Consider the following 57,671-nt stretch of genomic DNA (forward strand, 5'->3'; position numbering starts at 1 on the left):
AGTTTTGAGTGTAAAACTCAAAGAAGGTGTCGTATTGATAGCATAGAGGACACACCTGTTCCCATTCCGAACACAGAAGTTAAGCTCTATCACGCCGAAAGTAGTTGCCGGATCGCTGGCTGCGAGGATAGGAAGATGCGGTGCCATACATAGGGAGTACTCTGAGAGGAGTACTTTTGAAGGTAAGAAAGTAACAAAAGCAGAGAGAACGGAAGAATCGGGAGAGGTGTCCGAGTCAGGCCGAAGGAGCATGGTTGGAAACCATGTAAGCAAGGAATTGCTTCAAGGGTTCGAATCCCTTTCTCTCCATAGGGACGCTTAGCTCAGCTGGGAGAGCACCTGCCTTACAAGCAGGGGGTCACAGGTTCGATCCCTGTAGCGTCCATTGGCGAAAGTCAAGACCGGCACGTCGGGATAAAGCGCTGCCGACTTAGCTCAGTTGGTAGAGCACCGCTCTTGTAAAGCGGGGGTCGAAGGTTCGAGTCCTTTAGTCGGCATGATTCTGCGGAAGTAGTTCAGTGGTAGAACATCACCTTGCCATGGTGGGGGTCGCGGGTTCGAATCCCGTCTTCCGCTTGTATGCCGGCGTGGCGGAATAGGCAGACGCACAGGACTTAAAATCCTGCGATAGAGATATCGTACCGGTTCGATCCCGGTCGCCGGCATATATGCACCTATAGCGCAATTGGATAGAGCGTCTGACTACGAATCAGGAGGTTGCAGGTTCGACTCCTGCTAGGTGCATAGAGGTTGAAGGAATTCAAACTCTTTTTTTAAGTCAAAGGGCAGAGGCTCTGAAAGCACGTATCGGGACGTAGCTCAGCTTGGTAGAGCACCTGGTTTGGGACCAGGGGGTCGCAGGTTCGAATCCTGTCGTCCCGATTGGCAGAGCAGTTTGCCAAAGACGATCGCGGTGTAGCTCAGCTGGCTAGAGCGTCCGGTTCATACCCGGGAGGTCGAGGGTTCGATCCCCCCTGCCGCGATAGGCTCACTAAAGGACCTTTAGCTCAGTTGGTTAGAGCAGACGGCTCATAACCGTCCGGTCGTTGGTTCGAGTCCAACAAGGTCCATGCACGGTAGAGCTGTGTGAGACAGATGATGGAGAATTACCCAAGTCTGGCTGAAGGGAACGGTCTTGAAAACCGTCAGGTCGAGAAATCGGCGCGTGGGTTCGAATCCCACATTCTCCTTAGGTAAGTCTCAAGCAGAGAGTTACCGGAAATAATATAATCGCGGGATGGAGCAGTCTGGTAGCTCGTCGGGCCCATAACCCGAAGGTCGTAGGTTCAAATCCTGCTCCCGCAATTGGTCGCATGGTCTAGCTGGTTAGGACGCCTGCCTGTCACGCAGGAGATCGCGGGTTCGAGCCCCGCTGTGACCGTAGTATGAAAGTACTAAGATGGCGCTGTAGCTCAGTTGGTAGAGCATACGATTGAAGCTCGTAGTGTCGGCGGTTCGATTCCGTCCAGCGCCATAGGTACAGAGATGTATCGAAGCGGTAGTCTGCGAATGTAGTTCAATGGTAGAATTCCAGCCTTCCAAGCTGGCTATGCGGGTTCGATTCCCGTCATTCGCTTTTTTATATGCAGCGGGTGGTCATGGTCGCGCGGTATAAAAGAAAGGGGCCTGTAGCTCAGTTGGTTAGAGCACTGTGTTGATAACGCAGGGGTCACAGGTTCGAGTCCTGTCAGGCCCATGAATTAAGAAGCGAAGTCCTTGGGGCATCGCTTTTTTTGTGTGGGTTTCACGCCCGCTCTTTTTTAGCCTTACTTTCATATTAATTATGCAAAGCTTGCGTTTTAAGTTATATTTAGATACAATAAACTTATTGACTTACCATAAGTAGAATATTTGAGAAAATTGTTGGTTGATGTGAAACAATAGTTCGAAACTCCAGTAAGCCGCACGTTAGTGGGTAATGCCACTCGGTTATCACCGTTATCAGATTAAGAGTGTTATGTTGATACTTGACATAAAAGCTGGGTGGTACCACGGAAGCACGATTTCGTCCCTTGTCCTTTTTGGATGGGATAGAATCGTGCTTTTACTTTACAAATGATTAATTGAAAGGGAAAGATATGTTAGATATAAAATATTTACGTAAAAATACGGATGAAGCTATGAGGCGCTTACAAGACCGTGGTGTAGCACCTGAAAAGTTAACAGAGTTACTCACCTTGGATGAAGCACGTCGAGATACAATTCGAACTGTTGAAAGTTTGAAGGCGGATCGTAACGTTGCTTCAGATAAGATTGCGTATGCTAAACGTAATAAAGAAGATGCTAGTGAAGCCATTGCAGCTATGCAAATGGTCAGCTCGAAAATTAAATTATTGGATAGCAAGCAAGTTGAACTAGATGAACAGGTACAAGATTTGGCAGCGCACTTACCTAATTTAGCAGCATCAGAGGTACCAGTGGGCCCAGATGAGTCAGCTAACATTGAGCAACGTGTATGGGAACCGGCAGAATATAAAAATAGACCACATGCTTTAGTAGAAAGTCCTAAATGGTTGAAGGCACATTTTGATATTGGAGAAGCTTTAGGAATATTGGATTTCGAAAGAGGGGCCAAGGTTTCTGGTGCGCGATTTTTATACTATGTTGGAGATGGTGCGCGTTTAGAACGTGCAGTATATAATTTTATGTTAGATCAACATCATCAAGAAGGTTATACAGAAATGATTACACCGATTGTGGTGAATGATTCTGCTATGTTTGGTACAGGGCAATACCCTAAGTTCCAAGATGATGCATACCGTGTAGAGGGGTTAGAACAAACTTATATTCCAACAGCAGAAGTGCCTTTAACAAATTATTACGCTGGTGAAACATTACCTGGGCAAGATTTACCAATTAAGTTTACAGCATTGTCGCCTTCTTTTCGTAAGGAAGCAGGATCAGCGGGTAAAGATACACGAGGATTAATTCGGTTGCATCAATTTAACAAGGTGGAGATGGTCAAATTTACAAAACCTGAGCAGTCATATGATGAATTAGAAAAAATGACTGATAATGCCGAAAATATTTTGCGTCAATTAGGGTTACCTTACCACGTTATCATGTTGTCAACAGGAGATATGGGATTTTCAGCAGCTAAAACATATGATGTAGAAGTTTGGATGCCACAACAAAATACGTATCGCGAAATTTCATCGGTCTCAAATACTGAAGATTTTCAAGCACGACGTATGCATATTACTTTCCGAGATGATAGTGGCAAATTACAATTGGTTCATACATTGAATGGATCTGGCCTAGCTGTTGGGCGTACAGTTGCAGCCATTTTAGAAAATTATCAAAATGAAGATGGTACAGTGACCATTCCAGAAGTACTGCGTCCTTATCTAGGTGGACAAGAAAAGTTAATAGCAACATCACATCATTAATAGTAAAGACCTGTATTTATCAGGTTTTTTTGTTATAATTGAAAGTAGACTATTGTGCGCGATAACACACAAATTCATATTTCAGAGGAGAAGCACACAATAAATTAATCTTGTGTGTTAAAAACAATGGCAAATCCAATACGTAAATTAGTTGATAATTCAAAAAAGCAACTAAAAAAATTAAATCATATTGCTGAGCAAGTAGAAAGCTATGCCGATCAAATGTCTGCAATGTCTGATGAAGCTTTGCAAGCAAAAACACCACAGTTTAAGCAAATTATTGCTGATGCATTAGCAGATGTTAAAGATAAAGACAAACAGAACAAAATATTAGCGAAGACTTTAGATGACATTTTACCTGAGGCTTTTGCTGTGGCACGTGAAGGTGCGAAAAGAGTCCTTGGATTATATCCTTTCCATGTACAAATTATGGGATCAGCAGCGTTACATGATGGTAACTTAGCTGAAATGCGTACAGGAGAGGGAAAAACATTAACGGCTACTATGACAGTTTATCTTAACGCGCTGTCAGGTCGCGGTGTGCATGTTGTCACGGTTAATGATTATTTATCATCTCGTGATGCTGAGCAGATGGGGCAATTATATCATTGGCTTGGATTGTCAGTTGGAGTCAATGTAGGTGACGCACCTGCAGAAGAAAAACGTGCGGCTTATGATGCCGACATTACGTATTCGACTAATTTTAATATTGGTTTTGATTACTTGCGTGATAATATGGTTCGTCGAGCAGATGAACGCGTGATGCAGCGTGGTTTGAACTTTGCCTTAATTGATGAAGCAGATTCTATTTTAATTGATACTGCCCGTACACCATTGATTATTTCTGGACCTGGGTCAGGGGTATCACAACTTTATGGACGTGCTGATCGTTTTGTCAAAACGTTACAGTTTGATGAAGATTACAAAATTGATGAAGAAGCTAAAACAACAATGCTAACAAATGAAGGCATTCATAAAGGTGAAATTTTCTTTAATTTAGATAATTTATATGATGCCGGCGATACAGCTTTAACACATCACATTGATCAAGCCTTACGTGCGAACTTTAACTATATTAACGATAAAGATTATGTTGTTCAAAATGGGGAAGTTAAGTTAATTGATCAAGCCACAGGTCGTATTTCCGAAGGAACACGTCTATCAGATGGACTACATCAAGCAATTGAAGCCAAAGAAAATGTTGAGATTCAAGAAGAAAACAAATCGATGGCGCAAATTACATATCAAAACTTATTCCGTATGTATAAAAAGCTCTCCGGTATGACTGGTACTGCTAAAACAGAGGAAGAAGAATTACGCGAAATTTATAATATGGAGGTTGTTACGATTCCGACCAACCGACCAATTAAACGTGTTGATTATGCTGATTTGTTATATCCATCTGTCCGTGCAAAATATAATGCCGTTGTTAATTTAATACAGGAGTTGCATGCCAATGGTCAACCAATTTTAATTGGTACTGGGTCAGTAGAGTCTTCTGAATTGCTATCAAAGATTTTAATGGCACAAAATGTTCCTCATAATGTTTTAAATGCTAAAAATAACGCAAAAGAAGCAGAAATCATTGCAAATGCAGGGCAACGTGGTGCAGTTACTGTAGCAACAAATATGGCGGGACGCGGAACCGATATTAAGCTTGGGCCAGGTGTCGCTGATTTAGGTGGCTTGGCTGTTATTGCAACTGAGCGTCACGAGTCACGACGAATAGATAACCAATTACGTGGTCGTGCAGGCCGTCAAGGTGATGCGGGCTTTTCTCAGTTCTTTTTGTCACTTGAAGACGATTTGATGATCCGTTTTGGTGCAGATCGTATTCGTGCTGTCTGGGAACGAATGAATCTTGATGAAGAAGAGACTGTTATCAAAAATCGTATGATTACACGCTCAGTAGAATCTGCTCAGAAGCGTGTTGAAGGTAATAACTATGACACACGTAAAAACGTTTTACAATATGATGATGTTGTTCGTGAACAGCGTGAATTGATTTATCATCAGCGTGATGTTGTCATTGATGAGTCAAAGTCTTTAGAGTGGGTTTTGATGCCGATGGTGGAAAGAACGATTAACCGCGTGGTAGATGCGCAAACAATCAGCAAAAAGTCCTCAGGTTGGCATCTTGAACAAGTGATTACTTTTGCCAATAACGCTTTGGTCCATGAAGGAGATATCACGGCTTCACAATTACAAGAGTTATCACGTGATCAAATTAAATCAAAGCTGTTTGACCTTGCTAAAATAAACTATAAAGCTAAAAAAGGGCAATTATATGATCCTGAACAAATGCTTGAATTTGAAAAAGTTGTGATTTTACGTGCAGTAGATCAACACTGGACAGACCATATCGATTCATTGGATCGCTTGCGTCAAGGTGTTGGATTACGTGGTTATGGGCAATTGAATCCACTCATAGAATATCAAAATGAAGCATTTGAAAACTTTAATAAGATGATTGTTGATGTCGAATACGATGCAACACGTACGTTTATGAAAGCTGAAATTCGTCAGAATTTAAAAGCGTAGATAAATGGTATTGACTACTGGTCATCTTTGTATTTGCAAAGTGGTGAGTAATTGATGACCTAAATCTATCTAATAATCGTTTTTATTTTGAAGGGATACAGTAATAATGGAAATTATCGATGCTAAGCATGCTTTAGCGGAAATTAAAGAAAATATCACGCGCTTTCGTAGCACGCTAGATTTAGAAGCCTTAACGGAAGAGATTGCTGATTTTGAAAATCGAATGACTGAACCTGGCTTTTGGGATGATAATGTCAAGGCACAGAAAGTAATTGAAGAAAATAATGTATTAAAAAATAGACGTGATTCGTTTTTAAATTTAACGAATCAAGCTGAAGAGATTGATGTTTTAATTGAAATGCTTTCTGAAGATCCTGATGATGTTGAAATGCTGGCAGAATTAGAAGAAAATGTTGCTAAGATTCAAAAAGATGTTGAAGCCTACAATTTAGAGCAACTTTTAACTGAGCCATATGATGCTAATAATGCTATTTTAGAGGTACATCCTGGCTCCGGTGGCACAGAGTCAACGGACTGGGGTGCCAATTTGTACCGTATGTACACACGGTGGGCACAACAGCATGGCTTTCAAGTGGATGTCTTGGACTACCATGCTGGCGATGAAGCTGGCATTGATAGTGCAACAATTAAAATTACAGGTCACAATGCATTTGGCTTTTTACGGAGTGAAAAAGGTGTGCATCGATTTGTTCGTATTTCACCATTCGATTCAGCTGGACGCCGCCATACGAGTTTTGTGAGTGTGGATGTCATGCCAGAGTTAGATGATACGATTGAAGTCGAGGTGCGGGATGATGATATTAAAATGGATGTTTTCCGCTCCGGTGGTGCTGGTGGACAAAACGTCAATAAAGTATCAACAGGGGTACGATTAACTCATGAACCCACAGGTATTGTGGTGTCATCAACCGTGGAAAGAACACAGTATGGTAACCGCGACTATGCGATGCGCTTGTTGAAGGGAAAATTGTATCAACTGGAACTTGAAAAGCAAGAGGCAGAACGTGCGGCATTGACAGGTGAAAAATTGGAGAATGGCTGGGGTTCGCAGATTAGGTCGTATGTTTTGCATCCTTATCAGATGGTCAAAGATCATCGTACTAACTATGAAACTAACCAACCACAACAAGTATTAGATGGTGATTTAGATCCATTTATTAATGCGTACTTGCAGTGGCAACTAAGCCTTAAAAACCCTAATTAAAAAAGTAAAGGTCGAAACAACTGTTTCGGCTTTTTGAATTAGCAAACAAATCAGTTTCTAATGTAGATGTAATGCGTTATAATATAAGTCAACATTAGACATTAACTGCGTAAAACACGGAGGGCAAAATATGGATACCAATTATACACCTAGTGCACAAAATGTCTTAGTTTTGGCACAAGAACAAGCAAAATATTTCAAACATCAAGCGGTTGGGACAGAGCATTTGTTACTTGCATTAGCGATTGAAAAAGAGGGAATTGCTAGTAAGATACTGGGTCAATTCAACGTTACAGATGATGACATTCGTGAAGAAATTGAACATTTCACAGGATATGGTATGACAACGCGCTATGACAAAAATAGTTACTTGCCTTACTCACCCAAAGCAGCAGACATTCTACGTCAATCTAATGATGAATCACGTGCGCTTGCGCAACCTAAAATTGGAACAGAGCATATGTTGTTGGCCTTATTACAAGATGAAAGTATTTTATCATCACGTATTTTGTTGGCATTAGATGCAAATTTGCAAGAAATGCGTCGTGCTATCTTGCGTAAACTTGGCGTGACTGATGTTCGTAAGCAGATGAAACAACGCGATAAACAACAAGCTCAGGGCACACCAACCTTGGATGGTTTGGCACGTGATTTGACGCAACTTGCCAAAGACGACAAGATGGATCCAATTATAGGACGTTCTAAAGAAGTTCGCCGTGTGGTACAAATTTTATCTCGCCGAACTAAAAATAATCCTGTCTTGATCGGCGAACCAGGCGTTGGAAAGACAGCCATTGCTGAGGGATTAGCACAACGTATTGTTAAAGACGAAGTGCCTGAAACATTAAAAAACAAAAGATTAATGGCTCTAGATATGGGTTCGCTTGTAGCCGGAACAAAGTATCGTGGTGAATTTGAAGATCGATTAAAAAAAGTAATTGAAGAAATTTACAATGATGGGAACGTTATTCTATTTATCGATGAATTGCATACATTAATTGGTGCAGGCGGTGCAGAGGGAGCAATTGATGCATCAAATATTTTGAAACCAGCTTTAGCTCGTGGTGAATTACAAACATTAGGAGCGACAACGTTTGATGAATATCAAAAATACGTGGAAGCAGATGCTGCGTTGGAACGTCGCTTTGCTCCGGTAACTGTTAATGAGCCATCTCAAGAGGATGCTGTTGCCATTTTAACAGGTATTCGACCAAAATTTGAAGCACACCATCAGGTTCAAATTGATGATGACGCTGTGAACGCTGCTGTTAAACTATCATCACGTTATATCACGGATCGATTTTTACCGGATAAGGCAATTGATTTAATGGATGAAGCAGGTGCCAAGGTTCGCATTGATGCGGTGGACAAATTAACACCATTGAGTAAGAATCAACGTCGATTAGCTGAGGTGATTGATGCGAAAGATGTTGCTATCACAGCTTTGAACTTTGAAGCAGCTGCTGAGTTGCGAAAAGAAGAAATGAAGTTAAGAACCAAGGTCAATAAATTGACTGCTAAAGCCGCTCAGGCACAAGAAAATCAGCGACCACAGTATGATTTACATGTGACATCAGAAGATATTGCTGAGGTGATATCACAGCAAACAGGGGTACCATTGACCCAGCTTGAAAAGAATGAACAGCAAAGACTTGTCAACTTAGAGTCGTTATTAGGCAAGCGGGTTATTGGACAAAAACCGGCAATCTCAGCAGTAGCAAGGGCTATTCGACGTGCACGTTCTGGTCTGAAGGATCCGAGTCGACCAATTGGCGCCTTTATGTTTTTGGGCCCTACCGGTGTCGGAAAAACAGAGCTAGCCAAAGCATTAGCGGAAGCAATGTTTGGTAGTGAAGATCATATGATTCGAATTGATATGTCAGAGTATCAGGAGAGGTGGTCATCATCACGCTTAGTTGGGTCAGCACCAGGATATGTTGGGTATGATGAAGGCGGGCAGCTAACTGAACAAGTTAGAAATCATCCGTATTCGGTTATTTTATTAGATGAAGCAGAAAAAGCACATCAAGATATATTTAACTTGATGCTACAAGTCTTTGATGATGGCTTTCTGACAGATTCTAAGGGTCGTAAAATTGATTTTCGAAATACGATTATCATTATGACATCTAATCTAGGAGCAACAAGACTGCGTGATGAAAAATCAATGGGATTTGGTGCTATTGACCTTAAAAATAATAATGAAGCAGTTGCCGAAAAAATTCGTGAAACATTAAAAGATACCTTTCGACCAGAATTCATTAATCGTTTAGATGAGACTGTTGTTTTTGATGCTTTGACTAAAGAAGAGTTGCACCAAATTGTCAAGCTAATGAGTCGCTCCGTCTTGCAACGTGTTGCGGAGCAAGGTATTTCTGTCAAAATCACACCAGCTGCAATCGATGTTGTTGCTAGTGCTGGGTTTGATCCTGAATATGGTGCACGTCCAATACGACGAGCATTGCAGACTAAGGTCGAAGATGCATTGAGTGAGGCACTACTTAGTGGACAAATTACTACAGAAAGCGCGGTTACAATCGGTGCTAAGAATGGCGAGATTAAGATTAATATCAAACCAATAAAAAAAGAGCCCACTAAAGCATAAAAACGCTCATAAATGACTGATTATGAGCGTTTTTTCAATTAAAGTCACAACAAGCCATCCAATGTAAAGAAATGGTACAAAGGGTAGTTGCTTGACCTGTCTAATTTTAAGACGGACAAGTGCGAGTGTAGAAGCGATGAGTAACGATAGTGCAAATGACTGTGTCGTAGAAATTAAAGTTAGTACCAGCAAAACAGGGATATCTCCTTTCCCCATAGCCTGTCGGTAGTGTACCAGTAATATACTGATTGTGATTACTAAACAAGTTAGTAGCAGTTTGGGTTCTCCCCAATTTTGGATAAACAAATATAGAATCCAAGGCATTAATATATCTGAATGAATGCGTTCATTATGCCAATCTTCAAGTGCTAGAAAAAATAGCAGATAAGCAGTAATCCAAGTGGTCGTATCTGAAAATAACAAGCTACCAATGAGTGCACCTAAAAATTCAAAAATGGCATAGTGTACACCGAATTTTTTTTGACAATAACGACAATGACCACGAGTTAATATTGTAGAAAACACAGGTATTAAGTCATACCACTTTAAGTTATGGCCACAATGCCAACAAAATGAACGTTTGATAAGGACATTAACGCCATGATTGATACGATCTGCCAAACACATGATACTTGAGACTAAAGTCGCGTTTAAAATTAAAATAAGTAAATTTTCCATAAAGTATCATACGGCTAATGTAAATAAAACTCAAAAAATATAATGTAGCCTATGCTATTGACATTAGAGCTCAATCTGTTATTATATTGAACGTGCTTTTAAGTAATCTGTTCTGTGATAACATCACAACGTGCTGAACGGCGCTGCAAAGGCAATTGTCAGCAGATTTCATGTGAGCATTTTTGTTTAATAACAACAATGATACACCTGGAACTGTGTAGAATAATAAAAATTTTAAGGAGAGCGTAGAATGCCTACAATTAACCAATTAGTTCGTAAGCCTCGTAAGTCACAAGTGACTAAGTCAAAGTCACCTGCGTTGAACTTCGGCTATAACTCAATGAAGAAGAAAGCAACAAATAATGTTGCACCACAAAAGCGTGGGGTTGCTACACGTGTCGGAACAATGACACCAAAAAAGCCTAACTCAGCTTTACGTAAGTACGCTCGTGTGCGTCTTTCAAACTTGTATGAAGTGACTGCTTATATTCCAGGTATTGGACATAATTTGCAAGAACACTCAGTTGTTTTGATTCGCGGTGGCCGTGTTAAGGATTTGCCTGGTGTACGTTACCACGTTATCCGTGGTGCATTGGATACTGCTGGTGTTGATGGTCGTATGACATCACGTTCAAAGTATGGCACAAAGGCGCCAAAAAAGTAAGAAGGAGACTGACTAATGCCACGTAAAGGTTATACTAAGCGTCAGGAAGTTTTGCCTGACCCAATTTACAATTCAAAGCTCGTTTCACGTTTGATCAACAAGTTGATGCTTGATGGAAAGCGCGGAACTGCTTCAACAATCTTGTATGATGCTTTTGATCATATCAAGGAAGCTACTGGTAATGAACCCTTGGAAGTTTTTGAACAAGCCATGGAAAATATCATGCCTGTATTAGAAGTTAAAGCTCGCCGTGTTGGTGGCTCTAACTATCAAGTGCCAATCGAAGTGCGTCCTGACCGTCGCACAACATTGGGACTACGTTGGTTGGTAAACTATTCACGTTTGCGTAACGAACACACAATGGACGAGCGTTTGGCAAAAGAAATTATGGATGCAGCTAACGATACAGGTGCATCTGTAAAGAAGCGCGAAGATACGCACAAGATGGCTGAAGCCAACCGTGCATTCGCTCACTATCGTTGGTAAAACCTACGGTGCAATTGGTATTGTACCGATTGTGATATACGTTAAGTAGTGTTGCTTAGAATATTTTAGTTATTCACAAGTTGCAATAGTAGCGTACAATGACAGTAGACGATAAATACTGCCAGTGTTTATCGTCAAAAAGCGAACACAATTCTGTGTCGCTTTTTGTTGCATACAGAACAAAAACCAGGAGATAACTCACAATGGCAAAACGTGAATACCCACTAGAACGTACACGTAACATTGGTATTATGGCCCACATTGATGCGGGTAAGACAACAACTACGGAACGTATCTTGTACTACACAGGTAAAATTCACAAAATTGGTGAAACACATGATGGTGCTTCACAAATGGATTTCATGGAACAAGAAAAGGAACGTGGAATCACGATTCAATCAGCTGCTACAACGGCTGTTTGGCATGGTTTCTTTGACCAATTCGAAAAGACACCTTACCGTGTTAACATCATTGACACACCAGGTCACGTGGACTTCACAATTGAAGTTGAACGTGCACTACGTGTTTTGGATGGTGCCGTAGCGGTTTTGGATGGTGCTGCCGGTGTTGAACCACAGACAGAAACTGTTTGGCGTCAAGCAACAACATATGACGTACCACGTATTGTATTCGTCAATAAGATGGATAAAATGGGTGCTGATTTCCAAATGTCAGTGGATTCAATTCACGAACGTTTGCAAGTCAATGCGGAAGCTATTCAATGGCCAATTGGCGCTGAAGATGACTTTGAAGCGGTTATTGATTTAATCACTCAAGAAGCTTATTACCCAGTGGATGATTTGGGCGAAAAGTGGGAACCACGCGATATTCCAGCAGAATTGAAAGATTTGGCAGAAGAAAAGCGTAATACTTTAATTGAAGCGGTTGCTGATGTCGATGATGACTTGATGGAAAAGTATCTTGAAGGCGAAGATATTTCAATTGAGGAATTAAAGGCTGCCATTCGTCGTGCTACTTTGGCATTGCAATTCTATCCAGTACTTGCTGGTTCAGCCTATAAAGATAAGGGTGTTCAAATGATGTTGGATGCCGTTGTTGACTACTTGCCAGGACCTTTAGATGTTAAGCCATATATTGCTAATGATCCGAAAACTGGTGAAGAAGTAGACTTGATTGCCGATGATAACAAGTCATTTGCTGCCTTGGCATTCAAAATTATGACAGATCCATTCGTTGGTCGTTTGACATTTATGCGTGTGTATACTGGTACTTTGAAGTCAGGATCATATGTACAAAATACATCTTCAGATACACGTGAACGTGTTGGTCGTTTGTTACAAATGCATGCCACATCACGTACTGAAATCGAAGAAGTATTCTCAGGCGATATTGCCGCAGCTATTGGTTTGAAGAATACGACTACGGGTGATTCATTGACTTCTGTTGATAATCAATTGGTTCTTGAATCAATGGAGTTCCCAGAACCAGTTATTGAATTAGCTATTGAGCCTAAAACAAAAGCTGACCAAGACAAATTGTCTAATGCTATCCAAAAGTTAGCTGAAGAAGATCCATCATTCCGTGCGACAACAAACCCTGAAACAGGTGACACTCTTATCGCTGGTATGGGTGAGTTGCAGTTGGATATCATGGTTGATCGTATGCGCCGTGAATTTAACGTTGAGGCAACTGTTGGTGCACCACAAGTTGCCTACCGTGAAGCATTTACTAAAACTGTTCAAGCTCGTGGATTCTTTAAACGCCAATCAGGTGGTAAAGGTCAATATGGAGATGTTTATATTGAATTTTCACCAAATGAAGAGGGTGCAGGATTTGAATTCGATGATGCCATTGTCGGTGGTGTTGTGCCTCGCGAATATATTCCTTCAGTTGAGGCAGGTTTGAAGGATGCTTTGAATGCAGGTCCTCTGGCTGGATTCCCATTGGTTGACTTGAAGGCCAAATTGTATGATGGTTCATATCACGATGTCGATTCTTCTGAAGCAGCCTTCAAAATTGCTGCCTCATTAGCTTTGAGAGAAGCTGCTAAAACAGCTGGTGCCGTTATTCTTGAACCAATTATGGCTGTTGATATTGTTGCCCCTGAAGATAACCTTGGTGATGTGATGGGACATGTTTCAGCACGTCGTGGTATGATTGAAGGCCAAGAATCACGTGGACCCGTCTTAGCTGTAAAAGCTAAGGTGCCTTTGTCAGAAATGTTTGGATATGCAACAACTTTGCGTTCTGCAACACAAGGCCGTGGTACGTTCCAAATGGTTTTCGATCATTATGAAGCTGTTCCTAAGAATATTCAAGAAGAAATTATTAAAAATAGTGGTAAAGAATCTTAATATTTGTGATCATGTGTCTTTATGTTAAGATGATTCATTGCTATGAATTATTATTAAGAAACTGACCGATGGTCCAGTAAAAACGGCGTCACTCCATGGAGTGACGCCGTTTTACTTTTGGAGAGTATGGTGAACGATATGAACAAACAACACAGTAAATTTTTAATACCGGGAATTATTATGATTGGCATGGTCTTAAGATTGCCGTTTACATCAATCCCACCAATTCTTGATACAATTGCAAAATCGCAACATATACCGGTTGGACAGCTTGGTATATTAACAACAATTCCATTACTTTCCTTTGCATTATTTTCGTCTTTTGCACCTCAAACCGCAAAAAAATTTGGACTTGAACGAACTTTCACGTTTATGCTTATGTTAGTTGTTATTGGTTCTTTAATGAGGGTGATTAATACGCCGTTTTTATACTTAAGTACTTTGTTAATTGGCATTGGTATTGCACATATGAATGTCTTATTGCCAAGTGTTATTCGTATGTATTTTCCTATGAAAATTGGACCAATGACCTCGTTATTTACCTTTAGCATGATGTTAGCAACTGCATTAGGAGTTAGTGTGGCGGCGCCTATTACAGCGTTGGCAGGTTGGCACGTATTTATTTTTATTTTGACAATAATACTGTTTATTGCGCTTATTATTTGGCTGCCAAATGATCACTATGTTAAAAAGCAGGATAAGCCGTTAGTTGTTGGTGTTCCTGTAAAAGCACAATCAATAATTTGGCGAAACAAGTATGCGTGGTTGTTATTGTTTTTTTGTGGTATACAGTCAGCTATGTTTTATGTCTTGATAGCTTGGGGACCAACAATGGCTATACAGGCAGGATTGTCACCAGCAGTTGCGGGGGTGTTTTCTGGTGTCAACTCTTTAATTGGATTGCCCTTTTCTTTATTTATTCCCACACTAATTGCACGAATAACTGGTAGACAGCGACAATTGTTGATGGTTAGTTTGTCTGTGGTTGGTATCATTGGCTATTTGTTATTATTATATCCAACAGGTTCTTTTGGCTATTGGCTAACCGTTAATTTATTAATTGGTATGAGTACTGCCAGTTTGTTTCCGTACTTATTAACAACATTTAGCTTAAAGACAAATACGCCTAGTCAAACTGCACAATTATCCGGTATGGTGCAGAGCGGCGGTTACTTAATCGCTGCTCTTGGACCGGCATTATTTGGTTACGCTTTTTGGTTTTTTAACAGCTGGAAACCACAAATTATCACGATATTGATTTTATTTATATTTATGATTATAACAATAATTATAATTGAAAGAAAAGATAAAATATTGTAACAAGAAAAGTATGCAACGAATATGAAGTTGCATGCTTTTCTTGTTACAATATATTTATTGATTAAAAGTGAGGATAGGAAAGTGTCTAACGAGTCAACGCCAATTATTGAATTCAGAAATGTTGGATTATCTTATGATGATAATTCAGTTTTGAAAAACATTGATTTTGAGCTAGAAGCAGGTAAATTTTATACGTTGTTAGGGCCATCAGGATCTGGTAAAACAACTATTTTGAATCTGATATCTGGACAACTGACAGTGACCTATGGTGATATCTTATTTGAGGGACAAGTGATTAATCACGTACCTGTTGAAAAGCGCCATATGAATACAGTTTTTCAAGATTATGGCTTATTTCCAAATATGAACGTGTTTGAAAATGTGGCTTTTGGACCTCGCATTAAAGGTAAAAGCAAAAAAGAGATTAAAGCTAAAGTGACAGAGATGTTGGCGTTGGTTAAACTTGGGGAGTATGCTGATCGTGAAATCACTGAGTTGTCAGGTGGGCAGAGACAGCGTGTAGCGATTGCACGCGCTTTGGCTAATGATCCAGAAGTATTATTACTTGATGAACCCTTATCTGCACTTGATTATAAATTACGCAAAGAAATGCAATACGAATTGCGTGAAATTCAACAGCGTCTCGGCATTACGTTTGTATTTGTGACACATGATCAAGAAGAAGCACTAGCTATGTCTGATTGGATATTTGTCATGAATGATGGTGTCATTCAACAAAATGGGTCACCAGAAGATATTTACGATGAACCGATTAATCATTTTGTAGCGGACTTTATTGGTGAGTCAAATATTTTGGATGGCATCATGACTGCTGATTATCTGGTGCACTTTACAGGAAAAGACTTTGAAAATGTTGATGCCGGTATGCGACCAAACGAACGTGTAGAGGTTGTGTTGCGGCCAGAGGATTTGGATTTAACAACTGTTGAAAATGGTAAATTAGTTGTGACGATTGATGATCAATCTTTTCGTGGTGATTACTATGAAATCACCGCAATTGATGATGACGGGAATGAGTGGCAGGTACAGGCGACAAATAAGTCTACAGTAGGAGAGCGTGTTGGTCTGACATTCGATCCAGAAGATATTCACATCATGAGGTTTAACGAATCTGAAAATGATTTTGATGCACGCTTGGAAAGTTACGAGGATGAAGACGACAATGCCTAAAAGTAAGCAGCAAAGGCAACTATTTTATATCATTCCCTATGGCATGTGGTTAGTGCTATTTGTTATTGCACCATTAATGTTATTACTTTTCCAGTCATTGACTACACAAAATGGGCACTTTACATTGCAAAACTATGCGACCTATTTTGCAAGTGGTACGTATTTATTAATGACATTTAACTCAGTTTGGTATGCTTTTCTAATTACGATAATTACCTTAGTGATTAGTTATCCCATGGCATATTTATTGAATCAGTTAAAGCAAAAACAATTCTGGTTATTACTTGTCATTTTACCGACATGGATTAATTTGTTGTTAAAAACATATGCATTTATAGGACTACTTTCAAAAACAGGTACGGTTAATAATTTTATTGGTTTAATGGGTATTGCACCACAACAATTATTATTTTCGAATTGGAGCTTTCTTTTAGTAGCGGCCTATATTGAAATACCATTCATGATTTTGCCAATTTTTAACTCATTGGCAGAAATCAATCCGCGTCTAGCACAAGCAAGTCGTGATTTGGGCGCGAATCAGTGGCAAACTTTAAGACGTGTGATATTACCCTTATCAATGCCGGGTATTAAGGCAGGTATTCAAGCGGTATTTATCCCAAGTTTGTCGCTATTTATGATTACACGTTTGATTGGTGGTAATCGAGTGATCACATTGGGAACAGCGATCGAGGAACATTTTTTAGTGACACAAAATTGGCGAATTGGATCAACAATTGGTGTCATTTTAATTGTTGCTATGATTATCACGATGGTACTAACAAGAGAACGTGCTCGCAAATCTTCAAGGAATCGAGGTTAAATCATGGTTAAAAAAATCAAATGGGCTAATAGTTACTTGTGGCTTGTTTTTATACTCCTTTATTTGCCTATTTTTTTCCTAATTGTCTATTCATTTAATTCAGGCGATGTCATGCAGGGCTGGGAAGGATTTTCGTTTAAGCACTATGCCGAGTTATTTGCGGATACTCGTATCATAGAAATTGTCGTTAGCACGCTTTTAATTGCGCTGTTGTCGTCATTAATCGCTAGTGTTATTGGGACAGCGGGCGCGTTGTATATTTATAATTTAAAATACGCACTAGCAAAAAATATTTTCCTATCATTAAATAATATTTTGCTTGTGTCACCAGATGTGATTATTGGTGCATCATTCCTGATTCTATTTACTGTCATGGGCTTTGCTTTAGGTTTTACTTCAGTATTGTTATCGCATATTGCCTTTAGTATTCCAATCGTGGTCTTGATGGTACTTCCTCGCCTGCAAGAGATGAATCAATCACTTGTCGCTGCTGCTAAAGATTTAGGTGCAAATAATTGGCAAATGCTATCTCGCGTTATTTTACCAGTAATCTCACCTGGTATCTTGGCTGGCTTTTTTATGGCTTTTACCTACTCACTTGATGATTTTGCTGTAACGTTCTTTGTGACCGGTAATGGTTTTACGACACTTTCTGTAGAAATATACTCGCGTGCACGTCAAGGCGTTAGTTTAGAAATTAATGCGCTATCAGCGATGATGTTTATGGTATCATTATTGCTTGTATTGGCTTATTATATGATTACTACGCGTACAGGGAAAAATAAAAAGCGCGGCACACGTTTGGTTCTACCGGCATCTGAGGGACTGTAATTATGAAAAAATTAGCAATGGGTATGATAGGTATCTGCTCAGTTATTTTGATATTGTTTGGCGTACAACATTACTTGGCATCTAAAACAGGCACTAACGCATCATCCGACAAAGTTTTGAACCTTTATAATTGGGGTGATTACATTGACCCTGAGTTGCTTAAAAAGTTCACCAAAGAAACTGGGTACAAAGTAAGTTATGAAACATTTGATTCAAATGAAGCAATGTACACGAAAATCAAACAAGGTGGTACATCTTATGATTTAACCGTTCCTTCAGACTATATGATACAGAAGATGAAAAGGGAAAAACTGTTACTGCCATTAGATCATAGTAAACTAACTGGTATGAAAAATTATGATACGCGGTTTTTGAACCAGTCTTTTGATCGCAATAACCGATATTCGTTACCTTACTTTTGGGGAACGCTTGGCATCATTTATAATGATCAGTACGTTAACGCTAAAGATCTTCAACATTGGGATGACTTGTGGTCGCCTAAATTTAAAAATCAAATCATGCTCATTGATTCAGCCAGAGATGCATTGGCCATTGCACTAATAACGCAAAATAAGTCTGTTAATACGAAATCACGGGCAGATTTGGCTGCGGCACAAGCTAAGTTAACAGCATTGATGCCAAATGTTAAAGCAATTATTGCTGATGAAATAAAAATGTATATGTCGCAAAATGAGGCAGCAATTGCCGTAACGTATTCAGGTGAAGCTTCTGAAGCATTAAGTCATAATAAACATCTGCATTATATTGTGCCTAGCGAGGGGTCTAATTTATGGTTTGACAATATTGTTATGCCAAAAACTGCTAAGCACCAAGCAGCAGCCTATGCCTTTTTAAATTTTATGGGTAATCCAAAAAATGCAGCACAAAACGCTGAATACATTGGTTACGCAACCCCTAATCAAAAAGCAAAGGCATTATTGCCAAAAGCAGTGCGACAAGATACACAGTTTTATCCCGATGATCAAACAGTTAAACACTTACAAGTTTATGACGACTTAGGGCAATTGTGGACAGAAAAGTACAATGATGCTTTTTTAGAATTTAAAATGTCACAAAAATAATTGTCCGTAAAGTCGTTAAATAATTAGTAAAAAAGTGTTGCACTTGGGTGGTATTTCTGTTAATATAGATAAGTACGCTTTTGGAACCGTAGTCACATAAACCTACTGAAAGCCTGGTGTATCAATATTTAGCAATGATGATCAAGGTTGCGACACGCGCGGCCGCGTTGCCATGGGCGCGCAAAACACAAGCAGTGTTGTCGGTTTTTGGTCGGAGTTAGCTGATTTATAAAATCAACGAGGAGGCACGAAATAATGGCACAAAAGAAAATTCGTATCCGTTTGAAGGCATACGAGCACCGTATCTTGGACCAATCAGCAGAAAAGATTGTTGAGACAGCTAAGCGTACGGGCGCAGAAATTGCTGGTCCTATCCCTTTGCCAACTGAACGTACATTGTATACAGTTCTACGTTCACCACATAAGCATAAGGATAGCCGTGAGCAATTTGAAATGCGTACGCATAAGCGTTTGATTGATATTGTGAACCCTACTGACAAGACAGTTGACGCATTGCGTAAGCTTGAATTGCCATCAGGCGTTGCAATTGAAATCAAGTTATAATATTGTTCAAACAAATAATTAAGGAGATTAGTCATGACTAAAGGTATCTTAGGCCGCAAAGTCGGTATGACTCAGGTTTTCACTGAAACTGGTGAATTGATCGCCGTAACTGTTGTTGAAGCTACACCAAACGTTGTTTTGCAAGTTAAAAATGCAGAAACAGACGGGTATAGTGCACTACAACTTGGTTACCAAGATAAGCGCGCAGTTCTATCAAACAAACCTGAACAAGGTCACGCTTCTAAAGCAAACACGACCCCTAAGCGCTACATTCGTGAAATCCGCAATGCGGAAGGCGAATTTAACGCAGGGGATGAAATCAAAGTTGATACATTCGAATCTGGTGAATACGTCGATGTAACAGGTATCACGAAGGGGCATGGCTTCCAAGGTAACATTAAAAAGGATGGCCAGTCTCGTGGACCAATGTCCCACGGTTCTCGTTATCACCGCCGCCCAGGTTCAATGGGTGCCGTTATTAACCGTGTCTTCAAGGGTAAGCTTTTGCCTGGACGTATGGGAAATAACAAGCGTACAATGCAAAATGTTGCTATCGTCCATGTTGACGTTGAAAACAACTTATTGTTATTGAAAGGCAATGTTCCTGGCGCTAACAAGTCACTATTAACGATTAAATCAACCGTTAAAACTAATGCAAAGCATCCTGAAGTTAAAATGGCTGGTGTTTCAACATCAACTGTGGCTGAAGAAGCTTAATATAAACTATTAGAAAGGAGAACAATCAATCATGACTAAAGTTGCTGTATTAAAGCAAGATGGTAGTCAAGCTGCGGAACTTGAATTAAATGACGCAGTCTTCGCCATTGAACCAAACAACACTGTTATCACAGATGCAGTTTTGATGCAACGTGCATCAATGCGTCAAGGAACACATGCAGTCAAAAACCGTTCAGCGGTTTCTGGTGGTGGCCGTAAGCCTTGGAAACAAAAGGGTACTGGTCGTGCACGTGCCGGTTCAATTCGTGAACCACAATTCCGTGGTGGTGGTATTGTTTTCGGACCTTCACCTCGTTCATACGCATACCGTATCAACCGTAAGGCATATCAATTGGCATTGAAGTCAGTTTTGTCACAAAAAGTTGCTGAAGGTAAGTTAGTAGTTGTCGATGCTTTGACATTTGAAGCACCAAAAACACAAGACTTTAAAAAAGTTTTGACTAACTTAGCCGCTGACACAAAGACATTAGTAGTTGTTGATGAAAACAACGAAAACGCAATTTTATCAGCACGTAATTTGGCTAATGTTCAAGTTATGACAACAAAGGGTATCAACGTACTTGACGTTGTTAATGCAGATAAACTGGTGATTGTTCAATCATCAATCGAAGAAATCCAAGGAGGTCTTGCCTAATGGATGCACGCGATATTATCCGTCGCCCTATCATCACAGAAGCTTCTATGGCGCAAACAGAACGTAAGCGTTATGTCTTCGAAGTTGATATTCGCGCAACAAAACCTCAAATCAAAAAAGCTATTGAAGAAATCTTTGAAGTTCAAGTTTCAGGTTTGAACACAGCTAACGTTCGTGGTAAGCAAAAGCGACAAGGTCGTTACGTTGGCTACACACGTAAGTTAAAGAAGGCAACCGTAACGTTGTCAAAAGATTCAAAAGATATTAAAATCTTTAACGAAGGTTAAATCTAAATAGGAGGATAAGACATTGGCTATCAAGAAGTATAAGCCAACCTCTAACGGACGTCGTAACATGACGACTTCAGATTTCGCTGAAATCACGAAGTCAACGCCCGAAAAGAGTTTGTTGGCAAAAAAGTCAAAAACTGGAGCACGTAATAACTCTGGTCGCATGACAGTTCGTCACCATGCTGGTGGACACAAACAAGCCTACCGTTTGGTAGACTTCAAGCGTATTAAAGATAACAAGACAGCTACTGTTAAAGCTATCGAATATGACCCAAATCGTACAGCAAACATCGCTTTGCTTGTATACGAAGATGGTATTAAGTCATATATCTTGGCGCCAAAGGGATTGAAGGTTGGCGATAAAGTTCAATCTGGTCCTGATGCCGATATTAAACCCGGCAATGCCTTGCCATTGAGCAATATTCCTGAAGGTACTTTGATTCATAACATTGAATTGAAGCCTGGTAAAGGTGGACAGTTGGCACGATCAGCTGGTACATCAGCACAAATATTGGGTAAAGATGGTAAGTATATCATCGTTCGCCTGACATCAGGTGAAGTTCGTTTGGTTCTTGCTACAAACCGTGCAACCATCGGTGAAGTTGGTAATGCTGAACATTCACTGATTAACTGGGGTAAGGCTGGACGTAATCGCTGGCGCGGTAAGCGCCCACATGTTCGTGGATCAGTTATGAACCCTAATGATCACCCACACGGTGGTGGTGAAGGTAAAGCACCAGTCGGTCGTCCAAGTCCTATGTCACCATGGGGTAAGAAGACTGCCGGTAAGAAGACTCGCGATAAGAAGAAGGCTTCAACAAAGTTTATCGTTCGCGGTCGTAAGAGTAAGTAAGGGAAAGGAGAAAACCAATGGCTCGTAGTTTAAAAAAGGGACCATTTGCGGACCCACACTTGCTTAAGAAGATTGAAGCGCAATCAAATTCTGAGAAAAAATCAGTAATCAAGACTTGGTCGCGTCGTTCAACAATCTTCCCAAGCTTTATCGGTTTCACAATTGCTGTATATGATGGTCGTAAGCACGTTCCGGTTTTTGTGCAAGAAGACATGGTTGGGCACAAGTTGGGAGAATTTGCCCCAACTCGTACATTCAAAGGCCACAAGGCTGATGATAAGAAGACTAGTAAAAAATAAAGGAGGAAATTGAAAAATGGCTGAACAAATTACTTCAGCTCGTGCGACAGCCAAGATCGTTCGTGTTGCCCCTCGTAAGGCACGCTTAGTTCTTGATACTATTCGTCGTAAGAGTGTTAACGAAGCATATGCAATTTTGAAGTTCCTACCTAACACTTCTACTGAAGATATTTACAAGGTTTTGAACTCAGCAGTTGCTAATGCTGAAAACAACTTCTCATTAGACCGAGAAGATCTTATCGTGAAGGAAGCCTTTGCTAACGAAGGACCAACGCTTAAGCGTTTCCGTCCTCGTGCCAAGGGTTCTGCTTCACCTATCAACAAGCGTACAAGCCATATCACTATTGTGGTTGCTGAGAAGGAGGCAAAGTAATGGGTCAAAAGATTAACCCTACTGGATTCCGTGTCGGTGTTATTCGCGACTGGGATGCAAAGTGGTTTGCTGATAAGGCTGATTATGCTAACCAACTTCACGAAGACTTACGTATTCGTAAGTATATCGAAAAGAATTTAGCGGACGCCGCAGTTGATCGCATCGAAATTGAACGCAGCACAAAATCACGTGTTGATGTTTCTGTCCATACCGCCAAGCCAGGAATGGTTATTGGTAAGGGTGGGTCTGAAGTTGAAAAACTTCGAACACAATTAGCTAAGTTGACTGATACTGATGAAAAGGGCCGTTCAAAGCGCGTCTTTATCAACATTGTTGAAATCAAGAAGCCTGATTTGTCTGCACACTTGGTTGGACAACAAATTGCTGGCGATTTGGAACGCCGTGTTGCGTTCCGTCGTGCAATGCGTGGTGCCATTCAACGTACAACACGTTCAGGTGCTAAGGGTATCAAAGTTATGGTTTCAGGCCGTTTGAATGGTGCAGATATTGCTCGTATTGAACAATATACTGAAGGAACCGTTCCTTTGCATACTTTGCGCGCTGATATTGATTATTCATGGGACGAAGCTATGACAGCTTATGGTAACTTGGGAATCAAAACTTGGATATATCGTGGTGATATCTTACCACAAAAAAAGAACAGTAAGTAAGGAGGGAAGCAAACATGTTAGTACCAAAGCGTGTTAAATTCCGTCGTGTACACCGTGGCCACATGCGTGGCGAAGCAAAAGGTGGAACGACGGTAACGTTCGGTGATTACGGCTTGCAAGCAACAACATCAAGCTGGATTACAAATCGTCAAATTGAAGCTGCCCGTATTGCAATAACACGTTATATGAAACGTGGTGGTAAGGTTTGGATTAAAATCTTCCCTCATAAGTCATATACATCTAAGGGTGTCGGTGTTCGAATGGGTAACGGTAAGGGTGCACCTGAAGGTTGGGTTGAACCAGTAAAGCGTGGTAAGGTTATGTTTGAAGTAGCAGGTGTTTCTGAAGCGACTGCTCGTGAAGCATTACGTTTAGCACAACACAAGTTGCCTGTACGTACAAAGATTATTGCTCGGGAGGCTGAATAATGGCTAAAGCAAGTGAATTGAAAGAATTGTCACTTGCGGATTTGCAAAAGCGCGAAGCCGAATTCAAGGAAGAATTATTCAACCTACGTTTTCAATTGGCTACAGGCCAACTTGAAAACACGGCGCGTATCGCACAAGTTCGTAAGGACATCGCACGAGTTAAAACAGTTATTCGTGCACAAGAATTGGCTAACGCCAACAAATAAGACGAAAGGAAGAAGCTGAAAAATGAGTGAAGAACGTAATGCTCGTAAGGTTTATCAAGGCCGTGTTGTTTCAGATAAGATGGACAAGACAATTACTGTCGCTGTTGATACTTATGTGACACATGCAGTTTATGGTAAGCGAGTTAAGTACACAAAGAAGTTTAAGGCCCATGATGAGAATAATTCTGCAAAGATAAATGATATTGTTCAAATTATGGAAACACGCCCTTTGTCTGCAACTAAGCACTTCCGTTTGGTTAAAATTGTTGAAGAGGCAGTAGTGCTTTAATATTATTTATACCAAATCGTCGTAATTAATTGCTAACTAAGGAGGAAGAACCATGATTCAACAAGAGAGTCGTTTAAAAGTGGCTGACAACTCTGGCGCGCGTGAAATCTTAACGATTAAAGTGCTCGGTGGTTCAGGTCGTAAGTTTGCGGGTGTAGGTGACATGATTGTTGCTACAGTTAAGCAAGCTATCCCTGGTGGTAACGTAAAGAAGGGTGACGTCGTCAAGGCTGTCATCGTTCGTACTGTATCTGACGTCCGACGTGCAGACGGTTCATACATCAACTTTGATGAAAATGCCGCTGTTATCGTTAAGGAAGATAAGTCACCAGTTGGTACGCGTATCTTTGGTCCTGTTGCACGTGAATTACGTGACAGTAACTATATGCGTATCGTTTCATTGGCACCAGAAGTGCTCTAAAACTGACAAGGAGGAGCCAAATCATGTTTGTAAAAACAGGTGATAAGGTTCGCGTCATTGCCGGCAAAGATAAGGGAAAAGAAGGCACAATCTCTAAGACTGTTGCTGGAAAAGATCGCGTTGTTGTCGAAGGCGTGAACATCGTTAAGAAGCATCAAAAGCCTTCTAACGAATACCCACAGGGTGGTGTTATCGATATTGAAGCACCAATTCATGTATCAAACGTGCAACTGCTTGACCCTTCAACTAACGAACCAACTAAAGTTGCGTTCAAAATTGAAGATGGTAAGAAAGTTCGCGTATCTAAAAAGTCTGGTAACGTACTAGGCTAATTTCGAAAGGTGAAATCATTTTCATGGCTAACGCATTAAAAGAAAAATATGTTAATGAAGTTCAACCTGCTTTGATCGAAAAGTTTAACTTCAAGTCATCAATGCAAGCCCCAAAGGTCGATAAAATCGTTCTTAACATGGGTGTTGGTGATGCGGTGTCAAACTCAAAGAACTTGGATGAAGCGGTTGAAGAATTGAAGTTGATTTCTGGACAACAACCAGTTATCACAAAAGCAAAGAAGTCAATCGCTGGTTTCCGTTTGCGTGAAGGTATGGCAATTGGAACTAAGGTTACATTACGTGGTGAACGAATGTATGAATTCTTAGATAAGTTGATTAATATTTCATTACCTCGAGTACGTGATTTCCGTGGTGTATCATCAAAGGCCTTTGATGGTCGTGGAAACTACACTTTGGGAATTCGTGAACAATTAATTTTCCCCGAAATCGATTTTGATAAAGTCAACCGCGTTCGCGGTTTGGACATCGTTGTTGTTACAACGGCACAAAACGATGAAGAAGGTCGTGAATTGTTGACACTCTTGGGAATGCCTTTTACTAAGTAAATCGTATTTTAAAAACGTTTGTCACTCTTAAAAATAAAGGGTGACACGTTTTTAACTATTGTTGACTGAAATAGTCTATAATAGTTAAGAGCGTGTCATTTTGTTATGTACCGTTCAAACATAAAAGGAGGATATCGATAGATGTCTATGACTGATCCGATTGCTGATTTGTTAACTCGTATTCGTAACGCCAATTTGGCTCACCGCGAAATTGTTGAGATCCCAGCATCAAAAATTAAAAAAAGCATCGCTGAAATTTTGAAATCAGAAGGTTTCATTCGCGATGTTGAATACATTGAGGATAACAAACAAGGAATTATCCGCGTTTTCCTCAAGTATGGTGAAGACCGTAACCGTGTCATCACAGGAATTAAGCGTATTTCAAAGCCTGGTTTGCGTAAATATGCTAAATCAGATTCATTACCAAAAGTTTTGAATGGTTTGGGTATTGCTATCATTTCAACGTCAGTAGGTGTTATTACTGACAAAGAAGCACGTTCAAAGCAAATTGGTGGCGAAGTTCTCGCTTACGTTTGGTAATATATCTAAGAAAGGAGACTTACCATGAGCCGTATTGGAAATAAAGTAATTACATTGCCAGCCAATGTTGAAGTATCTCAAGAAGGAGCTATTGTTACTGTTAAGGGCCCTAAGGGCACTTTATCACGCGAAATCACTTCTGAAATTTCAATGTCCGTTGAAGGAACAGAAGTTAGCTTTTCACGTGAAAGTGATGACAACAAGACAAAAGCTTTACATGGTACAACACGTGCAAACGTTGCGAACATGGTCGAAGGTGTTTCTAATGGATTCACTAAGACGCTAAAGCTTGTTGGTGTTGGATATCGTGCTGCAAAGTCAGGTTCAAAGTTGACTTTGGCAGTTGGTTATTCACATCCAGTTATTTTTGAAGATCGTGAAGATTTGACAGTTGAAGTATCAGATGCATTGACTATTAAAATTTCAGGTATTTCAAAGCAAAAAGTTGGCGATTTAGCTGCCGAAATTCGCGCCGTACGTTCACCTGAACCATATAAGGGCAAGGGTATTCGTTACGAAGGCGAAATCGTACGCCGCAAGGAAGGTAAAACTGGTAAGTAAGATAACGATCGTGTTGTTTTACGATGTATTACAGTTTTTTTTCACAAATAACAAATTTAAAATGGCATAGGCCATCAGAAAAGGAAAGCACAGCTATGATTTCAAAACCAGATAAAAACAAGCTTCGCGTAAAGCGCCATAAGCGCGTGCGCGGTAAGATTTCTGGTACTGCTGCTCGCCCACGTTTGAACGTATTCCGTTCTAATGCAAACATCTACGCGCAATTAATTGATGACGTAGCGGGTGTAACGCTAGCAAGTGCCTCAAGCCATGATGCAGAAGTATCAGGCTCAAAAACAGAACAAGCTACTAAAGTTGGTGAATTGATCGCTACTCGTGGTAAAGCTGCAGGATTAGAAGATGTTATCTTTGATCGTGGTGGCTACTTGTACCATGGTCGTGTTCAAGCATTGGCAGAATCAGCCCGTGAAAACGGCTTGAATTTCTAAGGGAAGGAGGAATATAAAAATGGTTGAATTCGTTAACCCTAAAGCACTTGGTGAATTAGAAGAAAACGTTGTTGCTATTAACCGTGTCACAAAAGTTGTCAAGGGTGGTCGTCGTTTGCGTTTCGCAGCGTTGGTTGTCGTAGGTGACAAACAAGGGCATGTTGGTTTTGGTACTGGTAAGGCACAGGAAGTTCCTGAAGCTATCCGTAAAGCTATCGAGGATGCTAAGCGTAAGTTGATCACTGTTCCTACAGTTTCTACAACTATTCCTCACGACGTCCTTGGCGTATGGGGCGGCGGCAAAATTTTGATTAAGCCAGCCGAAGAAGGTTCTGGTGTTGCTGCCGGTGGTGCTGCACGTTCTGTTATGGAACTAGCCGGTATTGCTGATGTGACTGCAAAGTCACTCGGTTCAGCTACGCCAGTGAACGTCGTTCGTGCAACTTTTGATGCTTTGACAAGCTTAAAGGATGCCGAACAAGTAGCAGCTTTGCGTGGTGTTTCTTTGGAACACTTAGCTGAATAAGGAGCGATAAAATGGCTGATTTAAAAATCACTTTGATTAAGAGTGCGGCTCATCGCTTACCTAAGCAACGTACGATTGTTAAGTCACTTGGACTTGGTCGTGTGTCTAGCTCAGTGGTGAAGCCTAACAACGAAGCTACTCGTGGTGCAATTTTCCATATTGCACACTTAGTAAGCGTTGAAGAAGTAAAGTAATAACTATTAAAATAGGAGGTACCGAAAGATGAACTTGAACGAATTACAACCTGCAGAAGGTTCACGCAAGTTACGTAACCGTGTAGGTCGCGGTACGTCATCAGGAAACGGTAAAACATCCGGACGTGGTCAAAAGGGTCAAAAGGCTCGTGGCAAAGTGCGTTTGGGATTTGAAGGTGGTCAAATGCCTTTGTATCGTCGTATTCCAAAGCGTGGATTTACTAATATTTCACGTAAGGAATTTGCTGTTGTTAACTTAGAAAAGTTAAACGTTTTCGCGGATGGCACAGAAATTACACCAGCACTTTTGATTGAAAACCGTATTGTTAAAAATCAAAAGTCAGGTATTAAAGTATTGGCTGTTGGTAAGCTTGAGAAGAAGTTAACCGTTAAAGCACATAAGTTTTCAAGCACTGCTAAGGCAGCTATTGAACAAGCCGGTGGATCAGCTGAGGTACTTTAATGCTACGCACGTTATTTAATGCAGTACGTGAAAAAGATATTCGCAAAAAGCTAGGTTGGACACTCTTGATTCTGTTTATTTATAGAATTGGGACACACATTACTGTGCCAGGTGTTAATCCTTCAGCTATGTCGAATATGGCTAACTCTGGATTGATGAGTATTTTAAACATCTTTTCAGGTGGTGGCTTGATGAATTATTCATTGTTTGCAATGGGTGTTTCACCATACGTGACGGCACAAATTGTTGTGCAACTTTTGCAATTAGATATCGTGCCACGCTTTGTTGAATGGAGTAAGCAGGGTGAAGTTGGCCGGCGAAAGTTGAACAACGCCACACGATGGTTAACACTTGTGCTTGCTTTTGTTCAGTCTGTAGGTATTACAGCGGGATTTAACTCTCTTTCTGCTTATGGATTAGTTAGCCAAACAAACAATGCAATGTCTTTCGTTGTGATCGGTACGGTCATGACAATTGGAACATTCTTTGCCATGTGGTTGGGTGAAATGATTACTGAAAAAGGTCTAGGAAACGGTGTTTCTATGATTATTTTTGCAGGGATTATTGCACAAGCACCAGAAGGCTTGTATGAAATTTTCAAGGAAAACATTTTACAAGCTGGATCGAGTGATTTAGTAAACGGCGTTGTATTTATGGTTGTGCTTATAATAGCAATGCTATTGGTCATTGCCATTACAACATGGTTTTATGAAGCCACTCGACGTTTACAAATGCAATATACGCGATCTGCAACATCATATGGTAGTGAAGCTTATTTACCATTGAAAGTGAATGTTTCTGGTGTTATACCAGTTATTTTCGCATCATCATTTATTAGTACGCCGCAAACAATTATGATGGCGTTCCAAGAAAAGTATGCGTCAGCTAATTGGTATCAAATTTTGCAGCAAATATTTAGTATGACAACGCTACCAGGTGCCATTCTTTATACTGTATTAATTATCGTCTTCACCTACTTTTATGCTTTTGTACAAGTCAATCCTGAGAAGTTATCAGAAAACTTACAAAAGCAAGGGGCCTACATTGTTGGTGTACGTCCAGGAGATGAAACGAAATCATTTGTTTCGCAACTACTCTTAAATTTGAGCTTTGTCGGTTCAATTTTCTTAGGATTTGTGGCATTGGTTCCTTTGATTGCTTCAAACATTTGGGGATTAAATGAGAAGATAGGTCTTGGCGGCACAAGTTTGCTAATTGCGATTGGTGTTGCTTTAGATTTAATTCGTCAAATTGATGGCTTAATGCAGAAGCGGAATTATATCGGATTTATTACAAAAAAGCAGTCAGAAACGCGGGAGACAACTAATGACTAAAAATTTAATTTTATTGGGTTTGCCTGGTGCTGGTAAAGGCACACAAGCAGACTTTATTGTTAAGGACTATCCGAATGTGCATATTTCTACAGGGGATATTTTTCGGGCTAACTTGACTGATAATACTGAATTGGGTCAGAAAGCACGTACGTATATGGATGCTGGTAACTTAGTGCCAGATGAAGTTACAAATGCAATGGTTGCGGAACGTCTAAGTCAAGCGGATGTTAAAACTGCTGGATTTATGTTAGATGGTTACCCCCGTAATGAAGCACAAGCAGAATTTTTGGATAGTTATTTAAAAGAAAATGGTAGTTCAGTTTCTGCAACACTTTATTTTGAAGTTTCTGACTCATTATTGCGCGAACGCCTTTTGGGACGTGGACGCGAGGATGATACACCTGAAGTTATTGATAACCGATTGGTTGTCAATAAAGCAGCTAACCTGCCATTGGTAGATTATTATCAAAAAGCAGGTGTACTGCACACAATCAATGGCGGACGTGAACTTACTGAGGTGTATCGTGATGTCAAAAAGGTTTTGGATACTTTATAAAAGTTTCTAAAATCACATTGAGAAGTACTAGTTTATCTGGTATAATTTGATAGGTTAAGCACTTATCAGCAATGTTGAACATTATTAGCACAGGAGGGTAAGTGCATGGCCAACGATGTCATTGAAATAGAAGGTAAAGTTAAAGAAACTTTACCTAACGCGATGTTCCAAGTAGAACTCGAAAATGGCGCGGTTATTTTAGCGCATGTTTCAGGTAAAATTCGTAAGAATTTTATTCGAATCTTGCCAGGTGATCGTGTCACAGTCGAAATGTCACCATACGACTTAACAAAAGGTCGTATTACTTATCGTTTCCGTTAAGAAGTGATTTGGAATAATCAGTTAACCGAATAGGAGGAATAGATTATGAAAGTACGCCCATCAGTTAAAAAGATGTGTGATGCTTGCCGTGTTATCAAGCGGAATGGTCGCACTATGATTATTTGCTCAGCTAACCCTAAGCACAAGCAACGCGCTGGAAAGTAAATTTCAGTGTACATTACACAAATAGAAATGATTGTAAATAGACATAATTGTCGTTTTCAAAATATAAATAGGAGGTAAATTGTTATGGCTCGTATAGCAGGTATTGATTTGCCACGTGACAAGCGTATTGTCATTGGCTTAACTTACATCTACGGAATCGGTAATACTACTGCACAAAAAGTATTGGTTGAAGCTGGCGTCTCTGAAGACGTTCGTGTTCGTGATCTTTCAGCAGATCAAGAAGACGCCATTCGTGCAACAGTTGATAAGTTGAACTTACAACTTGAAGGTGACTTGCGTCGTAAGGTATCGTTGGATATCAAGGGATTGCAAGAAATCGCATCATACCGTGGCATTCGTCATCGTAAGGGGTTGCCAGTTCGTGGACAAAACACGAAAAACAACGCTCGTACACGTAAAGGCCCAGCTAAAGCAATTGCTGGTAAGAGAAAGTAATTTAATTATTTTTCTCTGTTGTATCCTAATCGATATGGCACATGATTATCGCAACCATAGTTGCGTAATGTTGGCTAAGTAATTAGCCCGAGAAATTATACGAAAAGTATTGAAAAGGAGGCAAATATTATGGCAGCACGTACAACGCGTAAGCGTCGTGTAAAAAAGAATATTGAAGCCGGTGTAGCTCACATCCATTCAACATTCAACAACACTATCGTCATGATTACTGATGTTCAAGGCAATGCTGTTGCTTGGTCATCAGCTGGTGCATTGGGCTTCAAGGGAAGTCGTAAGTCAACACCATTCGCTGCTCAAATGGCGGCAGAAGCAGCAGCAAAGAGTGCTAAGGAAATGAACATGAGCACTGTTGCGGTAACTGTTAAGGGACCAGGTTCTGGTCGTGAATCAGCTATCCGTGCTTTGGCTGCAGCTGGCTTGGAAGTAACATCAATTAAAGATGTTACCCCTGTTCCCCACAACGGATCACGCCCACCAAAGCGTCGTCGTGTTTAATTGATTTTCATTGCTCTTGCTTTGAAAGAAGGGGTAAGAATTACAGATGATTGAATTTGAAAAGCCAAATATTCATAACATCGAAGAGGATGACCGCTATGGCAAATTTGTCGTAGAGCCTCTTGAGCGTGGATACGGTACAACGCTTGGTAACTCACTGCGTCGTATTTTGTTATCATCGCTTCCAGGTGCAGCCGTTAACACGGTTCAAATTGATGGCGTTGTTCACGAGTTTTCAACTGTGGATGGCGTAGTTGAAGATGTCACACAAATTATTTTGAATCTTAAAAAAGTTGTGTTGGCTATTGATTCAGATGATGAGCGTAGCCTTGAAATTGATGTTCAAGGACCTGCTGATGTCACTGCTGCAGATTTGCAAGCAGGTGCTGATGTTGAGATTTTAAATCCGGATTTGCATCTTGCTACCGTAGCAGCAGGAAAGTCACTACACATGACTGTTACAGCAGTTAAAGGGCGTGGCTATTCATCTGCAGATGAAAATAAGCAATTGCGTGACGAAATGCCTATTGGTGTTTTAGCAGTTGACTCTATTTATACGCCTATCGAGCGTGTGAACTACCATGTAGAAAATACACGTGTAGGTTCACGTGATGATTATGATAAACTCACTTTTGATATTTGGACTAATGGTTCAATTAAACCTAGTGATGCTTTAAGCCTTGGTTCAAAAATCTTGGCTGAACATTTGAACTTGTTCATGGACATTTCTCCAGTCGCGGCTGAGGCTAGTGTTATGGTCGAAGCAGAACCTGTGGCTACTAATGCCTCAGATTCTGCGCCGATTGAGGACTTAGATTTGTCAGTTCGTTCTTATAATTGTCTCAAACGGGCCGGTATCAACACTATTGTAGAGTTGACAGATCGCACTGAAGCCGACATGATGAAGGTGCGTAATCTCGGTCGGAAATCACTTGATGAGATCCAAGAAAAACTTACCGAAATGGGTATAGGATTTCGCAAGGAAGATTAACACATGTCTTTAAATTACTAAAAAGGAGGATTCACCAATGCCATATCGTAAGTTGGGTCGTACATCTTCACAACGTAAAGCAATGTTGCGTGATTTGACCACAGATCTTTTGATCAACGGACGTATCACTACTACAGAAGCCCGCGCTAAAGAAGTTCGTAAGACTACAGATAAGATGATTACATTAGGTAAGCGTGGTGACTTGGCTGCTCGTCGTCAAGCTGCTGCCTTTGTTCGTAACGAAGTTGCGGACGTTATCGAAGACGGCGACAACGTGAAAGTACAATCAGCTTTACAAAAGTTGTTTGACGATGTTACCCCACGTTTTGCCGAACGTAATGGTGGTTATACACGAATTCTCAAGACTGTCCAACGTCGTGGCGATGCTGCTCAATTGGTCATCTTGGAACTTGTTGATTAATTATTATTACATTGTATTTAAAAAGACCGTTGCATTGAAAAATGCAACGGTCTTTTTAAATACAATTACGCATTACGAGTTAATAGCAGTTGGCTAAGATGTTCAAGTTGTTCCTGAATTTGAGTATTAGGTAATGAAGTGATTAAATCTTTCAGCGAATCGCTGTATTCAGTAAGGAGCGCTTTTAGTTTAGTTATTGCGTTACTACTTGTGATCAAGTTGTGTAGTATGGTAAGTTCTTCGTTTGAAATAGCATCACGTTTCAACAATAGCGTTTTAATTTCTGTGTTCACACTAGTGTCATCTAGTGCAAATAATATAGGAGCTGTGTAAATACCGTTCCTAATATCTTGGCCGATTGGTTTGCCTAATGCCAAACTTTCTTTAGTTGATTCAAAGTCGAGGTAATCATCAAGTAGTTGAAATGTAATACCAATATTTTCACCAAGGTGGCTTACTGTTGAAAACAATTCATCGCTATAATCTGTACCACTAACTAATCCAAAAGTAGCACTTAGTTTAAACAAGGCAGCAGTTTTACCCTTAATTTGAGAAAAATAAGCTGAGAAGGTTGTATCAATGTTATATCGATTTTGCTTTTGAAGTAACTCTCCAAATAAAATTTCTTGTAAGGCTGTTAAGGCAAGCTTATTTGCAGCTGGTTTATCTGCACGTTCTAGTAAAGAAAACATGCCTGTTAAGAGGTAGTCACCTGCATAAACGGCGGTATCTTTACCAAACTGGCTTTGAATGCTTTCATGTCCACGTCGCAGTTTTGATTCATCAATAATATCATCATGAATCAATGTCGCCAAATGGAGCAGTTCCACACTTGCTCCAAGTGAAATAGCGCTTTGATTATAAGACTCACTTGTTAAACGAGAAAATATTAAGGTTAATGCTGGACGGACAAGCTTGCCAGCATTCAATTGAGATCGAATAGCATGATCGATTTCCTCAAAACCAATATGCCAACTAGAAGACATTTCAGTTAAAATACTTTGAAGTGGTTCTGATAATTCAGGGAAAGTTTCCCATATTTTAGGTAAATTACGCGTTGACATTGTTTAATTTCTCTACTTCTCCCATGTATAAATCATTATGTATACATGTAATATGTACAAAGTGCGATCATAAGTAACCTCGCACCTTTTTATTATAACTTATTTATCTAATTCATCATATACTGATTTTGCTTTACCATACCAAAGACCACCGAATAACTTTTGCAGAAGGGGAACAACATAGAAGTCAAGCCCAAAACCACGGCCAGAGCCATTCATAACGGCAATACTTGATAGAATTAAGAACCAATGTGTCAAGTCGAACCCGTTAGTTGACCAAGCAACAACTGTTAGTATGACACTAACCGCTGCTAATGGCCATGTCATTAGGCCTATTAAGATTCCTGCACCTGTTATGATTTCAATAAAACTCAAAAGGCCATGTTGCCAGAAAAGATCATTTAAACTACCTAATTGACCCACTGCAGCAAGAATCCAGAAAAGACCCAAGAAAATACGTAGTGGTGTAGACCACAACACATTGCCAAGACGAGAAATTGCACCCTTAAAAGGATTACGTCCGTTTTCAGTACGGAAGAACTCATCCATCAAATAATGGAAAATAGAATACATTGATCGTATTTGAGAATAAAAGAAGAGATTAATCCCATGTTTTGCAATACTAGCGAAGAAGCCAGAAAAGTTTAAGCCCATCAAACTTGCAACGGTATATTGAGAGCCAATTGAGACTGCAAAACCATGATAACTGACAGCTTCAGCAAAAGTTTTAGATTTACCGAAACCAAGATCAGCTAAGATGTTGTTGGCGGCAGCACGAGCAGCACTCTCGGCTCCTTCAACGGTTTGAGGAACTGGGCCTGTTTTTTCGTCCACATAAGACAATGTGTCACCGGCAACATAAATATCTTTTGCTGGTTCATCATTTTCTAATGTAGCACGCATATAATCATCGGCTTCAATACGACCACCACGACCGTATTTGAATCCCCAATCAGAAATGAATGATTTTGCTTTGACACCAGCAGTCCATATGAGTGACTTTGTAGGTAAGGTTGTGTTATCTTTAAAAATAACGCCATCTTCATTAACACCAGTAACCATAGCACCTAGGCGAATATCAACGCCATTGTCTGTCATGTATTTGAATGCTTTGTCCGCCAAGTTTCTATCTTTTAACATGTTCAAGATAGAAGGGGAAGCTTCTAATAATACCAGTTTAATTTCAGACTCATCTAATTTATATGTTTTGGCAAGTACGCGACGTTGCTCAATGAATTCACCCATCAATTCGGCGCCAGTAAAACCAGAACCAACGACAGCAATGGTGAGTAATTGTTCACGCTTGGCAGGATCAAGTTCGGCAGCACCTTGCCCAATAATGTTTTCAATATGGTTACGAATTTGCAAGGATTCTTCCATTGACCATAGCTCAAAACCATATTCCTTAACGCCTGGTGTACCAAAATCATTTGATTGGCCACCAACTGCTAAAATTAATTTTTCATAATCAATATCGCCATGAGTTGTTTTGACAATCTTGGCGTCTTTGTCAATGCCATTAACTTCGGCAGTTAGTAACTTGACATTTTTATCTTGATAGAAGAGGTGCTCCAAGTCTTCTTGTACGTGTTTAGGCGTTACACGTTGTGAGGCGACTTCGTGCAATTCGGTCATGTATGTGAAGTATGAATGCTTATCAATTAAAATAACATTGTATTCCTTATGTGATTTTAATTTCTTTGACAATGTTTTTGCTGCAAATACACCACCGAAGCCAGCGCCAACGATGACAATATTTTTTTCTGCCATGACTATTTTCTTCCTTTTGTGAATTGTCTAATATTATTGTGAAATATCTATTTAATTATAGACTAATTATCGTTATTTTAAAAGGGTTTATCATAATATTTCTTTGTGAAATTGCTATTGAATATAAAGTAGAGGGCCTAAATTAACTGTAGGCTAAATGGGGTACCTGTGATAAAATAAGGACTAATGACTCAAGCGATTAAAATTGACAATTTAAAATATAATTATAATGATGACCAAGTTCTATTTGATGGTTTTAATTTAGAAATCGATTCTGGCCAATGGGTTGCTTTAGTGGGTCATAATGGTTCTGGGAAATCGACGCTGGCAAAACTGATTTTAGGATTGATTGCGGCAAATTCCGGAAATATTGATGTTTTTGGTGAACGACTGACTGTTGATACAGTACATCATGTTCGTGAACAAATTGGTATGGTTTTCCAAAACCCGGATAATCAATTTGTTGGGGCAACAGTCGCCGACGATGTCGCATTTGGTTTGGAAAATAAGCAGACACCGAGTATTGAAATGCCACGTATGATTGACGAGGCGCTGTCCATTGTTGGCATGTTAGATTTTAAAGATCGAGAACCCCACATGTTATCTGGTGGGCAAAAGCAGCGTGTCGCATTAGCTAGTGTACTGGCATTACAGCCTAAAATCATTATTTTAGATGAAGCTATGGCTATGCTTGATCCAGATGGTCGTGCAACGATAATGCGTACACTTCAGGATCTTAAATCCCGTTTTGGCCGTGATATAACGCTTGTTACTATCACACACGATATGGACGAGGCTATTTTAGCAGATCGTGTGGTTGTGATTAATGATGGGCAATTGATACTAGATGGCACACCGGCAAGTGTGTTTAGTCAATATGATATCATACACCATAATGGCTTAGAGTTGCCTTTTGCTGGCGAATTAGTGGAAAAATTGGATACGAAACCTAAAAGTTATTTAGATGAGAGAGAATTAATACAGTGGCTATCACATTTGAACAAGTAAATTTTAGTTATGGCGCTGGTACGACTTTGGCTCAAAGTGTTTTACACGACATCACGGTTGACATGCCAACCGGTAAGGTGACTGCAATTGTGGGACAAACAGGATCGGGAAAGTCGACGTTAATTCAACACATCAATGGCTTATTAAAGCCCACCAGTGGTCAGATTAGGATTGATGATTTTGAATTAACTGCTAGCACTAAAGAAAAAGAATTAGTTAACTTGAGACAAAAAGTTGGCATTGTGTTTCAATTTCCGGAAAATCAGTTATTTGCGAATACTGTGTTAGAAGATGTCATGTATGCACCACTTAATTTTGGGGAAACAAAGGAAGCTGCAAAATCGGATGCGGCGCGGGCATTAAAGCGTGTGGGTGTATCAGAAGATTTGTGGGGAAAGTCACCATTTGAACTATCTGGTGGTCAAATGCGTCGTGTTGCTATGGCAGGCACGTTGGCAAGTAATCCAAGTGTTGTGGTCATGGATGAACCAGCAGCTGGTTTAGACCCTAAAGGGCAAGCCGAACTATTGTCTATTGTTTTAGAACTAAAAAATCTCGGAAAAACAATTATTTTTATTTCACATCAAATGGATCATGTTGTGGCAGTGGCGGATCAGGTAGTTGTGATGAATGAGGGCCGTGTCGTGGCTAAAGAAACACCGCGCCAACTGTTTAATCGAGAACTTTCTTGGTTTCAAACGATGAAATTAGATTTACCAAAAGCAGGCCAATTAGCGGAAAAACTTAAAGAAAATGGGGTAGTACTGTCACGCCGTCCCCTAGATTTAACTGAACTGGCTGAATTAATTAATCAGGAGATAGGTCATGAATAATATTATGATTGGCCGTTTTGTGCCAGGATATTCGTGGGTTCATCGTTTAGACCCACGCACAAAAATGATTGTCACGTTTGTTTATATTTTAGTGATGCTATGGGCTAATAATTGGCAGACTTATGCGTGGGCAACGTTATTTGTTATCGGGTTAGTGAGACTAACTGGTCAGCCATTTAAGCTTTATTGGGATGGGTTAAAACCTATTTTTTGGTTAATTTTATTCACAGTTATTCTGCAACTATTATTTACACCCGGGACGCCTGTGCTATTTAGCATGGGACCATTGCGTGTCACAGTGCCAGGTATTTTAAACGCAGTTTATGTTATGGTGCGGTTTGTGTTAATCATTCTAATGTCAACCATTTTGACGTTAACAACACCACCAACAAGTATTGCTAATGCGTTAGAGTCTTTATTAAGCCCGTTTAAAAAAATTGGTGTGCCTGTTGCAGAATTGTCGTTGATGCTAGCGATTGCATTACGATTTGTACCGTTGCTAATGGATGAAACGCAAAAGATTATGAACGCTCAGAAATCACGTGGTATGAGCTTTTCCACAGGTGGCCCAGTCAAACGTGCAAAGGCAATTATCCCACTACTGATTCCACTGTTTGTGGGTGCATTGCAACGTGCGCTAGATTTGGCAAATGCGATGGAGGTGCGTGGTTTCAAGGATGCTGTACAACGAACAAAGTATCGCGTTCTGAGCTACCAAAAAATAGATCAAGTCGCATTTTTGGCGCTTGGTGGCTTTGTTGTTATTTTTTCTATTATTAAAGTCGTCATACCAGGCTAATGTTTTTAATACATACGCAGTAATAATGAAGGAGAGGCACAAAAATTTGTGCCGCATTTTTAAATAATATGCCAAGATATAAGGCGATAGTATCTTATGACGGGTCAGGTTTTTTTGGTTTTCAGGTTCAGACGAAGAATGGTATTGAACGACAACGTACTGTACAAGGCGAACTTACGAAGGCAGTAAACCAGATGGCCAAAAACCCAACAGAACCTATTAAAGTGGTCGGCGCTTCTCGAACGGATACGGGTGTACATGCTTTTGGGCAAGTCGTTCATTTTGATTTGCCGTTCGATATTAATGAAAATGGTGTCCGTAAGGGACTTAATACGCTGTTACCAAGGGATATGCTCATTAAGCAAGTCGATAAAGTTACACCAGATTTTCATGCGCGGTTTAATACCCATGCCAAGCGCTACATTTATCGTGTGTCTACGCAAGATTTTACTGATCCTTTTAAACGGCAGTATACAGGCCATTTTCAATGGCATTTGGATATCGAGCGTATTAAATCTGCATTACCCGACTTGTTAGGTGAACATGATTTTGCAAGTTTCGCAGCATCGGGCAATCAAACTGCGACAACAATTCGAACAATTACACGTGCAGATGTGACAATTAAGCCTGATGACCAGGAATTAGTATTTACTTTTGAAGGTAATGCTTTCTTATATAACCAAATTCGTATCATGGTTGGCGTGTTACTAGAAATTGGTAATGGGCGACGTGATGTACATGATATTTTACGTTTGATTACGGTTAAAGATCGAGAACAAGCACGTTTCACAGCACCGGCTAGTGGGCTATATTTAGATCAAATTTATTATAATTCATGATAAATTAGAGGACACATCAGATTTTTATTTGGCGTTCCAATCAACTGGTGTGTTACTAAACGCAAACGGCGTCAATAAACAAATCGTTAACAATTAAATTGAGCTAAAACCATTGACAAAACGACATATTTTAGGTAAGATTGTAAACGGTATTGTTTACCTCACGATAAGCCCCGGAAACTTATTGTATTTGCGTGACAAGGAACGGTCACGCCTGTAAACAACTAATCAAAGGAGCGCAAACATGCGTACAACATTTTTAGCAAAACCAGGTGAAATCGAAAAGAAGTGGTATATTATTGATGCCAAAGACGTCGTATTAGGACGCCTTTCAACAGTAGTTGCTTCAATTTTACGTGGAAAGAATAAGCCAACGTTTACACCAAACGTTGACATGGGCGACCATGTTATCATCATCAATGCTAGCGAAGTTAAATTGACTGGTAAGAAAGCTACTGATAAAGTTTATTACCATCATTCAAACCACCCAGGTGGCTTGAAGGCTCGTACAGCTGGAAACTATCGTGAATTCAACCCTGAAAAGTTACTTGAATTATCAATACACGGTATGTTGCCAAAGAACACTTTGGGTCGTAAGCAAGGCTTGAACTTGCACGTGTTTGCCGCATCAGAACATGGTCATGCAGCACAAAAGCCTGAAGCACTAGACATCAACACGTTGATTTAAGAAAGGAGAATCTAAATTATGGCTACAGCAGTACAATATGCCGGCACAGGCCGTCGTAAGAACTCAGTTGCTCGTGTGCGTTTGGTTCCAGGTAATGGCCAAATCACAATGAACGGCAAGTCAATCGAAGAATACATTCCTTTCGCTAACTTGCGTGAAGTTGTTTTGCAACCATTTAACATTACTGAAACATTGGGTAACTACGATGTATTAGTAAACGTTATTGGTGGTGGTTATTCTGGTCAAGCTGGTGCAACACGTCACGGTATCGCTCGTGCGTTGTTGACAGTTGATCCTGATTTCCGTGCAGCATTGAAGGCAGCAGGTTTGTTGACTCGTGACTCACGTATGAAGGAACGTAAGAAGCCAGGTTTGAAGAAGGCTCGTAAGGCTTCACAATTCTCAAAGCGTTAATATTTGTAATTTTGAATATGGCTTTAAAGTCCGCTGTGGCGGGCTTTTTTTGTTGTCTCTATGTGAGAGATGTCATTATTGATGAAAACAATTTGTTTCTTTTTTGAATCAGGTAACGGATATAAGTAGTAAAAAAACCCAAGATTTATTCAATTTGGGACGTGAAATGTCGTAAGTTCACGTCGACAAAAGTGTTAATTTTGAATGAGAATAACTAAGGTTATTCAATAAGTGAGTAGTAATATAAAATGCTACCTTTAATATTATAGTAATTTTTGTTAAAATATAATGAAGGCGTTGAGTGGTGAATGTGTATGTGTTCGCCATTTTTCGTAAATATGTTTTAAGTTTTTGTAAATATGTTTTAAAAAATGAAAACGGGTGTACAATCATGGAGCAGAGCAGAGCAGAGCAGAGCAGAGCAGAGCAGAGCAGAGCAGAGCAGAGCAGAGCAGAGCAGAGCAGAGCAGAGCAGAGCAGAGCAGAGCAGAGCAGAGCAGAGCAGAGCAGAGCAGAGCAGAGCAGAGCAGAGCAGAGCAGAGCAGGGGTTACGATCTAATTTAGAATATAATGACAGTGTTGAAGCAAACACTGCCTTTTTAAGTGACTTAAAAAATAAATTGCCAGAATTCTTTACAGCTGATCGTCTCAATGAGAACGGTCAGCTGATTGAATCTGGTTTTTTTGATTGGGATAAATTTAAGCAACAATTTGCTGCCAACAATGTTCAGGCTGAATTATCGAATGGGAACCAATTGAATTTTATTGGAAAAAACTATGCACGTCAGCAATCTGGCGAACGCCCATCGACCGTCATAGTGCCAGACCAAGAACATAACAGTAAGCCAGAGAATGCTAATTCTCATAACCTTTTCTTCACTGGCGATAACTTAGAGGTTTTGCGTCACTTGCAGGCTAATTATCAAAATAGTGTGGACTTTATTTATATTGATCCGCCTTATAACACAGGATCAGATGGATTCGTTTACCCAGATAAGTTTGAGTATGGGGATGATCAACTTAAAAACATGTTTGGTTTAAATGATGATGAGCTCAGGCGACTTAAGTCCATTCAGGGTAAAGCGACGCATTCGGCTTGGTTGACATTTATGTATCCACGTTTATACTTGGCTAAGAAATTGTTAAAAGATACCGGCGTGATTTTCGTGTCAATTGATGATAATGAGCAAGCTAACCTCAAACTGCTTATGGATGAAGTGTTTGGAGAGGGGAGCTTTGTTGCAGATAGTGTGGTTAAACGAAAAAATGCTCCTAATAATATGGGAAATATCCCCAGCGTACATGACTACTTATTAATTTTTGCGAAGAATCAAGTACTAATAGAAGACAAATTAGGATTACCTATTCGAACAGATGGGTATGACAATCCGGATAATGATCAGCGTGGACCTTGGAAAACAATGGCGTTAACAGCGAATCATGAAGGTCCCTACTTTGAAATAGAAAATCCTATTAATGGTCAAAAATATTTGCCATCTCGTGGAAGGTACTGGGTTTTCAATGCTGAAGAAATAAAAAGACGAATTGATGACGGGCGGATTATTTTTGGAAAAAATGGGAAATCAGCGCCTGTACAAAAAGTTTTCTTGAATGAAAGATTAGCATCCGGAAAGTTAAGAAAGGTTGGATCTTTAGTTGAGAGTGCAGGGATAAATAATTCAGCAGCAACAGAAATAGTTGAGTTATTTGGTGAAAAAATTTTTGATACTCCAAAACCAACAAGTTTGATTAAATATATTGTTACTATTTTTAATAATAAAAATGCCCATATTCTTGACTTTTTTGCGGGGTCAGCCACAACAGCTGACGCCGTAATGCAACTCAACCAGGAAGATGGTGGTAATCGTAAATATATGATGGTTCAACTACCTGAATATCTTTCTGAAACAAGTGCAGCTTATAAGTCAGGATATAAAACTATTGATGAGATTTCCCGTGAGCGTATCAAACGATCTGCGAAGAAAATTGGTGATACATCAGGATTCAAACACTATAACATTGTCTCACCAACTGTTGAACTGCTTGATAAGTTAGAGTATTCCGATAACCTGAAACTTGATCTGTTCGATGATATGGTAACGTCTTTTTCTAGTCAAACGCTCGATGTTGCTGGTGGTGCTACTGGACTAGATACTATTTTACAGACATGGTTAGTGTCTGACGGGTATCGCTTTGATGTTGCGCGTAGAGATGTTGATTTTTCGGGGTACATAGCGCCGTATGTCGATGGAACACGTGTCTATATTATTAACAAGGGTTGGGAAGCTAACAATACCAAAGCGCTTGTCAATATGATAGGAACTAATCAACTTGTCGTGCAAACAGTTGTGGTATATGGTTATGAACTAAATATGGAAAGCCTACGTGAACTTGAGATTGCATTAAATCAGCTTGAAAGTAACGTTAGTTTACTTGTGAGATATTAGAATGAAAATTTTATTAGAAGAACTTCCCCATCAGCAAGAAGCTGTAAAAGCCATCGACGATGCATTTTATGGCATCGATGAAAACAGTAAAAACCCTAACAAAGATTACACGTACGCCAACCCCATTATCAAAGGGTGCGGTAACGAATCGACTAATATTGACATCAAAATGGAAACGGGAACAGGTAAAACATATGTTGGTGTACGTGCTATGTACGAGTTGCATCAAAAATATGGTTTGTTTAAGTTCATCATCGTGGTGCCAAGTCCAGCTATCAAAGAAGGATGGAAAAATTTTATTGCAGCGGATTATGCCAAACAGCATTTCGGGCAGTACTATGAAAATAGTCGCATTAATTTAAACGTGATTAATGCCGGTGATTTCAAAGCAAAATCAGGGCGTCATAACATGCCAGCAAGTCTCTTGAACTTTGTGGAAGGCAATCGTTTGAATAGCAATACTATTGAAGTATTGCTGATTAATGCAGGCATGCTAAACAGTAAATCAATGGTCAAAGACTATGATCAAACATTACTATCAGGGTTGACCAGACCTTTAGATGCTCTGCAGGCAGTGTGTCCAATTATATTAGTGGACGAACCACACCGTTTTCCACGTGACAAGGCTAATTACAAAGCAATTGAAGCGACACAACCACAAATGATTATCCGCTTTGGGGCAACGTTTCCAAAGATTACAGTTGGTAAGGGTAAAGCTGCCAAAGAGATAACAGATTACTATCGAAAAAAGCCACAATATAATTTGAATGCTGTTCGTTCATTTAATGAGGGATTAATTAAGGGTATTGATATTTCCTATCCTAATATTACGCCAGAACAAGCCGAGGATAAATATGTTGTTGAATCTGTAACAGTTAAGCAGTTAGTATTAAAACATGGTACAACAAAGCGTACCATTAACGCTGGTGATGATATTGGTTTTGATGGCGATATAACCTACAAAGGGTCAAAGGTATTATCCAGTGGTTTAGAACTTAAAAAAGGGATGGCGTTTTTGCCATCGACTATGACTAATTCATACCAGGAATTAATCATTCGTGACGCTATTGATAAACATTTTGAAACGGAATGGACAAATTTTAGGCGTGAAAATGACTATCAAGCGAAAGTGAAAACCTTGTCATTGTTCTTCATAGATTCGATTGCGTCTTATCGTGATGAGCATGGCTGGCTAAAAGAAATATTTGAAAAACTATTAAAACGCAAGGTTGAGGGATTAATTCGCGAATTTACGCTCAAAAAACTGCCACGTGAACAAGAATACTTGTCATTTTTACGTGCAACATTGGTCAATTTAACCACAGATGTGCATGCGGGTTATTTTGGACAAGATAATTTATCGGGTGAAGAGCAAATCAAACAACAAGTTGATGATATTTTGCGCAATAAAGAAAAGTTGTTATCATTTAAGGATGCACAAGGTAACTGGTTGACACGCCGTTTCTTGTTCTCAAAATGGACATTGCGTGAAGGGTGGGATAATCCTAACGTCTTTTTAATTGCAAAGCTGCGTACGTCAGGTTCGGAAAATTCTAAAATTCAAGAAGTGGGACGTGGGTTGCGTTTACCAGTTGATGAAAATGGTCATCGTTTACTGCAAGAAGAAATGCCATCACGCTTGAAGTTCTTGATTGGTTATGATGAGCGCGATTTTGCTAATAAACTAGTTGGTGAAGTCAATGCGGATGTTGAGATTATTTTGGATAATGAATTATTAGATGAACAGACTGTTAAAATTATTCTTAAAGCGCATCCTGAACTAAGCGAAGAATTACTCAAAGAACAGCTTGGTGAAGCGGGTATTATTAGTTTCTCTGGTAAGTATAGGGAAGGTGGATTTGAAAAAATTAAATCGCTGTATCCTGAAATTGAAGAAACGCAAGTCAGACCTGGAGCTATTACTACCGGTGGACCAACTTCAAAAATGCGCATTAAATTGAACAAAGAAAATTGGAACAAAATGCGCGACTTATGGGAAAGATTTGCGAATCGCTATATGCTGGAATTTGAACATATCTCAGATGATGCTATGCAGTTATTGGTTGATGAAGTCATGCAAAACATGGCTAACTTCGCCTTACAATACCCTGAAACTGTTGAAAATGAAATATATTATGATGACGGGAATGGCGGTATGCGCCTTCGTGAACGCACGGCAACGTATGATAGTCGCAGGCCATTATCAGGTATGCGCTATGGTGAATTTTTACAAAAGTTAGCGCGATTAACAAAAGTGAAAGTTAGTTTACTGCATGCTAGTCTTGCTATTGCTTTAAAACTTCAACATGATGGCGATACGATGTATCTTAACGAAGTGACTTTGAGTAATTTGGATCGTGATTTTAAGCAACGTTTCGAAATGAAATATGCACAAAGTTATGATTACCAGGCGCTTGATTTTCAAGCAAGTACAACAATTTTTGATGTACAAGCAGATGACTTCAAGAATGATATTTTAGCAACAATGATTGGTGTGAATGAAGACAAAGATGTGATTGATGATGCGCGCCAACTTTACGAGACGCCACCACTACGTTTTGATTCGGCTATACCCGAAAAAGAACTATTGAAGCGTGGTTACGAATCCAAGGTAACGGCGTTTGGTAAGTTACCACGTAAGGCGATTCAAGTGCCGAAATATATGGGTGGCACAACCACGCCAGATTTTGTGTATGTGGTGGAAAAAGGTGATAACAAGCATGTGTACTTGTTGGTTGAAACGAAGGCAGAAGGATCGGGTAAACGTATTAGCGATGCGCAAATTATTGAAATTCAAAAAAAGTATTTTGGTTCGTTAGAAGACAAACAAGTTGCTTATACACAGGCTGAGACAGCTCAAGATGTTTATTCTAAATTACAGGGGGTAGAGCATGACAACTGATTTAAGGGCATTGGTGGCAAACGGTGATATTGCATTTACTGGTGCTAAACCAAAATTACCAACAACACTCCCTGATGTCACGGATAGTATGTTAGAAGTGTATCGTATTCCGCTAAAATATTTGTATTATAACGATGAAAACGGTCGTATTGCTACGCAAATAAAGCGTGAATATGGTGATATAACGCCCCATAGTGATGAAACAGGGGCTGACTATAATGATAAAATTGCCCAATTTATAGAAGAAGATAACCCAACAGCTTTAAAAAAGACAAAAAAATCGATTAAAGATAAATCACAACAGGTTTATGGTTATGTCTTGCAAGATGGTCGCATTATTGATGGTAATCGTCGCTTTACGGCATTACGTCAATTGGCTGATGAACTCGGCACAACACAGTATTTTGAAGCAGTAATTTTGCCGTTTACGTATGACGCGAAAGCACAGCGTGCCCAAATTAAGCGCTTAGAATTAGCAATTCAAATGGGTGTCGAAGATAAGCTACAGTATGATCCCGTGGACTTATCGGTGGATGCGTATAATACAATTATTATTGATGAGCTGATGACAGTAAATGACTATGCAAAAGAATCTAACTTGAAAGTTAAAGACGTCGAAGATCGTTTGGCAACAGTCGAATTAATACATGATTTTTTGGTGTTTATCAATGCGCCAGACAATGCTTACTATTTGATTAAAGACGTTAAATTGTATAACCCGCTCTATGAATTAGTAAAAAAATTGCAAAAATATTTTCAGAATGCAGGACCAAAATACAGTCAAACTAAAGAAACGGCATTTGCTCTGTTAAGTAAGATGATCTCAACAGGGGGCGATACAGTTCGTGAGGTACGTGATTACGTTAATAACGTGATGGACACGGCCAACAATGATGAGTATAATAATCAAGTTGAAGATATTGTTGAACACTTGCGTGATAAACTTGAAGTAGAGCCAATTAAAACAGCAGCTGATTTTCGAAAACGTTTGGATAGTGCTACACCAGAGTTACGCGAACTCAATGAAACATACGTTACAACAGTTAATCGTCAAAATCGTGGTAAAAATGTTGATAATTTCATTGGTGATGTGAAAGAGACGCTTAATACATTACAAGATATGCACCGCGGTGGTGGCCTAACAGGGAACTTACATTTTAACAATTTTAGTAGGGATCAAATTGAAGAAATTCGCGATATGTTGGTTAAAATCAATCTTGTTAGTAGTGATTTAATTGGTGTATACGAAGATGAGTTATAATCCAAAATTGATTAAAGAAGGCTCGATTGTTCGATTAGTAGACAATGATAAAGGTAGTTTAACGACACGAAGAATGCAGCGGTTGCTTGACCGATATGTAACGTATTTCATAGATTTTGACGCTAAAATATTATCATCAGACTTAACTTATGTGCAATTAACCGAATTGATTGATAAGCTTAACGCTAGGTTAGATGTTGAACTAGAAATTGATCATGAAATCAAAGCTTTTATTGCGCAAAATCGTTATGCCATTAACGAACAAAAAATTGTAGGCATGACGATTAAATCGTACGATGAGAGGTGGCAAGCAGAATTATCACATTTTGTGACGATTGTTAATCGAGAAATCACACGTCCTTTAAAACCTCAGCAAATTCAAGCGAGTTTCTTTTTAACTATGATGAAACGTGCGGCAAATTTTAGCGTTCCGGGTGCTGGCAAAACAGCTATGATGTATGGGACTTTTGCATATTTAAGTGCCCTAGAAATAGATGAAGTGAATAAGTTATTAGTCATTGCACCATTAAATGCCTTTGAAGCTTGGCGAACAGAATATCAGGCAGTATTTGGCGATAAGCGGGCACTGCACTTTATGAATTTGAAAGACTATGTTGATATTGGCAGGGTTCGCACTGATTGGGGTATTGCTGATGTGATTGTCATCAATTATGAGTCCTTGCAGGGTTGGAAATTAACGACACTAAATGGTTTGATCGATGATAAAACTATGGTTGTGTTTGATGAGGTGCATCGAATCAAAAATCCAAGTGGCAAACGCGCGCAAAATGCTTTGCAATTAGGACAGCAAGCACGCTACCGTTATGTCCTAACTGGCACACCCATACCCAACTCGTACAAAGATGTTTATAACTTTTTGCACCTATTGTATGATAATGAATATAATACTTATTTTGGCTGGCAAGTTGGTGATTTGGATAGTCCAAATGTTGCTGAAATTAATGATAAAATGCAGCCTTTTTTTTGGCGGACAAACAAACAAGATTTACAAGTTCCACCAGCCGAAGCAGACAAAATATTGACGATTATGCCAAGCTTAGAACAAATTGAACTGGCTAAAGTCATTCATGCTGTTGAGAATAACGTTTTGAGCCGTTATATCAGATTATTGCAAGCATCCACTAATCCGGCTTTGCTGATTGAAAAAGTTGATTTGAACAACCTAGGCTTTTTGTTTGATGAAGTTAATTTTTCATTTAATCAAGCACTTGACACAGAAGAGGAAAGGCAAGCTAGACAACGATTATATCTTGATATGGATGTTGAAACAATGCGAACACCAAAATTCGATGCGGGGATGTCCTTGATAAGAAAGTTGGTTGCTGAAGGGAAGAAAGTCATTGTGTGGGGTATGTTTGTTGGTACTATGCGTAAAGTCCAGCGAGAATTACTTGAATCGGGTATTGAGGCTAACTTGGTTTATGGTGATACACCAAAAGAATCACGGGTTGGGTTAATTAATAATTTTCGCGACGGGAATGTACCTGTACTGATTTCTAACCCAGCAACGTTAGGTGAATCAATTTCTTTGCACCAAACAGTACATGACGCTGTCTACTTTGAATATAATTTTAATTTAACATTTATGCTGCAATCGCGTGATCGCATTCATCGTTTGGGGTTACCTGATAATCAGTATACGCGCTACTATTATTTAATGACTGAAGGGGATCACGCACACAATGGGTACATTGATCAACAAGTCTATGAACGGTTAAAAGAAAAAGAGATCATCATGTTAAATGCAATTGATGGTGACATGTTATTACCAATGGTTGAAGACGACTATTTAGATGATGTGAAAAGGATTGTTACCTGAAAATAGACTTAGAGAGGCTATCGTGTAAAATGGTGGCAAACCGATCAACACTGCACGACTTGAAAACTGGTATTTTGAGTGATTACTGGTGATTTTTGATATTAAATTATTAGTTACTAAGCTAAGCATGACAAAGGCACAGCAATGCAATGCCCTTTGGTTTTGTACAAATCAATAACCAGCTAAAAAGAGTTACTCGTTCAATCGAATGAGTAACTCTTTTTTAGTTGATTATAAAAATAAACAAGTCGCCTTATTTTTGTGAGTGGCTTTGAAGTCGTGTTGCTAATAATAAACCAATAACTGGTACAATGATAAACCAGCCGCTTGTTCGTACTAATGATTGACCAATTGAAATGTGTTCGTTGAAGTGGGTCATTAAAATCGTAGCAACAACAACACTACCAGCGCCAATAACTTGGCGCATCGTTGTGATGAGAGCAGTACCATGACTAACTAGGTCTTTCGGCAATGCGTTGTTAGCCGCTGTGACAGCGGGCATCATAACAAATGCATTACCACCCTCTAGTAACATTGCAGCCACTAAACCATAAACCCAAGCATGCGTACCAGCTATAGCCAATAGAGCATAACCTAATATCATCATTGTCATGCCGATATAGACTAATTTTTTTAAACCAATTTGGTTTAATAGTCGTCCTGTTCGGGGATTGAGTTGACTCAAGAATACAGCTGCTGGAACCATTAACAAACCAGACCACAAAGGTTCTAAATGAAAGACACGTTGATAGAAGAGTGGCATCAGGACAGTGGCGATGATTAGTCCGGAGTAAGAAATGCCTGTTAACAACAAGCCTGGTAGGAAGCCTTGGTATTTAAACACGGTTAAATTCAAAAACGGTTGTGCTAATTTTTGCTGACGGATCGTAAATAAGGCAAGTAACAAGCAACTGATGATAAATATTAGCCACCAGTTGAGACTAAGTCCAGTTCGGGGGATGCTTGCAATATCATATAAAAGGCCACCAAACCCAATAAGTGTTGCGGCGGATAACCAGTCGAATGATGAATGCTTCAAGGGATGCGTATTTTTAATAACGTGTTGTGCGCTGACAATGATTATAAATAATATGATGAAAAACAAGGCAAACAGTGCACGCCATGAAACCCACTGTAACACGATACCAGAAATAATAGGACCAACAGCGAGTGCAGAACCCATGACAAGCCCAACGACGCCCATCGTCAACCCACGCTGTGCTTTAGCGGTATTTTCCATGATAACACTTTGAAACGTGGGGAAAAGTGCACCAACAGCTACGCCTTCGAGTAACCGACCGATAATAATACCCAAAAAGTTAGGTGATAGCATGGCTATCGCTGTACCAATTAAAAATATAACGACAATGGTATTTAGTAAAGGCTTTAATTTAATATTATCAAGCAACCAAGGGCTTAAAGGCATAACGAGAGTCATGGCTACCATAAATCCTGTTGTGAGCCACTGAACGGTGCTGGCATCGACATTAAAGCTTTTCATTAGGATAGGGTATGCGGTGGTCATTGTTGATTGACTAATCGACATCGTAAATGAAATTGACAGCAACACGAGTGAAAAAGGTGTGAGTTGTCGCAAATTTTTAAACATGGTAAACCTCTTTAAAATTTATTTATAATAATTCTAAACTAGTTTGATGAAAAATTCAATCTCATTTAAAAAATGTGGTTTAGTGGAACAAATTAAAAATACCTATTGATTATAATCAATAGGTATTTTATAAATCAGTCATTAAACAAGATATGGGGCAAAATTTTCACGTTCCATTTTTGATAATTCTAATGTTAACAATGTGCCTGTGTCATCATAGGATTCCGCTAAGAACGTGTGTTGAGACGATAATTTTGCTTGTAAAGCACCTTTTTCAAAGGGAATGTGCAGTGTAACAGTTTCAACATCATTAAAAATATGGTGCTTAATTAGTTGAATTAGTGTATCCTGTGAATCGCTATCGATTGCTGAAAGGGTGATTGTGTTGTCGCCAGCAATTTCAGGATAAGATAAGCTTGTACGATCGGCTTTATTATAGATGGTAATCATGGGAACATCACTAACACCAACTTCGGCTAATGTTTTCTCAGTCGTTGCCATCATCTCTTTATAGTGTTCATCGGAGATGTCAACAACTTGCAAAAGTAAATCAGCGTGTGCCGCTTCCTGTAGCGTTGACTTAAAGGCAGCTACTAGGTTATGTGGCAATTTGGATACGAATCCGACGGTGTCACTGAGTAAAAATTGTTTTTTATCAGGTAAGGTGAGCTGACGGATAGTCGTATTCAAAGTGGCAAATAACATATCTTTTTCAAAAACTTGTTTTGACTCATCATTGTCTGCGCCTACACCGAAACGTTCGAGTAAACGATTCATTAAGGTTGATTTTCCGGCGTTAGTATAACCAACTAAGGCGACATTGGGTAAGTCATTGGTATGACGTTTTGAGGCACGTGTGGTTTCGCCTTTGGTGAGGTCGGCTAGGTCTTGACGAATGTGAACCATTTGTGCGGTAATGCGACGGCGTGATTCTTCGAGTTTCGTCTCTCCAGCGCCACGTGAGGTGAAACCGCCACCACCTGCACCTGTCTGTTGATCTAGGCTAACAGACATACTAGTACGTAGTCGCGGCAATTGATACTGCAAACGTGCTAATTGGACTTGCAATTTTGCTTCTTTAGTCTGTGCACGCTGAGCAAAAATATCTAAAATGAGGCCGGTACGATCTAAGACAGTTGCTTGTGTTGCTTTTTCTAAATTACGTATTTGCGAAGGCGATAGTTCATCATTGGCCACGATCATGTCAACTTCGTATGTTTTAACGGCTTCTGCTAATTCTTCTACCTTTCCTTTACCAAAATAAGTAGCTGGATTAGGACGTTCAAGTTTTTGTGTAAATGTTTCAACGGGTGTTAAATTATTTGCTCGTGTTAAATTGGCTAATTCAGTCATTTCATAAGTAGAATTACCATGATTACTGGTCAGCCCAACCAAAAATACTTGGCGAGCGGTGCTCAAGTTTGAGTGCTGTTGTGTCATAAAAAAATACCTCCAATGGTCTGTTAGAGACTGGGGGTATTTTACGTGTTAAAGGCAAAATGACGAACCAATCTCAAGATGTGCATACAAAAAGTGACGCTATTTTTATATACGGAATCTTAAAATCTGTTCAACAATGTATTGCACTTCCTTTATTTAATCTATCACTAGTTTATCAGTTTTTGAAGGTGTTGTCCATCAAAAGACTGTTGTGTCATCGTTAAAACTTAAAATAGTTGCTGTATCTGGTAAGAGTTCAATGCGCATTAATGCACCGTTTTTGACAGAATTACTAGCCAGATCATGCCGGTCTAGTTTGTCTGCAATACCACGAATAGTTGTACCGTGTGACACAATGAGAACGTTGTCGCCATCGTGATGACGTGAACGAATGTCTTCAAAACCATGAGACACTCTTGTCCACCATTGTTCATCATTCTCGGCAAATTTAAATGGATCGGCCTGGTGTATTGTGTCCATTGCTTCAGCCATACCCAATTCCGTAATAAAGTCTGAATAGGTATTGAACGGCTCTGATTGATAAGCACCTAAGGTTGTTGTGACTACTTCACTGTCAATACCTTCAAATGATCCAAAAAATTGTTCACGAAAATCGGGTAGTTCAGTAGGTTCACTGGGGGACTTCGCTTGATTATTTTTTAAAATATAGCGTGCAGTATGGATAGCACGTGTCAAATCAGAAGAATAAGCACCATCAAAATGAATACTACCTAGCCGAGCACCGGCATCAAGACCATGTTGGATACCTTTTGATGTGAGTGGTGCATCAGACCAGCCTTGGAAACGATGTAAAAAATTAAAGTAGGTCTCCCCGTGTCGAACCATATAAAGATTAATAGCCATAATTATAAATGCTTAATGTGACGTTAAATAACAACGTAAACATAATCCTTCCTAAAAAATTAATTATCCTCATTTTAACATGAAACATATAAAAAAACCGCCTAGGCGGTTTTAATTTGTAGCGGATTTAGATGCCTCAATTTTTGTCTTGTTTTCATCCTCATCAAAAATGCCGTTATTATTACGATCTTGTCGAGGTGTAGGAGAAACTTTAACAGTGAACTGAGAAATATAAGCGTTATCATAATCTAATGCGGTTAATTCAAAATTGGCAACTTTCATGGTATCACCAGCCCTAAACTCGGGATCTTCGTTTAACACATAACCTGTTAGGGTGACGGCATCATTTTCTTCAAGTTCTTTAACGTTTTGATTGAAATATCTTTCAAAATCATAAAGCGTCATTTTACCAGAAACTTTGTAGTGATGATCACCTAATTTTTCAATATAGTCATCTGAAACATCGTCTATTTCATCGCGAACAGTACCAAATAGCTCTTCATAAATGTCTTTATCAGTAATTAAACCACTTGTACCACCATATTCATCAACAACAATGGCAATAGGAGAGCGTTTAATGATCATTTCATCCATGACATCGTGCAAATCCATGTTTTCAGGAACAGCTGGAATATCTCGCATAATTTTTGATACGGGATCAGCACTATTAATACGTGATTGACGCACTAAGTCGTAATTAAAGACATAGCCTAACACCTTATCTTTATCATTATCTGCAATCACAGGAAAACGGGAATATCGCTCTTGTAGGTACAAATTAAGTGCGTCGGAAATCGGTGTTTTAACATCAACCGCAGTCATAGAAGTACGATCAATCATGATATCAACAGCCACCTTATCGTTCATCTCAAAGGCACGCTTCATAAATGTTAAGTCTTCTGCGTCTAATTCTCCAGCAGCAGCAGCATTTTTAGATAAAGATAAAATCTCAGTTTGAGAATAAATGTCCTCTTCACCATCTGTTCGAAATCCTAGCAGATGCGTTATGCCGTTCGATAAGTGATCTAGCGCCCAAATCATTGGGAACAGCGTAATATGGAAAAAACGCACTGGACGAACAATGAATAATAACACTTTTACCGGTGATTCAATGGCAATGTTTTTTGGGACCAAATCGGTAAACACAGCATGGACAATTGTAAAAATAATCATTGCTGAAACTGAAGCAACGGCACGAGCATATTCAGGTGGTAGTATACCAGAATTGAGAATAATGTTAGCAACAGTCTCTTCACCAATCCATCCTAAAATCAGACTAGTTAGTGTAATACCAACTTGAGCAGTTGATAGATATTCAGTTAAATGTGTCACCATATGAATGGCATTTGTAATATTTTTTGAGGGCTTGTCGCGATTTTCTTGTAAATCACGTAAAGCACTCAAGCGCACCTTAACCAGAGAATATTCTGTTAGTGTAAATAAAATAGCAAGTAAAAGCACCAAAACGATGATAGCAAAGTTAAGGAGCATAGACGGACCAGAATCCAAATTCGTAAACCTCTTTTCTTAGTGTAACTATCCGCTATTATACCAGAAAATAGCGTCAATGCTAAGTTAATTATCAAAAATATAAGTTTTATAAAAAACGAACGATATACAATTTAAAAATAATAATTATTAATAAAAGCGAACATCAATTCGTAAGTTTTGTTACTGAGATTATCATCTGTGAATTATAAACTGCAATAAGACGCGTGTTTGGCGAGTTTTATAAATTTTAATTGCTGAAATTCGTTTAATGATGTATGCTGTAATTACTGATAGTAAAGGCTTTTAATTGTTCGTTTCTTTATTTGTTAAATTTCAAATTGGATTTCTGTTGTAGTGATTGATTTAACGACATTCTATCGAACAATTGTTTGCAAGGACGCATGTTGTCCTTGTTAAAATTAAAAAAGCAGGTAGAATTACAAGTAATGATAGTTAGTTTAAATAGCTTAAAAAATAAATGAGTACCAAGGAGTTTATATGGAAAATGTAACAGTATATACGAAGTACAATTGTGTGCAATGCAAAATGACCAAGAAGTTTTTAGAAGCGCAAGGTGTACCTTTTAAGGAAATCAATATTGAAGATGATACAAAGTATGTTGAAGCGTTAAAGGCAGATGGATTCCGCCAAACACCGGTAGTTTCTGTTGCGGGCATGCCAAAGTTCTCTGGTTTTCGTCCAGATGTATTAAAGAAAATCTCAGCTTAAACTTAAAGCAATCAACATCGTGAGGTAATCAACCGATGTTTTTTTGTTTCTTCAAATTATCATCAATCTCAGATTAAAGAGGACGGAATTTATGCCATTAAAAGAATTAAATTTAGATCAGGTCACTTATTTTGACTTGAACAACCAAGTGAATATTCCTAAGGATAATCAAATTCAACTTGAAAAAGATCAAGAGGCACTTGATGCCTTTTTAAAAGAAAACGTTTGGCCAAACGTGATGCAATTCGATTCTTTATCAGAGCGTTTTGATTGGTTATTCCAAAACAATTTTTTAGAGCGCACTTTTATTGAAAAGTATCGTTTTGAATTTATTGAATCACTTTATGCCTATTTAGATGCGCAACACTTTAATTTTAAATCTTTTATGGCAGCATTTAAATTCTATAATCAATATGCGTTGAAAACAAATGATGGGCAACATTATGTAGAAACATATGTCGATCGTGTAGCCATGAACGCGCTATTTTATGCTGATGGTCGTGAAGAATTAGCTTTGAGATTAGCCGATGAGATGATTCATCAACGTTATCAACCAGCGACACCAAGCTTTTTAAATGCTGGACGCGCGCGACGCGGTGAATTAGTTTCTTGTTTCATTATTCAAACATCTGATGATATGAACTCGATTGGACGGACGATTAATTCAGCTTTACAGTTATCAAAAATGGGTGGTGGCGTCGGCATCAATGTTTCAAATATTCGCGAAGCCGGTGCACCAGTGATGGCAATCGCTAATTCTGCTGGTGGTATTGTGCCAGTTATGAAGTTATTAGAAGACTCGTTTACATTTTCCTCCCAAGTAGGTGCACGACAAGGTGCTGGGGTTGTTTACCTGTCTGTCTTTCATCCTGATATTATGTCATTTTTATCAACAAAGAAGGAAAACGCTGACGAAAAGATACGTGTTAAAACGCTGTCTCTTGGCTTAACTGTGCCTGATAAATTTTACGAGTTGGTCAAGAAAAATGATGTGATGTATTTATTTAGTCCAGTAGACGTTGAAAAAGTTTACGGTAAAGCCTTTAACTACATTGATATTACGGCTGAATATGATAATATGGTTGCCAATGATCAAATCACTAAATATAAAGTTGATGCACGAACGTTAGAAGAAGAAATATCTAAGCTACAACAGGAATCAGGTTACCCATATATTATCAATATCGATGTTGCTAACCGTAGTAATCCAATTTCTGGTAAAATTGTGTCATCTAACCTGTGCTCAGAAATTTTACAAGTCCAGACACCTTCCGATATTGATAATGGTCAGCAGTATACACGTCTAGGGTCAGATGTCAGTTGTAACTTGGGTTCAATTAACATTGTCAATATGATGGCAACAGCTGATTTTGGTGAATCAGTTGATACAATGGTTCGTGCGTTAACTTATGTATCCGACACATCTAATTTAGATGTTGTGCCCTCTATTGCTAAAGGAAATCATGAAAAGCATGCGATTGGTTTGGGCGCGATGGGGCTTGCTGCTTATTTTGCTCAAAATAAAATGTATTATGGTGATGATGAGGCTTTGGATTTCACATCGACATTCTTCATGACTCTGAATTATTATTCAATCAAAGCCTCTGTAGCTATTGCTAAGGAGCGTCATGAAAAATTCTTTGAATTCGACAAATCAACTTATGCTAATGGTTCATATTTTGACAAATATTTAGAAACGGATTGGGCACCTAAAACCAATAAAGTTATTGAGGCATTTGCACAACATCACATACCAACTAAACATGATTGGGTTCAACTCCGTGATGATGTTGCAAAATATGGTATGTATAATGCGTATCGCCATGCTATTGCGCCAACTGGTTCTATTTCTTATGTTAATGATACAACTGCAACATTGTTGCCAATTGTCAATAAGATTGAAGAGCGTCAAGAAGGTATGATTGGAAAAGTTTATTATCCAGCACCTGGTCTAAATAATGAGACCATGCCATATTATGTCTCGGCATATGATACGGATATGCGTAAGGTCATTGATGTATATGCAGCCGCACAAGAGCATATTGACCAAGGAATGGCACTAACACTATTTATGCGTTCAACATTACCTGATGGTTTGTATGAATGGAAAAATAATCGCACGAATAAAATGACAACGCGGGATCTAACAATTTTGCGTCATTATGCCTTTAATAAAGGCATTAAGTCATTGTATTATATTCGAACGTTTACAGATGACAATCAAGAATCTGGTGTGAATGAGTGTGAGAGTTGCTCAATTTAGTATTAAAAAGCAATCATGAGTGACATTTAATGGGTTGCTTTGTACATATGTAAAAGAAACTTGGCTAAAGGGCAGAACAGTTATGACGAGAATCAGTATTTTGTAT

The 57,671-nt window shown here is 39.3% G+C and carries 60 protein-coding genes, 15 tRNA genes and 1 rRNA gene (1 of these 76 cut by a window edge); 69 read left to right on the forward strand and 7 right to left on the reverse strand.

Annotated elements, in window-relative coordinates:
- Window positions 1-27: 27 nt before the first annotated feature.
- The 20 genes from rrf to LKI_RS06925 all read left to right on the forward strand — a co-directional run bounded on the left by rrf (window position 28) and on the right by LKI_RS06925 (window position 9,760).
- A 5S ribosomal RNA gene (gene rrf / locus LKI_RS06830) occupies window positions 28-144 on the forward strand.
- Window positions 145-220: 76 nt separating this feature from the next.
- Window positions 221-309 (forward strand) — tRNA-Ser (locus tag LKI_RS06835).
- 3 nt (window positions 310-312) lie between these two features.
- Window positions 313-385, forward strand: a tRNA-Val gene (locus LKI_RS06840).
- A gap of 39 nt (window positions 386-424) precedes the next feature.
- A tRNA-Thr gene (locus tag LKI_RS06845) sits at window positions 425-497 on the forward strand.
- 7 nt (window positions 498-504) lie between these two features.
- Window positions 505-576, forward strand: a tRNA-Gly gene (locus tag LKI_RS06850).
- A 5-nt stretch (window positions 577-581) separates the two neighbouring features.
- A tRNA-Leu gene (locus LKI_RS06855) sits at window positions 582-665 on the forward strand.
- 5 nt (window positions 666-670) lie between these two features.
- Window positions 671-744 (forward strand) — tRNA-Arg (locus tag LKI_RS06860).
- Between the two features lie 64 nt (window positions 745-808).
- Window positions 809-882: transfer RNA gene (locus tag LKI_RS06865), tRNA-Pro, on the forward strand.
- Window positions 883-909: 27 nt separating this feature from the next.
- A tRNA-Met gene (locus LKI_RS06870) sits at window positions 910-983 on the forward strand.
- A 13-nt stretch (window positions 984-996) separates the two neighbouring features.
- Window positions 997-1,070, forward strand: a tRNA-Ile gene (locus tag LKI_RS06875).
- 30 nt (window positions 1,071-1,100) lie between these two features.
- Window positions 1,101-1,190: transfer RNA gene (locus LKI_RS06880), tRNA-Ser, on the forward strand.
- 41 nt (window positions 1,191-1,231) lie between these two features.
- Window positions 1,232-1,305 (forward strand) — tRNA-Met (locus LKI_RS06885).
- A 2-nt stretch (window positions 1,306-1,307) separates the two neighbouring features.
- Window positions 1,308-1,381, forward strand: a tRNA-Asp gene (locus tag LKI_RS06890).
- 20 nt (window positions 1,382-1,401) lie between these two features.
- Window positions 1,402-1,474, forward strand: a tRNA-Phe gene (locus tag LKI_RS06895).
- Window positions 1,475-1,505: 31 nt separating this feature from the next.
- Window positions 1,506-1,576 (forward strand) — tRNA-Gly (locus tag LKI_RS06900).
- Window positions 1,577-1,622: 46 nt separating this feature from the next.
- Window positions 1,623-1,696, forward strand: a tRNA-Ile gene (locus LKI_RS06905).
- 382 nt (window positions 1,697-2,078) lie between these two features.
- Window positions 2,079-3,389 (forward strand): serine--tRNA ligase, encoded by a 1,311-nt coding sequence (gene serS / locus LKI_RS06910; RefSeq protein WP_013103423.1) that lies wholly within the window; start codon window positions 2,079-2,081, stop codon window positions 3,387-3,389.
- A gap of 126 nt (window positions 3,390-3,515) precedes the next feature.
- Window positions 3,516-5,930: a preprotein translocase subunit SecA gene (gene secA / locus LKI_RS06915; protein ID WP_013103424.1), complete on the forward strand. Its 2,415-nt coding sequence runs from the start codon at window positions 3,516-3,518 to the stop codon at window positions 5,928-5,930.
- Window positions 5,931-6,036: 106 nt separating this feature from the next.
- Window positions 6,037-7,155: a peptide chain release factor 2 gene (gene prfB / locus LKI_RS06920; RefSeq protein ID WP_013103425.1), complete on the forward strand. Its 1,119-nt coding sequence runs from the start codon at window positions 6,037-6,039 to the stop codon at window positions 7,153-7,155.
- Between the two features lie 130 nt (window positions 7,156-7,285).
- Window positions 7,286-9,760, forward strand: a complete 2,475-nt coding sequence (locus tag LKI_RS06925; protein WP_013103426.1) for an ATP-dependent Clp protease ATP-binding subunit — start codon at window positions 7,286-7,288, stop codon at window positions 9,758-9,760.
- Between the two features lie 6 nt (window positions 9,761-9,766).
- On the opposite strand, the gene LKI_RS06930 is transcribed toward LKI_RS06925, so the two are convergent.
- Complete coding sequence (locus tag LKI_RS06930) at window positions 9,767-10,438, reverse strand: prepilin peptidase (protein WP_013975197.1); 672 nt, start codon at window positions 10,436-10,438, stop codon at window positions 9,767-9,769.
- A 250-nt stretch (window positions 10,439-10,688) separates the two neighbouring features.
- Here LKI_RS06930 and rpsL point away from each other — a divergent pair, with 250 nt between their 5' ends.
- From rpsL to rplQ, 36 genes are all read left to right on the forward strand, one after another.
- On the forward strand, window positions 10,689-11,102 hold the full coding sequence (gene rpsL / locus LKI_RS06935) for a 30S ribosomal protein S12 (RefSeq protein ID WP_010383887.1): 414 nt from the start codon (window positions 10,689-10,691) through the stop codon (window positions 11,100-11,102).
- A gap of 15 nt (window positions 11,103-11,117) precedes the next feature.
- Window positions 11,118-11,588: a 30S ribosomal protein S7 gene (rpsG, locus tag LKI_RS06940; RefSeq protein WP_013103428.1), complete on the forward strand. Its 471-nt coding sequence runs from the start codon at window positions 11,118-11,120 to the stop codon at window positions 11,586-11,588.
- Window positions 11,589-11,791: 203 nt separating this feature from the next.
- On the forward strand, window positions 11,792-13,903 hold the full coding sequence (gene fusA, locus LKI_RS06945; RefSeq protein ID WP_013103429.1) for an elongation factor G: 2,112 nt from the start codon (window positions 11,792-11,794) through the stop codon (window positions 13,901-13,903).
- 138 nt (window positions 13,904-14,041) lie between these two features.
- Entirely contained in the window at window positions 14,042-15,223 is a 1,182-nt protein-coding gene (locus LKI_RS06950) for an MFS transporter (RefSeq protein WP_041773595.1), read from the forward strand.
- Window positions 15,224-15,304: 81 nt separating this feature from the next.
- On the forward strand, window positions 15,305-16,414 hold the full coding sequence (locus tag LKI_RS06955; RefSeq protein ID WP_187286357.1) for an ABC transporter ATP-binding protein: 1,110 nt from the start codon (window positions 15,305-15,307) through the stop codon (window positions 16,412-16,414).
- A complete protein-coding gene (locus LKI_RS06960; RefSeq protein ID WP_041773597.1) occupies window positions 16,407-17,234 on the forward strand; it encodes an ABC transporter permease in 828 nt (275 codons plus the stop codon). The genes LKI_RS06955 and LKI_RS06960 overlap by 8 nt, the downstream gene beginning before the upstream one ends.
- Before the next feature lie 3 nt (window positions 17,235-17,237).
- Window positions 17,238-18,065: an ABC transporter permease gene (locus LKI_RS06965; RefSeq protein ID WP_013103433.1), complete on the forward strand. Its 828-nt coding sequence runs from the start codon at window positions 17,238-17,240 to the stop codon at window positions 18,063-18,065.
- Window positions 18,066-18,067: 2 nt separating this feature from the next.
- Window positions 18,068-19,147 carry an ABC transporter substrate-binding protein gene (locus LKI_RS06970; protein WP_013103434.1) on the forward strand — a complete coding sequence of 360 codons (1,080 nt, stop codon included), beginning with the start codon at window positions 18,068-18,070 and terminating at the stop codon, window positions 19,145-19,147.
- A 255-nt stretch (window positions 19,148-19,402) separates the two neighbouring features.
- Complete coding sequence (rpsJ, locus tag LKI_RS06975; RefSeq protein ID WP_013103435.1) at window positions 19,403-19,711, forward strand: 30S ribosomal protein S10; 309 nt, start codon at window positions 19,403-19,405, stop codon at window positions 19,709-19,711.
- 33 nt (window positions 19,712-19,744) lie between these two features.
- Window positions 19,745-20,428, forward strand: a complete 684-nt coding sequence (gene rplC, locus LKI_RS06980; protein ID WP_013103436.1) for a 50S ribosomal protein L3 — start codon at window positions 19,745-19,747, stop codon at window positions 20,426-20,428.
- 31 nt (window positions 20,429-20,459) lie between these two features.
- Window positions 20,460-21,083, forward strand: a complete 624-nt coding sequence (gene rplD / locus LKI_RS06985) for a 50S ribosomal protein L4 (RefSeq protein WP_013103437.1) — start codon at window positions 20,460-20,462, stop codon at window positions 21,081-21,083.
- Window positions 21,083-21,370, forward strand: a complete 288-nt coding sequence (gene rplW, locus LKI_RS06990) for a 50S ribosomal protein L23 (RefSeq protein ID WP_013103438.1) — start codon at window positions 21,083-21,085, stop codon at window positions 21,368-21,370. Before rplD ends, rplW begins: the two co-directional genes overlap by 1 nt.
- A gap of 22 nt (window positions 21,371-21,392) precedes the next feature.
- Window positions 21,393-22,226 (forward strand): 50S ribosomal protein L2, encoded by an 834-nt coding sequence (gene rplB, locus LKI_RS06995; protein WP_013103439.1) that lies wholly within the window; start codon window positions 21,393-21,395, stop codon window positions 22,224-22,226.
- Window positions 22,227-22,243: 17 nt separating this feature from the next.
- Window positions 22,244-22,525, forward strand: a complete 282-nt coding sequence (rpsS, locus tag LKI_RS07000; protein ID WP_013103440.1) for a 30S ribosomal protein S19 — start codon at window positions 22,244-22,246, stop codon at window positions 22,523-22,525.
- A 16-nt stretch (window positions 22,526-22,541) separates the two neighbouring features.
- On the forward strand, window positions 22,542-22,898 hold the full coding sequence (gene rplV / locus LKI_RS07005; protein WP_004899456.1) for a 50S ribosomal protein L22: 357 nt from the start codon (window positions 22,542-22,544) through the stop codon (window positions 22,896-22,898).
- Complete coding sequence (gene rpsC / locus LKI_RS07010; RefSeq protein WP_013103441.1) at window positions 22,898-23,569, forward strand: 30S ribosomal protein S3; 672 nt, start codon at window positions 22,898-22,900, stop codon at window positions 23,567-23,569. The genes rplV and rpsC overlap by 1 nt, the downstream gene beginning before the upstream one ends.
- Window positions 23,570-23,583: 14 nt before the next feature.
- Window positions 23,584-23,997 (forward strand): 50S ribosomal protein L16, encoded by a 414-nt coding sequence (gene rplP, locus LKI_RS07015; protein ID WP_013103442.1) that lies wholly within the window; start codon window positions 23,584-23,586, stop codon window positions 23,995-23,997.
- Window positions 23,997-24,203 carry a 50S ribosomal protein L29 gene (gene rpmC / locus LKI_RS07020; RefSeq protein ID WP_002816028.1) on the forward strand — a complete coding sequence of 69 codons (207 nt, stop codon included), beginning with the start codon at window positions 23,997-23,999 and terminating at the stop codon, window positions 24,201-24,203. The genes rplP and rpmC overlap by 1 nt, the downstream gene beginning before the upstream one ends.
- Window positions 24,204-24,225: 22 nt before the next feature.
- Window positions 24,226-24,492 carry a 30S ribosomal protein S17 gene (rpsQ, locus tag LKI_RS07025; protein WP_013103443.1) on the forward strand — a complete coding sequence of 89 codons (267 nt, stop codon included), beginning with the start codon at window positions 24,226-24,228 and terminating at the stop codon, window positions 24,490-24,492.
- A gap of 52 nt (window positions 24,493-24,544) precedes the next feature.
- Window positions 24,545-24,913, forward strand: coding sequence for a 50S ribosomal protein L14 (rplN, locus tag LKI_RS07030; protein WP_013103444.1), 369 nt, complete (start codon window positions 24,545-24,547; stop codon window positions 24,911-24,913).
- 23 nt (window positions 24,914-24,936) lie between these two features.
- Entirely contained in the window at window positions 24,937-25,245 is a 309-nt protein-coding gene (rplX, locus tag LKI_RS07035; RefSeq protein ID WP_013103445.1) for a 50S ribosomal protein L24, read from the forward strand.
- 23 nt (window positions 25,246-25,268) lie between these two features.
- Entirely contained in the window at window positions 25,269-25,811 is a 543-nt protein-coding gene (rplE, locus tag LKI_RS07040; protein WP_013103446.1) for a 50S ribosomal protein L5, read from the forward strand.
- A 141-nt stretch (window positions 25,812-25,952) separates the two neighbouring features.
- On the forward strand, window positions 25,953-26,351 hold the full coding sequence (gene rpsH, locus LKI_RS07045; protein ID WP_013103447.1) for a 30S ribosomal protein S8: 399 nt from the start codon (window positions 25,953-25,955) through the stop codon (window positions 26,349-26,351).
- 24 nt (window positions 26,352-26,375) lie between these two features.
- On the forward strand, window positions 26,376-26,912 hold the full coding sequence (gene rplF / locus LKI_RS07050; protein WP_013103448.1) for a 50S ribosomal protein L6: 537 nt from the start codon (window positions 26,376-26,378) through the stop codon (window positions 26,910-26,912).
- 95 nt (window positions 26,913-27,007) lie between these two features.
- Window positions 27,008-27,361 (forward strand): 50S ribosomal protein L18, encoded by a 354-nt coding sequence (gene rplR, locus LKI_RS07055; RefSeq protein ID WP_013103449.1) that lies wholly within the window; start codon window positions 27,008-27,010, stop codon window positions 27,359-27,361.
- A gap of 19 nt (window positions 27,362-27,380) precedes the next feature.
- The gene (rpsE, locus tag LKI_RS07060; RefSeq protein WP_013103450.1) at window positions 27,381-27,887 is read left to right on the forward strand and encodes a 30S ribosomal protein S5; all 507 of its coding nucleotides are present in this window, start codon (window positions 27,381-27,383) and stop codon (window positions 27,885-27,887) included.
- Between the two features lie 11 nt (window positions 27,888-27,898).
- On the forward strand, window positions 27,899-28,081 hold the full coding sequence (rpmD, locus tag LKI_RS07065) for a 50S ribosomal protein L30 (protein WP_013103451.1): 183 nt from the start codon (window positions 27,899-27,901) through the stop codon (window positions 28,079-28,081).
- A gap of 28 nt (window positions 28,082-28,109) precedes the next feature.
- Window positions 28,110-28,544 carry a 50S ribosomal protein L15 gene (rplO, locus tag LKI_RS07070; protein ID WP_013103452.1) on the forward strand — a complete coding sequence of 145 codons (435 nt, stop codon included), beginning with the start codon at window positions 28,110-28,112 and terminating at the stop codon, window positions 28,542-28,544.
- Window positions 28,544-29,878, forward strand: a complete 1,335-nt coding sequence (secY, locus tag LKI_RS07075; RefSeq protein ID WP_013103453.1) for a preprotein translocase subunit SecY — start codon at window positions 28,544-28,546, stop codon at window positions 29,876-29,878. The genes rplO and secY overlap by 1 nt, the downstream gene beginning before the upstream one ends.
- Window positions 29,871-30,434 carry an adenylate kinase gene (locus LKI_RS07080; protein ID WP_013103454.1) on the forward strand — a complete coding sequence of 188 codons (564 nt, stop codon included), beginning with the start codon at window positions 29,871-29,873 and terminating at the stop codon, window positions 30,432-30,434. The genes secY and LKI_RS07080 overlap by 8 nt, the downstream gene beginning before the upstream one ends.
- A gap of 105 nt (window positions 30,435-30,539) precedes the next feature.
- A complete protein-coding gene (gene infA / locus LKI_RS07085; protein WP_002816015.1) occupies window positions 30,540-30,755 on the forward strand; it encodes a translation initiation factor IF-1 in 216 nt (71 codons plus the stop codon).
- 45 nt (window positions 30,756-30,800) lie between these two features.
- The gene (gene rpmJ, locus LKI_RS07090; RefSeq protein WP_002816013.1) at window positions 30,801-30,920 is read left to right on the forward strand and encodes a 50S ribosomal protein L36; all 120 of its coding nucleotides are present in this window, start codon (window positions 30,801-30,803) and stop codon (window positions 30,918-30,920) included.
- 84 nt (window positions 30,921-31,004) lie between these two features.
- Window positions 31,005-31,376, forward strand: coding sequence for a 30S ribosomal protein S13 (gene rpsM, locus LKI_RS07095; RefSeq protein WP_013103455.1), 372 nt, complete (start codon window positions 31,005-31,007; stop codon window positions 31,374-31,376).
- A 129-nt stretch (window positions 31,377-31,505) separates the two neighbouring features.
- A complete protein-coding gene (gene rpsK, locus LKI_RS07100; RefSeq protein ID WP_013103456.1) occupies window positions 31,506-31,892 on the forward strand; it encodes a 30S ribosomal protein S11 in 387 nt (128 codons plus the stop codon).
- 46 nt (window positions 31,893-31,938) lie between these two features.
- Window positions 31,939-32,883, forward strand: a complete 945-nt coding sequence (locus LKI_RS07105; protein WP_013103457.1) for a DNA-directed RNA polymerase subunit alpha — start codon at window positions 31,939-31,941, stop codon at window positions 32,881-32,883.
- A gap of 37 nt (window positions 32,884-32,920) precedes the next feature.
- Window positions 32,921-33,304: a 50S ribosomal protein L17 gene (gene rplQ / locus LKI_RS07110; protein ID WP_013103458.1), complete on the forward strand. Its 384-nt coding sequence runs from the start codon at window positions 32,921-32,923 to the stop codon at window positions 33,302-33,304.
- A 65-nt stretch (window positions 33,305-33,369) separates the two neighbouring features.
- Here the strand turns inward: rplQ and LKI_RS07115 are convergent, their stop codons facing one another.
- Window positions 33,370-34,368, reverse strand: a complete 999-nt coding sequence (locus tag LKI_RS07115) for a polyprenyl synthetase family protein (RefSeq protein ID WP_013103460.1) — start codon at window positions 34,366-34,368, stop codon at window positions 33,370-33,372.
- Window positions 34,369-34,467: 99 nt separating this feature from the next.
- Complete coding sequence (locus LKI_RS07120) at window positions 34,468-36,138, reverse strand: NAD(P)/FAD-dependent oxidoreductase (protein ID WP_013103461.1); 1,671 nt, start codon at window positions 36,136-36,138, stop codon at window positions 34,468-34,470.
- A 186-nt stretch (window positions 36,139-36,324) separates the two neighbouring features.
- Between LKI_RS07120 and LKI_RS07125 the strand changes: the two genes are divergently transcribed.
- The 10 genes from LKI_RS07125 to LKI_RS07175 all read left to right on the forward strand — a co-directional run bounded on the left by LKI_RS07125 (window position 36,325) and on the right by LKI_RS07175 (window position 49,169).
- On the forward strand, window positions 36,325-37,146 hold the full coding sequence (locus LKI_RS07125; RefSeq protein WP_013103462.1) for an energy-coupling factor transporter ATPase: 822 nt from the start codon (window positions 36,325-36,327) through the stop codon (window positions 37,144-37,146).
- Complete coding sequence (locus LKI_RS07130) at window positions 37,122-37,979, forward strand: energy-coupling factor transporter ATPase (RefSeq protein ID WP_013103463.1); 858 nt, start codon at window positions 37,122-37,124, stop codon at window positions 37,977-37,979. Before LKI_RS07125 ends, LKI_RS07130 begins: the two co-directional genes overlap by 25 nt.
- Window positions 37,972-38,778 carry an energy-coupling factor transporter transmembrane component T family protein gene (locus LKI_RS07135; RefSeq protein ID WP_013103464.1) on the forward strand — a complete coding sequence of 269 codons (807 nt, stop codon included), beginning with the start codon at window positions 37,972-37,974 and terminating at the stop codon, window positions 38,776-38,778. The genes LKI_RS07130 and LKI_RS07135 overlap by 8 nt, the downstream gene beginning before the upstream one ends.
- 68 nt (window positions 38,779-38,846) lie before the next feature.
- The gene (gene truA, locus LKI_RS07140) at window positions 38,847-39,617 is read left to right on the forward strand and encodes a tRNA pseudouridine(38-40) synthase TruA (protein ID WP_013103465.1); all 771 of its coding nucleotides are present in this window, start codon (window positions 38,847-38,849) and stop codon (window positions 39,615-39,617) included.
- A gap of 244 nt (window positions 39,618-39,861) precedes the next feature.
- The gene (gene rplM / locus LKI_RS07145; RefSeq protein ID WP_013103466.1) at window positions 39,862-40,305 is read left to right on the forward strand and encodes a 50S ribosomal protein L13; all 444 of its coding nucleotides are present in this window, start codon (window positions 39,862-39,864) and stop codon (window positions 40,303-40,305) included.
- Window positions 40,306-40,323: 18 nt separating this feature from the next.
- A complete protein-coding gene (gene rpsI, locus LKI_RS07150) occupies window positions 40,324-40,719 on the forward strand; it encodes a 30S ribosomal protein S9 (RefSeq protein ID WP_013103467.1) in 396 nt (131 codons plus the stop codon).
- 371 nt (window positions 40,720-41,090) lie between these two features.
- The gene (locus LKI_RS07160; protein ID WP_242651956.1) at window positions 41,091-43,166 is read left to right on the forward strand and encodes a site-specific DNA-methyltransferase; all 2,076 of its coding nucleotides are present in this window, start codon (window positions 41,091-41,093) and stop codon (window positions 43,164-43,166) included.
- A gap of 1 nt (window position 43,167) precedes the next feature.
- Window positions 43,168-46,068 carry a type III restriction-modification system endonuclease gene (locus tag LKI_RS07165; RefSeq protein ID WP_013103470.1) on the forward strand — a complete coding sequence of 967 codons (2,901 nt, stop codon included), beginning with the start codon at window positions 43,168-43,170 and terminating at the stop codon, window positions 46,066-46,068.
- Entirely contained in the window at window positions 46,058-47,329 is a 1,272-nt protein-coding gene (locus LKI_RS07170; RefSeq protein ID WP_013103471.1) for a hypothetical protein, read from the forward strand. The genes LKI_RS07165 and LKI_RS07170 overlap by 11 nt, the downstream gene beginning before the upstream one ends.
- On the forward strand, window positions 47,319-49,169 hold the full coding sequence (locus LKI_RS07175) for a DEAD/DEAH box helicase (protein ID WP_013103472.1): 1,851 nt from the start codon (window positions 47,319-47,321) through the stop codon (window positions 49,167-49,169). The genes LKI_RS07170 and LKI_RS07175 overlap by 11 nt, the downstream gene beginning before the upstream one ends.
- Before the next feature lie 253 nt (window positions 49,170-49,422).
- Here the strand turns inward: LKI_RS07175 and LKI_RS07180 are convergent, their stop codons facing one another.
- The 4 genes from LKI_RS07180 to LKI_RS07195 all read right to left on the reverse strand — a co-directional run bounded on the left by LKI_RS07180 (window position 49,423) and on the right by LKI_RS07195 (window position 54,591).
- A complete protein-coding gene (locus tag LKI_RS07180) occupies window positions 49,423-50,778 on the reverse strand; it encodes an MFS transporter (RefSeq protein WP_013103473.1) in 1,356 nt (451 codons plus the stop codon).
- 141 nt (window positions 50,779-50,919) lie between these two features.
- On the reverse strand, window positions 50,920-52,218 hold the full coding sequence (gene hflX, locus LKI_RS07185; RefSeq protein ID WP_013103474.1) for a GTPase HflX: 1,299 nt from the start codon (window positions 52,216-52,218) through the stop codon (window positions 50,920-50,922).
- A 198-nt stretch (window positions 52,219-52,416) separates the two neighbouring features.
- Entirely contained in the window at window positions 52,417-53,082 is a 666-nt protein-coding gene (locus LKI_RS07190) for a histidine phosphatase family protein (RefSeq protein WP_013103475.1), read from the reverse strand.
- 111 nt (window positions 53,083-53,193) lie between these two features.
- Window positions 53,194-54,591, reverse strand: coding sequence for a hemolysin family protein (locus LKI_RS07195; RefSeq protein WP_013103476.1), 1,398 nt, complete (start codon window positions 54,589-54,591; stop codon window positions 53,194-53,196).
- A 480-nt stretch (window positions 54,592-55,071) separates the two neighbouring features.
- On the opposite strand from LKI_RS07195, the gene nrdH reads away from it, so the two are divergent.
- The 3 genes from nrdH to LKI_RS07210 all read left to right on the forward strand — a co-directional run.
- Window positions 55,072-55,302 (forward strand): glutaredoxin-like protein NrdH, encoded by a 231-nt coding sequence (nrdH, locus tag LKI_RS07200; RefSeq protein ID WP_013975179.1) that lies wholly within the window; start codon window positions 55,072-55,074, stop codon window positions 55,300-55,302.
- A 91-nt stretch (window positions 55,303-55,393) separates the two neighbouring features.
- Window positions 55,394-57,565, forward strand: coding sequence for a class 1b ribonucleoside-diphosphate reductase subunit alpha (gene nrdE / locus LKI_RS07205; protein WP_013103478.1), 2,172 nt, complete (start codon window positions 55,394-55,396; stop codon window positions 57,563-57,565).
- Window positions 57,566-57,647: 82 nt separating this feature from the next.
- Window positions 57,648-57,671 carry the beginning of a class Ib ribonucleoside-diphosphate reductase assembly flavoprotein NrdI gene (locus tag LKI_RS07210; RefSeq protein WP_013103479.1) on the forward strand. 417 nt of this gene lie beyond the right edge of the window, so the window shows 24 of its 441 coding nt (coding positions 1-24); its start codon is at window positions 57,648-57,650; its stop codon lies beyond the right edge, outside the window.

It is taken from the genome of Leuconostoc kimchii IMSNU 11154 (assembly GCF_000092505.1).
Taxonomy (GTDB): domain Bacteria; phylum Bacillota; class Bacilli; order Lactobacillales; family Lactobacillaceae; genus Leuconostoc; species Leuconostoc kimchii.

Bases quoted from the DNA above. Each gene is read 5' to 3' on its own strand.
- rplV (WP_004899456.1), top strand. From the start codon at position 22,542: ATGGCTGAACAAATTACTTCAGCTCGTGCGACAGCCAAGATCGTTCGT.
- rpsE (WP_013103450.1), top strand. From the start codon at position 27,381: ATGGTTGAATTCGTTAACCCTAAAGCACTTGGTGAATTAGAAGAAAAC.
- LKI_RS07105 (WP_013103457.1), top strand. From the start codon at position 31,939: ATGATTGAATTTGAAAAGCCAAATATTCATAACATCGAAGAGGATGAC.
- nrdE (WP_013103478.1), top strand. From the start codon at position 55,394: ATGCCATTAAAAGAATTAAATTTAGATCAGGTCACTTATTTTGACTTG.
- rplR (WP_013103449.1), top strand. From the start codon at position 27,008: ATGATTTCAAAACCAGATAAAAACAAGCTTCGCGTAAAGCGCCATAAG.
- LKI_RS06965 (WP_013103433.1), top strand. From the start codon at position 17,238: ATGGTTAAAAAAATCAAATGGGCTAATAGTTACTTGTGGCTTGTTTTT.
- rpmJ (WP_002816013.1), top strand. From the start codon at position 30,801: ATGAAAGTACGCCCATCAGTTAAAAAGATGTGTGATGCTTGCCGTGTT.
- rplP (WP_013103442.1), top strand. From the start codon at position 23,584: ATGTTAGTACCAAAGCGTGTTAAATTCCGTCGTGTACACCGTGGCCAC.
- rplD (WP_013103437.1), top strand. From the start codon at position 20,460: ATGACTAAAGTTGCTGTATTAAAGCAAGATGGTAGTCAAGCTGCGGAA.
- rplQ (WP_013103458.1), top strand. From the start codon at position 32,921: ATGCCATATCGTAAGTTGGGTCGTACATCTTCACAACGTAAAGCAATG.
- rplW (WP_013103438.1), top strand. From the start codon at position 21,083: ATGGATGCACGCGATATTATCCGTCGCCCTATCATCACAGAAGCTTCT.
- LKI_RS07175 (WP_013103472.1), top strand. From the start codon at position 47,319: ATGAGTTATAATCCAAAATTGATTAAAGAAGGCTCGATTGTTCGATTA.
- secA (WP_013103424.1), top strand. From the start codon at position 3,516: ATGGCAAATCCAATACGTAAATTAGTTGATAATTCAAAAAAGCAACTA.
- rpsL (WP_010383887.1), top strand. From the start codon at position 10,689: ATGCCTACAATTAACCAATTAGTTCGTAAGCCTCGTAAGTCACAAGTG.
- LKI_RS07190 (WP_013103475.1), bottom strand. From the start codon at position 53,082: ATGGCTATTAATCTTTATATGGTTCGACACGGGGAGACCTACTTTAAT.
- rpsQ (WP_013103443.1), top strand. From the start codon at position 24,226: ATGAGTGAAGAACGTAATGCTCGTAAGGTTTATCAAGGCCGTGTTGTT.
- LKI_RS06960 (WP_041773597.1), top strand. From the start codon at position 16,407: ATGCCTAAAAGTAAGCAGCAAAGGCAACTATTTTATATCATTCCCTAT.
- secY (WP_013103453.1), top strand. From the start codon at position 28,544: ATGCTACGCACGTTATTTAATGCAGTACGTGAAAAAGATATTCGCAAA.
- rplX (WP_013103445.1), top strand. From the start codon at position 24,937: ATGTTTGTAAAAACAGGTGATAAGGTTCGCGTCATTGCCGGCAAAGAT.
- rplF (WP_013103448.1), top strand. From the start codon at position 26,376: ATGAGCCGTATTGGAAATAAAGTAATTACATTGCCAGCCAATGTTGAA.
- serS (WP_013103423.1), top strand. From the start codon at position 2,079: ATGTTAGATATAAAATATTTACGTAAAAATACGGATGAAGCTATGAGG.
- rpsH (WP_013103447.1), top strand. From the start codon at position 25,953: ATGTCTATGACTGATCCGATTGCTGATTTGTTAACTCGTATTCGTAAC.
- rpsK (WP_013103456.1), top strand. From the start codon at position 31,506: ATGGCAGCACGTACAACGCGTAAGCGTCGTGTAAAAAAGAATATTGAA.
- rpsM (WP_013103455.1), top strand. From the start codon at position 31,005: ATGGCTCGTATAGCAGGTATTGATTTGCCACGTGACAAGCGTATTGTC.
- rplO (WP_013103452.1), top strand. From the start codon at position 28,110: ATGAACTTGAACGAATTACAACCTGCAGAAGGTTCACGCAAGTTACGT.
- hflX (WP_013103474.1), bottom strand. From the start codon at position 52,218: ATGACACAACAGCACTCAAACTTGAGCACCGCTCGCCAAGTATTTTTG.
- LKI_RS07080 (WP_013103454.1), top strand. From the start codon at position 29,871: ATGACTAAAAATTTAATTTTATTGGGTTTGCCTGGTGCTGGTAAAGGC.
- LKI_RS06970 (WP_013103434.1), top strand. From the start codon at position 18,068: ATGAAAAAATTAGCAATGGGTATGATAGGTATCTGCTCAGTTATTTTG.
- prfB (WP_013103425.1), top strand. From the start codon at position 6,037: ATGGAAATTATCGATGCTAAGCATGCTTTAGCGGAAATTAAAGAAAAT.
- LKI_RS07180 (WP_013103473.1), bottom strand. From the start codon at position 50,778: ATGTTTAAAAATTTGCGACAACTCACACCTTTTTCACTCGTGTTGCTG.
- rpsJ (WP_013103435.1), top strand. From the start codon at position 19,403: ATGGCACAAAAGAAAATTCGTATCCGTTTGAAGGCATACGAGCACCGT.
- rplN (WP_013103444.1), top strand. From the start codon at position 24,545: ATGATTCAACAAGAGAGTCGTTTAAAAGTGGCTGACAACTCTGGCGCG.
- fusA (WP_013103429.1), top strand. From the start codon at position 11,792: ATGGCAAAACGTGAATACCCACTAGAACGTACACGTAACATTGGTATT.
- nrdH (WP_013975179.1), top strand. From the start codon at position 55,072: ATGGAAAATGTAACAGTATATACGAAGTACAATTGTGTGCAATGCAAA.
- rplC (WP_013103436.1), top strand. From the start codon at position 19,745: ATGACTAAAGGTATCTTAGGCCGCAAAGTCGGTATGACTCAGGTTTTC.
- rpmC (WP_002816028.1), top strand. From the start codon at position 23,997: ATGGCTAAAGCAAGTGAATTGAAAGAATTGTCACTTGCGGATTTGCAA.
- LKI_RS07160 (WP_242651956.1), top strand. From the start codon at position 41,091: ATGAAAACGGGTGTACAATCATGGAGCAGAGCAGAGCAGAGCAGAGCA.
- LKI_RS06950 (WP_041773595.1), top strand. From the start codon at position 14,042: ATGAACAAACAACACAGTAAATTTTTAATACCGGGAATTATTATGATT.
- LKI_RS07170 (WP_013103471.1), top strand. From the start codon at position 46,058: ATGACAACTGATTTAAGGGCATTGGTGGCAAACGGTGATATTGCATTT.
- infA (WP_002816015.1), top strand. From the start codon at position 30,540: ATGGCCAACGATGTCATTGAAATAGAAGGTAAAGTTAAAGAAACTTTA.
- rplE (WP_013103446.1), top strand. From the start codon at position 25,269: ATGGCTAACGCATTAAAAGAAAAATATGTTAATGAAGTTCAACCTGCT.
- LKI_RS07115 (WP_013103460.1), bottom strand. From the start codon at position 34,368: ATGTCAACGCGTAATTTACCTAAAATATGGGAAACTTTCCCTGAATTA.
- rpmD (WP_013103451.1), top strand. From the start codon at position 27,899: ATGGCTGATTTAAAAATCACTTTGATTAAGAGTGCGGCTCATCGCTTA.
- LKI_RS07165 (WP_013103470.1), top strand. From the start codon at position 43,168: ATGAAAATTTTATTAGAAGAACTTCCCCATCAGCAAGAAGCTGTAAAA.
- truA (WP_013103465.1), top strand. From the start codon at position 38,847: ATGCCAAGATATAAGGCGATAGTATCTTATGACGGGTCAGGTTTTTTT.
- LKI_RS07120 (WP_013103461.1), bottom strand. From the start codon at position 36,138: ATGGCAGAAAAAAATATTGTCATCGTTGGCGCTGGCTTCGGTGGTGTA.
- LKI_RS07135 (WP_013103464.1), top strand. From the start codon at position 37,972: ATGAATAATATTATGATTGGCCGTTTTGTGCCAGGATATTCGTGGGTT.
- rpsG (WP_013103428.1), top strand. From the start codon at position 11,118: ATGCCACGTAAAGGTTATACTAAGCGTCAGGAAGTTTTGCCTGACCCA.
- LKI_RS06930 (WP_013975197.1), bottom strand. From the start codon at position 10,438: ATGGAAAATTTACTTATTTTAATTTTAAACGCGACTTTAGTCTCAAGT.
- LKI_RS06925 (WP_013103426.1), top strand. From the start codon at position 7,286: ATGGATACCAATTATACACCTAGTGCACAAAATGTCTTAGTTTTGGCA.
- rpsC (WP_013103441.1), top strand. From the start codon at position 22,898: ATGGGTCAAAAGATTAACCCTACTGGATTCCGTGTCGGTGTTATTCGC.
- rpsI (WP_013103467.1), top strand. From the start codon at position 40,324: ATGGCTACAGCAGTACAATATGCCGGCACAGGCCGTCGTAAGAACTCA.
- rplM (WP_013103466.1), top strand. From the start codon at position 39,862: ATGCGTACAACATTTTTAGCAAAACCAGGTGAAATCGAAAAGAAGTGG.
- rpsS (WP_013103440.1), top strand. From the start codon at position 22,244: ATGGCTCGTAGTTTAAAAAAGGGACCATTTGCGGACCCACACTTGCTT.
- LKI_RS07125 (WP_013103462.1), top strand. From the start codon at position 36,325: ATGACTCAAGCGATTAAAATTGACAATTTAAAATATAATTATAATGAT.